This is a genomic window from Paenibacillus sp. GCM10027628 (assembly GCF_042676385.1).
Classification (GTDB): domain Bacteria; phylum Bacillota; class Bacilli; order Paenibacillales; family NBRC-103111; genus Paenibacillus_E.
In genome coordinates this window covers 171,499-225,249 of the sequence record NZ_JBHTHA010000011.1, presented here as the reverse complement: position 1 = coordinate 225,249, position 53,751 = coordinate 171,499, and the positions used below count along the sequence as shown (strand labels likewise).

Sequence of the window (53,751 nt, the reverse complement as noted above, 5' to 3'; positions counted from 1 at the left end):
GAAAAGGACGATGGGAGCAAATTAGTATCGATTTAAGTACATTTGATGATAATGAAGGGATAGAAATTCCTTGAATAAAAGAATAGTTCTATGTAAAGTGCAATCATATATCGAAAGGAGAATGTGATATTATGCATGCATTTTCACTAATAACTGCTTTAATGCAACTTATTTCCTTAATAACGGCAGTATTGTTGATTGCCACGCTGATCAGTGCTATTAGATATTTTAGCTGGAAGAAGAAACACGATGCTGAAATGGGTAAGAAGCTTGATAGGGTAATTGAGCTACTGGGTAAGGAAAGGTCATAATTATGCAATTAAAGTATGCAGCGCTGATAGAGCTATTGCTGGAAGTTCGCTCACTTGTAGATTCGCCTAATACAAACGTTACTTGGTCAAGATTTAAAGATGTTGATGAAGTGTTGGAGTACCTGGACTCATGTATCGAAAGTTTAAGACAGGGGAGTGAATCTGCCCTTGAAGATTTGAAGCTTCTCTTTGCTCCAACTGGTTCATTGCAGGAAATATCAATTGATAGTGGCTGGGGAAATAAGTTTATTGAGGATTAAAATAGGTTTGATGCTGCGATGGCAACTATGGGAGGAAATCAATTGAATGAGATTCAAATTGTAAACACGACAATAGAAAGACCAAGCGAAGTGAAATACTCAAATATTCAACCAATATGGCATTTGATTGTACTAACTGTAATCACGACAGGATTTTATCAAATGGTTTGGTTCTATAAAACATGGAAACAATTGCAGAAGCATAACAATTGGGAATTGAGTTACGTTTATAGGACTGTGTTTACGTTTATTCCTATCATTGGGTTTATTATTGTGGTTGATTTATTCAATCGAATCAAAAGACTATTGAAGCAAAATGATATAAGAGTGAAGATGTATCCAATTATTATGATGCTTTCATTCTATATTCTGAATGCACTTTTTAGATTACCGCATTTATTTTGGTTTTTAGGGTTTCTGTCAACGATTCCTCTTGCTTATGCTCAATATGCATTGAATTTATATTGGAAGAGAGAACAACCAGAGCATTTAGTAAGAGATAAGTTTACTAAAAGGCAATGGGTGTTGATTGTAATAGGTGCTTTATACTGGATACTAATAATTATTGGTTCATTTTAAGACTAAAGATACAGATTACAGCTAAAGAGTGTGATAAAAATGCCAACAATCAAAATAGAACTACACATAAATGCCCCTGTTGAAGTGTGCTTCGATTTAGCTAGGAGCATTGACATTCACGCTGAATCAACATCACAGACCAAGGAGAGGGCTATAGGTGGCGTTACAAGTGGTTTGATTGAACTTGGACAATCCGTAACTTGGGAAGCGGTGCATTTTGGAATCAAGCAATATCTTACAGCTAAGATAACGGAGTTTGACTATCCGTATTGTTTTGTAGATGAACAGATTAGCGGAGCTTTTAAACGTTTCAGACATACACATGAGTTTGTTGAGTTTGAGAATGGCACGCTGATGATTGATACGTTTGATTATCAAGCGCCATTGGGTTCTTTGGGGAAGTTGGCTGATAGGCTGTTTTTGGAGAGTTATATGCGGAGGTTTTTACTTAAGCGGAATGAGTATATTAAGAATGTTGCTGAGTACAAAGAAGAGGTGTAAATATGGAAGAATCCAGAAAAAGAGCATACACTTATCTTCTTTATTGGGCTGGTTGAAGTTAGACTCAACTCAACAACAGGATATATAAGATGGTGGCACCCGTTTACTTGGAAACAAGGTATTCAATATCTTAGGAAAATTAACTCTTTAGCAGACACGTTTCATAATCTGCCATTACGTATATCAACAAGTGCAGAAAGTTTTGATGAAGAAGATTTTTGGAAGTTTTTTACTAAGCGATTCCCTAAAATGGGCGAATCATATAGGAATGTATTTGAAAAGGAATTAATTAGATTCAAGCTATTTGATATTGTTCTTGAAGCCCCTTGGAGATTGGTTCATGAGGATGAAAAGGCAGGACTGGTTAAAGAACTTAGGAAAGAATTAAACGATGACCATGTTCTCAAAAATGTTTTTGTAAGAGCAATTGCACGTAGCGATGCAAGTGATGATGTGCTATTCGAATTAGAAGGAGACGAATATACTTTTGCTCAAGTACATCTTACATGGTCAGGGAAACAAGAGCAGTTAAAGTATCCGAAAACGAAAATTTACAACAATATTGATGAATGGCTAGCAGCTACAAAGCCCATTATTGACTAGAATAAAACTCCAATTTTATCTAAGGGGTCAAACTAATCCAACAAATACCTTGAATATATGGAAATCCCCAATTGCTAATAAACAATTGGGGATTTTCCTCTTAATGAACTACTTCAAATGAAGTTTCTGCGGTTGAATCTCCAGATGATACGGTAATTCTCCAACTTCCAAGAGTTGTATTGCCACCTACATGCCAAGACCAACTTACATTTCCGTTTGCATCAGCTTTCTTTGGTTCTAAGCCCGCGGCTTTGCTTGCTCCACTTTTATAATGGACTACGATTGATGCGGAAGCCCCTGGTTTTACTTTTGCCTTCAATGTTGCGGTTGAATTACGTTCAGCAGGAGAAGTAACACTTATGATTTTAACGGAATCTTCTTGTTTGGATTCCGTTTTAACTTCTTTGGTTTGTCCTGTCGTTTCCTTAGTAGTTGTGCTTGAAGCTGCTTGAACAGAAGATTGTTTGCTTGAACCATCGCTTTGAGATTCTTTATTTGTTGGAGCATCGTTTGTGCTTGGAGATGATGCTTGGACTTGCGATTGATCGTTTTTGGTTTGAGTTGATTGACTTTGCTGAGTGGAAGCTGCTGCTGGAGAAGAAGTGGCTTGCTGATTTGTTGATACGATCGCAGATGACTGCTGGGTAGATGACTTATCGTTTTGGATAGATGACGTAGGATTGGTTGCTGAACCACAAGCTGTAAGAGATAAAGAAAGTATGAGCGACAAAGCTGTAATACGTAATGATTTCATTATTGGCATAGTTCCTCTCTAGCTATTTATTCTATTTGCAACTATTCTACATGAACCAACATTTTCCTCCAAGTAATTCGAAAGTCGTGGTATAATTTTACTAATTAACCAGATCAGCAGAGATTACTTACTATATATTTACAATTGTGAATGTGATAATCATTCAGATTTGTAAAATGCCTTATCAGAAGGGATGAATAAATTTGAAATTTGGATACCGTAGACCATCTTTTAAGAAGCGTATAGCTGCTCGGACTTCTTGGAAACGGGCGGTACGTACAAAGTATCGTGCCCCTCGAGGTTATGGCTGGCTTACTAATCCCAAAAAAGCCACGTACAATAGAATGTATTACCGAACGACAAAGAAAGCGTGCTACGTAGCAACTGCGGTTTACGGTGATGTAGATGCTTGGCAAGTGGTAAAGTTGAGAGATTATCGTGATAATGTATTGCGAAAGAATAGGTTCGGACGAGCTTTCATTTACACTTATTATCTCGTATCGCCACATTTAATCAATGTATTTAAACGCTTTAAACCATTAAACATGATAACAAGAATAATTTTAGATAAATGGATTGAGCATTTGTAAAAGAATTTAGGGGCATACCCGTAGGTTTGGTTTTGTGTCAAGGTTAAGCGATTTTGAAGGAGAATGAGGATGCAGATTTACAACAAGCTTATACGCGATAAGATTCCTCAAATCATCGAAGCACAGGGCAAGAAAGCGGAAATTAGAGTGCTAAGTGATGTTGAATATAAAGCGATGCTTGATCAGAAGCTTCATGAGGAATTTATTGAGTACACCCATGCAAAAGAAGAAGATCAAGTTGAAGAATTGGCTGATCTTGTTGAGGTTGTGTATGGAATTTTGAAGACCAAGGGTGTTAGTATTGAGGATTTTGAAAAGGTGCGATTGGCAAAGAAGGATGAACGTGGAGGGTTTAGGGAACGTTTGTTTCTTGTAAGAGTTGAGGAATAATTAACGGAGGGAATTAACTATGGCGATTAAAGAAGCGATGTTTAAGAACGGTAACTATGAGATCATATATAATTTAGAACAGTTGAAGGCAACCAATCTAAAAACAGGAGAAGTATATGGAGAAGCATACTTCTTATCCATCACTTCGAATGAAGCACCTAAACATGATTTCAATTTATTGTTAAATACATGGAGTCTTCTAGAAGGAGTTACAAGAAAACACATGACGAATGAACAAAAGGAGAGATTGAAGAGATTAGAATCCCATTTAAGTCATTTAGTTGATGTGTGTATGGGAAGGGCTTAAAATCATTTTAGACAAAATTTAAAAAATGGAATGCTATGTCAAATTTATGTTTAAATTAATATCTTGAACATTGGTTTAAAGAAATGATAATTTTAAGGAGATTCAAAAATGGAACACATACCAATCGTAGTTTTGAAAAATGGTGGGCTACTGAAGGAGTATAATAATCTTCAGGAGTTACATAAGTATCTGAAATTTGAGTTTCCAACATATACTGATAAACTACTCTATGACATTATCAATCATGGTGTTGATGATTTTAAAAGAGTGAATCTAAGTGGGGACATTTACGAATTTAGAACACTCGAAGAGATTCGATTAAAACGAGCAGAGCGAAAAACAAGATCAGGATGGAAAGAAAATCAAACAAACGGTGAAACGTTATAATAGAACGTGTGTATTGTTGCAAGAGTTGGGTGAAGAGAACTGTAAAAGATTTATGTTAATTTGATGGTGAAGCATCCTTATGTAGGGTACTTTTTCTTTGTTCTATAAGGGGTATGGGGCGTACTAAAAATATAATGAAAACTTAGTATTTTCAACATAGGGGGTATATGCTCTACTTCCGTACGTCAAATAAACGAAATACACACTATACAATTCATTCAATGTAATATGCCAAATGGTTAAGTAAATTTTGACTACCTTTAAGAGGAGAATTTATGGAAATCAAATGTCTTGATTGCTTTGACTTAACGGAAAGTTTTATCAGTCTACGAATGAATCAACTTGAAAGTATACTGGATTACTTCGATGACTTAGCAAAATATGTTGGGAAATATGATGAGAGTATGTTCTTGGAACACAATGGTAAATTGAGATGTTCGAATTGTAATGAGAAGATTGAGTTAGATGACTTTTTCATACCTCGTAACACAGAAGCTGAATTTATCAAAAAAGTATGCCAATTGTTAGGTGAGCGTTTATCTGATTTTGTAGATTATTGTTCAAAGTGTGATGTGATAATGGAGCTAAACGAAGTAAATAACATAAGTTTCGAAGAAATAGGAGAAAAGCAATTTAGTGAAGGTATTTTAGTTGAGAAGTTCATAGTCCAACATGAAATTCCACAACAATATTCTAAGTACATATTACCATATCTTAGATGCAAATGCTGTGGATATGGTTATGATAGAGAAAATCAGGAATACGACATTGGTAGATTTGATAACAACATTAAGATATATAAATTCGAAGAGATAAATAACTTTTTTGATATTGATATGGAGGAATGGCATCAATTTGCAGAGGAATATAACATCCTCATAAGAAGCTTTGAGATTACTAATTTCTTATCATATCTAAAGAGAAACCCAATGTTAGGGTATAGGCATCCTGTTGGGAGAAAATTTTATGAATTGTTTAAGAAAATGTATGATAATCAGGATTATTTGTTATTAGAGAAAGGTAACTTTTATAGAGGAAGAACTAGAGCTATTGGAAGTAGTCAGTTTAAAGATGAAAACATGTGGAATCCCCCCTTCGGTGTTTCATCACATGGAAGATTTAATCTTATTGGCTCATCTGTATTGTATCTAACAAATAGCAAGAAGTTTGTTCCTTATGAGGTAAACTTCACTAACTCTGATGAATTAGACATTGCAACAATAATGATTTTAAAACCATTAAAGATACTTGACTTAAGTAAGCTGATTGGGGATTTTGGAAGATTTCTCTCCCAATCTCCGCACACAAATAATTTCTTGAAACTTGAGTATCTCTTAACAAATTACATTTCTGAATGTTGTAAAGAGATTGGGTTTAACGGTATTAAATATAAAGGTGTAAGAGAGGGCGACTATGATAACTATGCTCTTATTAATTTCGAAAGAGAAGTGATCTAGAAGTAACAAAAGTAGATACCGTAAATGTAAGGATATTATATAAAATACATTAATTAGTTGGAAAATTCACTCATGTCTATCATATAAAATTCTTCTTTCATGTAATGTGAGGGAAGATACATAGAACGAAATCAGACCCCTCCAGGATTGTTCCAGAGGGGTCTTTTGGCAATGACTAATGGGTTTGGTTGTCAAATTCAAGCTCTACAAGGCGTACTAAATCTGAAGGCTTCATTTTTAATGCCCTAGCAATATCGAAAAGGCTGGTTAGAGTTGGTTGATACTTTCCATTTTCAAGCTCAGAGATATAACTACGTCCAAGAGTGCTTTCAACTGCAAGTTGCTCTTGAGAAATATCCTTTTTAATCCGTAGACTTTTAACGACTTTTCCGAAAATGAGTTCAAGTTGCAAAGGATTGTTCTCCTTTTTGAATCAATTATTACGGAAAGTTCGCATATGGATTGTCTGGCTTACCAAACAAAATGGTTTATATTAACAATTATCTATGATAATATTATTCTGGTTAATTCGACATTGCTAGGACTATGAGGATACCAAATAAGGAGGTCAAGAAAATGGACGACTACTTCCAGTTCATTGTGAAAAGCTTGACTAGGCAAGAGGTAGATGTTTTGAACGTACTTCTGGAAAACAGTGCAACAATTAGGGTAAAAGCAATGAAAAATTCTATAGTCCATGGGAAAAGCAATTTGTCAGAAGCTATTTTTCGAAAGGTGATTGATAGATTAAGAGCCATGAGGTTTATAGAAGTTGATGAAAGTACGAAGGAGCATTCCTTCTTTATCAATGGCTTTGGTAAGGATGCTGTAAAAATGGCATTAGATAGTACGCCATTAAAAAAGGACGTAATTAACCATTCCAACCATTCAAAGGGAGTACAACAACATGAAAACAAAATTAAAGACCATTATTGGAACAACGCTGATCGCAGCAACTCTCATTCCTAGCGTTGTATTTGCTGATGACCAAAAGCCTATTACGGTATTCGTTGATGGGCAGCAACTTAATTTTGAGGTTTCGCCAGTTATTCAAGATGGAACAACACTTGTACCTATGAGAGCAGTTTTTGAAAAACTTGGATTAAAGGTTGAATGGAATGCAAGTGCGAAGACTATAACAGGAACCAAAGATGGTCTGAGTATTCAAATGCAGATTGGAAATAAAGAAGTTTCCGTTAATGGTAAGATAATATCCTTAGAAGTTGCTCCTAATATCATAGAAGGAAGTACTCTTGTTCCACTGCGTTTCGTAGGTGAAGCCAGCGGCAATGAAATCGCTTGGGATGGCACAAATCGAAGAATTGACGTTAAGAGTAAGGGGAACGTGAATGCAATTGTTACAACTTTAACAAGAAAGGATGGTGTAATTTATACAGGTGAAATTAAAGATGGCTTACCTAATGGTAAAGGTACGTTAGTATTTCCTGATGTAACCAAGTACGAAGGAACATTTCTAAATGGATTACAAGATGGTTATGGGACATTGACAGGAGTACAGGGATGGAAATACATAGGTGATTTCAAAAGTAATCAAAGTGATGGTAATGGGAAGTTCATCTTTGCAGATGGACAATACTATATTGGCAATTTTAAAAATAACAAAATGGATGGTCAAGGAACAGAATACGATGCAAATGGCAATGTGGTGAGAAGTGGTTTGTATTCAAGTGGACAGTATTTGGGGGTAACTTCATTACCAGCCGCTTCGCAGAACGGAAGCAATCTATCCACGTCATCATCCATAGTCCCAACATCGCCATCAACATCCAACAAGCTTGACCAAGTGAATCAAGAATACAATAGACATAACCAAGCTCTACAAACGTTGCAGAATAACTATGATAGGACAATTAACTTTATCGACGATAAAATCACATCTATTCAAAGAAGCTCGCCTGTTGGCTATTATAGTGATTCAGAATACAATCAAAAACTTACTTCGCTACAATCTCAACGACAGGCGAAGCAAAATAGTTTGGATGCCCTTTCGATGGACAACAGTCCAGAAGGCGCTACACAACGTAGGCAGCTCACCAAAGATGTTGCTGATTTTGACCAACAAATCAAAAATCTGCAAGATGGACGCTCTTCTCAGCTCCAAATTCAAGCCCTAGAAGATCAAAGGAAACAAGAAGATAGAGATTATCAATCAAGGGTTCAAGCGGAGAATACGTTGTATCAAAACAACTTAGGCAATATTCGATAGGGAGCGACAGAGGATGTTACTATGCACCAGTTGTAATAAGCAATATGATAATGAAGTAAAGTTTTGTAGTGAATGTGGTAACAAGGTTCAACAAGTTGAAATACAAGCTAATGCAGAATCTGCCGCTAAAATGGAAGAGCCAGTTGTTGTAAATAGTAACTCAAAGCAATCATCACTGAAGAAGATTATAATTGCTATTGTTTGCGTAATTTTGGTTGTTCTTTGCAGCTATTATGGGTACTCAAACTACATGACTAATGAAGGCAAGGCAAAGAATGTGGTTAATCATTACTTAAAGGCAATAAAGACTGGTGATTCAACGTATGACTACAAGAAAAGTGGCGTAAATGATTCCAATAATGTCCTGGATTACAAATTCTTGGGAGTTAAGGACGAAAGTAAAGAGGATAATCAACTTATAATAAATCAAGAAATGTACGATATGTTCTACAAAGATAAATTCAAGTCATTTGATGATTGGAAAGCAGATGTAAAGAAGGAGTTTACTCAAAATGGAGCAAGGGTTCTATCGGAAGATGTAAAGCAGATGACCCTGCTGACTGGTAGAAAACATGATAAATTGACATTGCTCTACGATGTTAATGTAACCAATGGATTTGGACAAGGTGTTTACAAAAAAGCGTACTTTGTCGTTGAGAATGATAATTCAAATGGGGAGTTTAAGGTAAGTAGTATTGAGTATTGATGTAATTTCAGGGAGTAGCTGTGGCTGCTCTCTTTTTGTTTGTTTTTGTAAGTAATACGAATCAAGGAGTTCTACGCTTTCATTAAATAGTTTTCTGCGGATTTTCGAAACGGAAGTAGGGAATGAATTATGATTGAGATTATTAAGAGCTTAAAATCGAAATGTGAGCGTTTGAATTGGCGAAACAGGAAAAAATAGGGTTGAAGGTAAGAATAGAGATAAGGTGACGAGATGTTTCTCTATATATAGAGAATGATCTAGTCGGTTTGATAGGGTGGACAATTTTTAGATTTGATTTGGTTTTAGGATTTGTCTCCAATGTTCTATATATACATTGTATTTAATAAAAAATGGGCGACAAATCAGGGTTGGGTGCAGTGGTAGGCAAGGTTGGATGTTTTTGGGCTCTGGTCTGGGATGGCAAAAAATTTTACAGCCCAGTTGATAGTTTCTTCCAATAGTTGTATATTAAAGCTAAGGCAAAGAAGCCGATAAAGATGTTGATTACAACCCAACGAATACATGAATTAGATCATAGAAGTTATTTTTTGGTAACCGTTAAAACCCTTACTCTTATTGAGTTCCCATTGTGTGAAAACTGTCTCTTCATGTGCTATAGCACGACCAATAGCGAATTTATCGCGATGGTAGCGGATAAGCTCAGAATTGAGCATAAGATGAGCTAAACCCTTACCACTCAAGGATTCTCGGAAATGGAGATCGCTATGTATCGATGAGTTCGAGGCCGTTTGGCTACTTGAATTTGTCCGATTTTTTCGAAATTGCAAAGACCATCTTACGATTATCCGTAGATGGTCTTTTTATTCGGATCTCTTGCAATCAAAAAACGCCACCTTGTTAAGGTGACGTTGATTTGTATTCCTTAAAGTACACGGCGGGCCGTAGCGTAGTGGTTGCTCCACCAACCGTGGCTAATATCCGAGATGGTAACGCCTGGACTACCGTAGGTGTGCAAAACTTTACCGTTACCGATATAGATACCTACGTGATGAATCGGCGAATAAAAGAATACTAAATCGCCTGGCTGCAGTTGATTTCTTGGTACGAATGTTCCTACTTGGGATTGGTCGCGTGAAGAACGAGGTAAATTGATCCCGTACTTTTTAAATACGGTTTGTGTGAACGATGAACAGTCAAAAGTACGAGTAGTCCCGGACGGTGAACCAAATTGATACGGGGTATGCATGTATTGTTCGCCGGTAGAAATGATTTTATCCGAAATTGAGGCGGCGTGAGTTGTGGATGGTGAGATCGCCATGGCGCCGCCCACGAAGATGGATAAACTCAGAGCAAAAGTCGCGATAGTTTTAATAGTTTTTTTCATGAATGTATCCTCCCTATGTTGGCTCAATGGCCTGTATTTTGTTGACCTGATACCACTATAACACACGATTTACATCCGAAAATTTACCGTTTTGTCTAATTAAGTACGAGCGGTAACGATTCAAAGGACTCTATGAGAATTTGCTGAGAAGTGTATGAGACGAATCTTATTGACAGTTGAGCGATGGTAAAAAGTATCATGAAAAAATTAATGTTATTTTCATGAAGCATTAACGTAGCAGGAGTACAATGAAGACAGTTCACAATTTAGACAAAAAAAGTTAGGAGTGATTATTGTGAAACTGTTCAAAAATTTTCTTCAAGGCTTTTTTTATGCTTTTATTTCCATTGGCGCACTTCCATTCTTGCTTGTAAAGAGCTTTCTTGAAACGTTTAACGGATAATTTCGCCGAAGTGTTTATTTCTTATCATCTGAACTGAAATTATTATTTTTAATTCATGCATAATAATCCAACAACTCCACAAACTAGGCTTACACCACGAAAAGGAGTGAATCAAATGAGTAGAAGAAGCAGCAACACCTTAGTTGTTCAACAAGCGAAATCGGCACTGGAGCAAATGAAATACGAGGTTGCTCAAGAATTAGGTATTCAGATTCCTCAAGATGGTTATTACGGCTATATGGCTACCCGCGATACGGGAGCAATCGGGGGCCATATTACACGAAAGCTAGTTCAAATCGCTGAACAACAACTACAAGGCTTCAGACGCTAATTTTGCAAAGCAAGTTAAAGCACAAAGACTGCAGCCACCATTTCTCCTCCAATGGTGATTGCAGTCTTTGATGAGTTTAAGGATTTTTTTAGATAACGAAATCCATAAAAATAGGGGCGCGCAGTTTGCCGCTTTTCGTCCAATTTCTCGTCTTTATTTTCGCCATCAGCAACGGCTCCATGTAAGCAAAGTGGGTATCTTCTTTATACACAAGGCGATTTTTTACAAGATGAATGGCATTTTTATGCTCTTGTGAAAGACCCAGTTCTATGACGCCAACGGGTATTTTAAGGCCATTTGTAGCATCTATAGAAGCTAACAAGCTAAGGTCTTTTTTTCGATATCCTGAAATATACACATCGGCGTAAACCCAATTGATGACTTTTTGCCATGATTTCAGCCTTTTACTAGCGGCATATTTAGAATCTGCCCGTTTGATTACGATTCCCTCAAGCGCTTGTTGTTGAATATGCTCAAAATAATCGCTTGCTTTTCCTTCAAAAACGCTGATTTTTTTATAATGTTCAGTATCCAAGAAAGCTTCCTCAAGCATTTCTTTTCGCCGCAGCAGCGGTAAACTTGTGACATCAATTCCCTTGTATCGCAAAATATCAAATGCATAAAATAATACAGGAGCCGACTTGTGATTCCTCGAGTAAAGCCGGGCTGACATCCCTTCAAAATCAGGGTTACCCCGATGATCAGGAACAATCAGCTCACCATCAAGTATAGTTCCATCTGGAAAAGGACAATTATGTAACTCAGGAAATTTGTGTGTGACGAGTTGATGGTGCTTCGTATAAATATAGAGTTGATCCATTTTGGAAATCAAACAACGGATGCCATCTAGTTTCTGTTCAACGATATGATTTTTTCTGTTGAATGGTTGATTATCTTTGGCGTACGGAACCAGCATCGGAGAAATGAACATAAATATCACCCAATATTCATGTTACATCGAACAATGCGTTATGCCTAATGGGAGTTGCAGGGAGGTATGGCGTATATGCAGACCAATAAATCATTCGGATTTATTGGTTTTTTGCTTTGCGGAATTGCATATTATAAAAAAATGGAACCGCATAAGGAGATATTACGTTGTTAACAAATAGTATTTCAAGAAAGTGAAAAAGGTTGGAGGACATAAAGTGCTGCTTATCATTACGAGTGTCGTTATTGGAATTATTATCGCTGGAATTCTCTTTATGAATCTCTATCCGGCTTTTGGACAGAGGCCCACGAAGGCGAGGGTACAAGCTTTTAAAAAATCCGGACATCTTGTCAACGGGAAATTTGTTAATTTGACGACAACCTTGATGGATAACAGTCCGAAAACAATGTTCAGTATGTTAAAAGATGTGATGAAAGGCAATCCCAACCGACGGCCGCAAGTTCTACTACCTATGGCAAAACCCAGCTTTCAGCAAGGTCATCGGGCTCAATTTACGTGGTTCGGCCATTCTGCTTCCATGCTGACAATTGAAGGTAAGACCTTGTTGTTAGACCCGATGTTTGGGGACGCCCCTTCGCCTTTTCCAAGTTTTGGAATAAAGCGCTATAGCGGCGGTTTGCCCTTTAAATTGGAAGAGCTTCCCCCGATAGATGCGGTTTTGCTCTCCCATGATCACTATGACCATTTGGATTACGGTACGATCAGGGAAATAAAACATAAGGTAAAACGATTTCTGGTTCCTCTCGGCGTCGGCGGGCATTTGGAAAAATGGGGCGTGGATCCAGAGAAGATTCAAGAGTACGATTGGTGGGATGAGCTTCATTTTGAAGGACTTTCTCTGGCATGTACACCTGCCAAGCATTTTTCCGGCCGCAGTTTGACTGACCGTAATACAACCCTATGGTGCTCCTGGGTCATTCTAGGCGAGCAGACCCGTGTTTTTTTCAGCGGAGATAGCGGATATGCGCCTCATTTTAAGGAAATTGGCGATAAATACGGGCCGTTTGATGCAGCCTTAATGGAATGCGGCCAATATGATGATCGGTGGGCAGATATTCATATGACGCCGGAGGAGAGCGTTCAAGCCTATCTGGATGTCAAAGCAAAGCTCATGATTCCCATTCATTGGGCGGGATTTACGTTAGCCTTTCATGACTGGTCGGATCCGGTCGAACGAGCGATTCAGGCTGCAGAAAGACATGGAGCAGCTATTTCTACACCCCAGATAGGGGAAGCTGTAAGTATTGGAGCTGACGAGTTCCCGCGGTCCGCTTGGTGGCGACACGTTTAATCGAAGGGATTGATCAGATGGCATTTCACGTTAGTTCGAGGGATCCACAAGGAAATAAGACTTCCAAACGATTTTTTGATCGTTATTCAGCGGAACAAGAAGCGAGAAGATTAAGAGAAGAAGGCCACGCTGATGTTCTTGTAGACCTAGGCGAAATTAAGAATTGGATAAGCATGTTTTTGATAGTTGTTGGCTGCGTCGTCATCCTTGTTGGACTGATTCTAAGTTTATCTTTAGATCATAGCAGTTTAGTGCTAGCAGGGTTTTACATTCTATCTTCAATCTTCGCTGGCGCTTTATTGATTGGTTTGTCGGAAGTCGTCTCTTTATTGGATCAAATCAACAAGAAGCAGAAAAAGTAAAGAACTGGATACTCAATCCAGTCCGTGGTATTATGGATAAGGTCGGTAATAGAAGCGATCAGGAGAGGTAAAGATAACAAAATGACAGAACAAAAGAGTGAACGCAGATTTCATTTCCTGGGTGTGCTGCTAGGCGTATCCATTGATAATTTGGGAACGTTCGTATCGACGGCATTAATCGGCAGCGCTTATTTTGCTGCTAATCCAGTGAATGAGAAGGATTTGAGCCAGATTTATTCGAACGTTGGTTTATTAATGGTGCTTCTGGTGGTCGGCTTATTTTGGACGTTCCTTGGTGGCTATGTGGCAGCTAAGGTAGCGAAGCGGGCAGAAGTTTTCAATGCTTCCATCATCGGGGTCATTGCGGCTGCGATTGGGTTTGATTCTATGCTGACCAGTCACGATATCCCGCTTTGGTATGAACTCATCGGTTTTATTGTGATCATACCTATTTCTTTGCTAGGCGGATATTTGGCCATGAAAAAGAAAGGTGCTTCAACCAAAAAATCATAAACAAAAAAGAGACTCGGATATTGCCCCGAGTCTCTTCCTATATGCAAAGAAAACTAACTTGTTGTGGTTGGAATGTGGGAAAGCATGGCGGTTTTGACCTTGTTGATCGTATCTTGGAGGTCCATATTTTCAAAAACATGTTCGCATTGTTTCCGGTAAGAAACTTCTTCGATGTAATGATTCATATAATGATCGATGACATCCATTGGTGTACTGCGCGCGAGAAGCCGCTCCATGATGGTCTGTTTGTTGGCGTAGATGAAGAGACGGATAGCGCGATCGCCAAATTCATACTTAAACTTGTTCGCGGCATACCGATTCACGATCACATAAATGAGACCTTTCTCCCGCAGTGCAGCTTCGATGTCCGCCTTTTTTGTCCCGTAAAAGTTGCCGTCAATTTCGGCCGTTTGGAAAAATTCCCCTGCGATATCCGCGTCAATAAATGCTTTACGAGAGATAAAGTTGTAATCTCTTCCTTCCATTTCTTTGGGTCGTGGAGTTCTGGTTGTATACGAAACAACAGATGAAAAACCAAGCTCGCCTGCTATTTGCCGTGCAATGGTTTTGCGCCCTGAACCGCTTGTGCCTGTAAACACGAAGATCAATCCATCAGCTGCCTGTCTGCTCATACGAAATCCTCCTCCATGATTAAATTGAAAGCGTTATCTCACTACTATTATAGTACGAATATTCAGGAAATTAAAGGATGGGTTTCTGCTTGTTCTGAGATTCGCATACAGGTGAATGAGCAGCCGCAAATACGTTATAATAGCGATAGGTCATGACTGGATAGAAAGGAAAAGACGATGCCCAAATATGCAAATTTAAGTACGGAAGCAACGGAATTACTGCGACAAAAGACTGGAAGCACGCAGGTTGAATGTTATACGTATATTGATCCTGAACGCACGGAAGACAGCTTTTTTGTTGTAAAGACGACAAACAAAGTCATCCATGTCAGTTTTGCCGAAATCACCTATGATCAAAGCAATTTCTCCAGCTTAATCGAAGGGCTCTACCGAGCTATCTACGAATAATAGCGTGGACAAGATTTTCGATAGATGATAGGATGAGGTTAATTGCATAAGTATGGAATTAGGTGCTCTATGTCAATGCTGCATAGAGTTAAAAGGGAAGACCGGTGAAAAACCGGCACGGACCCGCCACTGTAAAGATTGCCGTTATTACGGCATCTTCTTGCATGAAGCCACTGGGCTAAACCCGGGAAGGCGCGAGAAGAACATCCAAGTCAGGAGACCTGCCTAGTTCAACAACACATTTGCCCTACGAGGAATTAGGGAGTGTTAGAGAGCGGATACTCCAGTGTGCTTCGACATGATGTACCACCAAGCGTTTCTAACATGACCCATGTTAGGAACGCTTTTTTTGTTGCTCTGAAATGAAGTGGAAAGGGTGAGTGGTTTTTGTTGGGTAAATTGCTTATTATTGGCTTTGGTCCTGGGAGTTTTGAACATATCTCGAAGCGCGCTCGTGAGGCGATACAAGAAAGTGAAATTATCATCGGATACAACACGTATGTGGATCTTATAGCCGGATTGCTAAGCGATCAACAAATTGTGCGGACAGGTATGACAGAAGAAGTAAGCCGTGCCCAAGAAGCTGTGCGGCAAGCGAATCAAGGGAAGAAAGTCGCTGTAATCTCCAGTGGGGATGCAGGCGTGTACGGAATGGCCGGGCTGGTCTATGAGGTATTGATGGAACAAGGATGGACGCAAAAGGATGGCGTAGAAGTAGAAGTCATTCCGGGAATTTCAGCCGTGCATTCTGCCGGATCTCTTCTTGGTGCGCCCATTATGCATGATTCATGTACGATCAGCCTAAGCGATCATCTGACGCCATGGGAACTCATTGCAAAGCGGGTAGAGGCGGCGGCAATGGCGGATTTTGTGATTGCGCTGTATAATCCGCGAAGCGGAAGAAGGACGAGGCAAATTGTTGAGACACAGCGTATCCTGCTGCAGTATCGCTCGCCGCAAACGCCAGTCGGGATCGTAAAAAGCGCATATCGCGACCGACAGCATGTCGTTGTTACAACACTTGCGGACATGCTGAATCATGACATTGGTATGCTGACGACGATTATTATAGGAAATTCGGCCACTAAGCTTTATGACGGTTTAATGATTACACCTCGAGGGTATCAACGGAAATATACGCTTGCTGCAGATACTCAGCCGCTAAAACCACATCAGAGATTGCAAGCGGAAGCAGAGCCATGGGCTTTGGAGCAGATGGAGACTTTGCAAACGAGTGGAAATTCATTGGCTATTGATGAGGACTGGGAAGAGTGGGAAGAAGAGACGGGAATGAGTGATACCGAGTCGGTTTCGGCAGCCGGTCAACCATCTCCTGCTAATTCCTTGCAGTTGGCCATGGAAGCCTTGCAGTTGGTGAGCAAAGGGAGCCATCAAACAGCGCCTGTGTTCGGTCGTCCTTTTACGGCGACTGAATCTATTTTTGAGTTTGCGGTAAGCCCCGGAATCGCGAACAAAAAACTGACAGCTCTTCAATTAGTTGCCCTAGGTGAAATCATAGGAGATCGTGGGGACATTGAATATACGCCGCATCATCAGCTTATTGTTCGAGTGAAAACGGATCAACCTGAACGAATGACAGCTGAGTTAAAGAGGCAAGGTCTATTATTATCCCCAATCGGCGATGTGGCCCAGATTAAAGCTTGCGATTTTTGCAACCTGGAAAAGGGAGAGTCCATCCCTTATGCGGAAGCGATTCATCAAAGAATCGGCAATATGACAGTACCCAAAGAGCTGAAAATTGGCTTTAACGGCTGCGGTATGGCTTGTTATGGGGCAGTACAGCAGGATATCGGCATCGTTTATCGCAAAGAGAAATTCGATCTGTTCCTGGGAGGTAAGACGGTCGGACGGAGTGCGCATCCTGCTCAGCCTGTAGCAGAGGGCATTGAACCGGAGGAGCTCGTCGATATGGTTATCAGAATCGTGGAACGTTACAAAACGGAAGGACATCCGAACGAGCGGTTCCATAAGTTTTTTAAACGGGTGAAAGAAATCGAAGGGTTCAAGCATCAGGAAATGGTAGGATTCGTGATCGAAAACGCCGCTTGTGGCGATTAGGGGGATGCGTAAAGTGAATGCAGTTTTATTTGTGGGTCATGGGAGCAGAGAGCATGAAGGTAATGAAGAAGTACGGCAGTTTGTTAAAGAAATTGCGGATAAAATGCACGGACATATCGTGGAAACCTGCTTTTTGGAGTTTGTAGAGCCTACGATCATGCAAGGGATCGATCGCTGTGTAGAGCTTGGCGCTTCTCATGTTGTTGTAATTCCGATTATTTTATTTGCGGCCGGTCATGCCAAAATTCATATCCCGTCTGCGATTGACGATGCGAAAAAGAAATATCCATTTATTAAATTTACATACGGAAGGCCGATTGGCGTTCACGATCAAATTCTTGATATTTTGACCTCGAGATTAAAAGACACAGGAGTTCAACTGAACGGAGATCTTGGAGAGACGGCACTGCTTGTAGTCGGACGCGGAAGCAGCGATCCGGATGCTAATAGCGATTTGTTTAAAATCTCCCGCTTGCTTTGGGAACGGCTTCAAGTGGAATGGGTGGAAACGGCATTTATCGGTGTCACGGCACCACTTATGGATGCGGGAATTGAGAGATGTCTCAGACTTGGTGCCAAAAGGGTTATTATTTTACCTTATTTTCTGTTCACAGGCGTCTTAATTCAGAGAATGGAGCAAATGGTACAAGGTTATCGGGAGCAATATGGTGAACATGAGTTCCAAATGGCACCTTATTTCGGCTTCCATCCGTTGCTTCAAGAAATATTAATCGGTCGCGCTGAGGAGGCGCTTCAGGATGAAGTGAAGATGAATTGCGACATGTGCCAGTATCGCTTGGAAGCGATGAAGCATATTGATCATCATCATCATCATGATCATGAGGATCACCATCACGGGCATCATCATCACAATCACGACCATGACCATGACCATGACCATGACCATGACCATGACCATGACCACGACCATCATGATCACCATCATGATCATGCGGAAACCGGAGGAAGCAAACGATGATTCTCGTTCTTGCAGGGACCAGCGATGCCAGAGAGCTGGCACTACGCATACGGTCTGCAGGCTCTACCGTGCTTACAACCGTAGTTACGGAGAGTGCAGCCAAAAGCATGGAAGCCGAGAAGCTTCCTGTGTTGACCGGACGGCTTACGGCGACCGACATGCAGCAGCTAATCGCAGATAGAGGGGTTCGCATCGTCGTCGATGCAACGCATCCATTTGCCGAAGAAGCTTCGAAGAACGCGATGGAAGCTGCGCAGTTGGCTCAAGTTCCTTACGTCCGTTTCGAACGTAAAAGTTTATCAATTGAACAAAGCGCTTTGGTCACCACAGTGGATGACTACAAGCAGGCAGCTGAGCTGGCTGCCGAGAAGCGGGGCAGCATCATGCTGACGACTGGGAGCAAAACATTGAAGATTTTCGCTGATCGGCTTATTGGACTGCCTGATACGACACTCATCGCGAGGATGCTCCCTCGTAAGGACAACATGGAGAAATGCGAAGAACTGGGCATCGAGCAGAAGAACATCATCGCCATGCAGGGTCCCTTCTCCAAGGAATTGAATAAGGCGCTATACGACCACTACAAGGTTACATTAATGATCACCAAGGAAAGCGGTAAAGTCGGAGCGGTGGACGAGAAACTGGAAGCTGCTTTAGAAATGGGAATTCCGAGCATTGTAATCGGAAGGCCGGAGCTTGCGTACGGTAACCTTTACAACGATTTTGACGGTGTGATTAGACATATCGAAACGCATTTTCAGAAGGAGGCTTAATTCAAATGGAATTTCATACGGATTTCAAACCATTGACCGTGCAGCCGCAAGAAATTGAAGAAAAAAGCTTCGAAATGATTACGGAAGAGCTCGGCGAGCATTCGTTTACGGAAGAGCAGTATCCGGTTGTACAGCGTGTCATTCACGCTTCGGCGGATTTCGAGCTTGGACGCAGTCTTGTGTTTCATCCGCGTGCCATAGAAGCGGGCATTGCTGCGATTCGTGCCGGAAAAATATTGGTAGCCGATGTGCAAATGGTACAAGTCGGGATCAGCAAACCGCGAATCGAGCAATTTGGCGGCGATGTGAAAGTTTACATCTCAGATCCGGATGTGATCGAAGAGGCGAAACGTTTGAACACGACGCGGGCGATTATCTCGATCCGCAAAGCGATTCAAGAAGCCGAAGGCGGCATCTTTGCGATCGGCAACGCACCGACAGCGCTGCTGGAGCTGATTCGCCTCGTTAAAGAAGGCATCGCCAAGCCAGGACTCATCGTCGGCGTGCCGGTCGGTTTCGTTTCCGCAGCGGAATCGAAGGAAGAGTTGGCGAAGCTGGATGTTCCGTTCATCACGAACATCGGCCGCAAGGGCGGCAGTCCGGTTGCCGTCGCAGCGGTCAACGCGTTGTCCATCATGGCGGCGCGCAAGGAGTAACGCGCGCCATGGATGAACAACCGGGCAAGCCGCTGCGCCACGGCTATACGACCGGCTCCTGCGCGACCGCAGGAGCCAAAGCAGCGCTGCTGGCTCTGATCGAGCAGGAGCCGCAAGCGCTGGTAGCGATCCGTATCCCGATCGGGGATACGGTTGCTTTTGCCCTGCACAGCTGCACGTACACGCAGCTGTGGGGCGAAGCCGCCGTCATCAAGGACGGCGGCGACGATCCCGATGCGACGCACGGCGCGGAGATCGTCGTGCGCGTGAGCTGGCGCGACGAGCCCGGCGTCGGCATCGATGGCGGCATCGGCGTCGGGCGCGTGACGAAGCCCGGCCTGCCGGTCGAGATCGGTCAAGCGGCGATCAACCCGGTCCCGCGGAAAATGATCCGCGAGACCGTGCAGGAGGTGCTTGACCAGTACGAGATCGAGCACGGTGTAGATGTGCTCGTGTCGGTGCCCGCCGGCGAAGAGATCGCCAAGAAGACGCTGAATGGGCGTCTGGGCATCATCGGCGGCATCTCGATCCTCGGCACACGGGGCATCGTCGTGCCATTCTCAACGGCAGCTTACAAGGCCAGCGTGGCGCAGGCGATCCGCGTGGCCGTTAAATGCGGCTGCGACCATATCGTGTTATCGACCGGCGGCCGGACGGAGACATTCGGGATAAGCCTTTATCCCGAGCTCCCGGAGGAAGCTTTCGTCGAGATGGGCGATTTTGTAGGCTTCGCTTTAACGCAGTGCCAGAGACAAGGCATCCGCAAGGTGACTTTGGTAGGCATGATGGGCAAGTTCTCCAAGGTTGCGCAAGGTGTTATGATGGTGCACTCGAAGAGCGCACCGGTAGATTTCGGATTTCTTGCGCAGGTGGCGGTCGAAGCCGAAGCCTCTGAAACGTTAGCGGATGAAATAAGAGCAGCCAACACGGCTGCCCAGGTTGGGGATATGATGGCCGCAGCCGGATATATGCGTTATTTTGAACGATTATGTGAGCGCTGTTGTGAAGCCGGACTTCAAGAAGTTGGACGCGATGGATTCGATGTCATTGAAACGGTCATTATTTCGATGAAAGCAGAGCTTTTGGGGAAAGCGGCTCTGTATCATAAGGGCAAGATGGGGGAGAACGGGTAGCATGGGCAGAAATATGAAATTGATTGGCATCGGCGATAATGGCCGGGAGAGTCTGCTGCCGCAATATGTGAAGTGGATCGAAGAGAGCGAAGTGCTCGTCGGCGGTGAGCGAAATTTGGCTTTTTTCCCGAATTATCAGGGGCAAAAGATCGTCATTAAAGGCAGTTTGCCCGGACTGATCGCCGAGCTTCAAAACGAGAGTCGTTCCGTAGTGATTTTGGCATCGGGGGACCCGCTGTTTTACGGAATTGGCGGCTATGTATCGAAGAGGCTGGAGGGCGTGGAGATTTACCCGTATACGAGTTCGATCCAATTGGCGTTTGCCCGGATGGGTGAAAGCTGGCAAAACGCCTATGTGACCAGCGTGCACGGCCGAAGCATGAAAGGACTTGCACAGCGGATTGATGGGAAAGACCTGATCGCTCTTCTGACGGATGAGACGAACACACCGAGTGCAATTGCCGCCTATCTGCTGGCTTTTGGCATGACGGAATATCGTGGGTTTGTTGCTGAGAATCTCGGTGGCGCAGAAGAGCGCTGCGCTTGGTACGATTTGGAGCAGCTGCTGACTTGCACCTTCTCGCCTCTGAATGTTGTTATTTTAAAAAAGCAATCGCCGGGTCCTGTCTGGTCATTAGGGATTGAGGACGAACAATTCGCGCAGCGGAAGCCGGATAAAGGCCTCATCACGAAAAAAGAAGTGAGAGTGCTTAGCCTAAGCCAAATGGCTCTACAGCCGGATAGCATCGTTTGGGACATTGGAACCTGTACGGGTTCAGTAGCCATTGAGGCGGCGCGTATAGCCCGGGATGGTGCGGTTTACGCCATCGAAAAAAATGAAGACGATTTGAAAAACTGTCTGGAGAACAGCATTAAATTTCGAGTGGACATTACGGCTGTTCAGGGCAGAGCGCCTAAAGGTTTGGATGCTTTCCCGGATCCGGATGCGATCTTTATCGGGGGCAGCGGCGGAGAAATGCAGGAATTATTAGAGCTTTGCAGCACGAGGCTTAAACCGGAAGGAACGATCGTGCTGAATGCAGCTACGATTGAGACCTTATATGAGGCCGATCAGACGTTTACTCGTCTCGGCTTTGATGTCAGCATTACCCTTGTGCAGGTGTCCCGCAGCAAGCCGATCCTGCATATGAAGCGGTTTGATGCGCTCAATCCGATTTACATCATCACGGCAAAGCACAAGCAGACAGCCATAGAGGAGGCAACTGGGGATGAGTAAATTAGGAACCTTATACGGCTTGGGTGTTGGCCCTGGCGATCCGGAATTAATAACAGTCAAGGCGTTTCGATTGTTAAAAGAATGCCCTGTGATCGCTTATCCGCGGAAAAAGCGCGGAGCCAAGAGCTATGCGCTTGCCATAACCGAGTTATACGTGAATACGGAGCAAAAAGAGATGATCGGCCTAACGTTTCCGATGACAAAGGATCGTGAAGCGTTGGAATTGCAGTGGACGAAAACCGTGGAAACGGTATACGGCTATTTGGCTGAAGGTAAAGATGTCGCTTTCGTTACAGAGGGCGATCCGATGATCTACAGCACATATATTCATCTCATGCGTTTAATGAATGAAAGGCATCCGGAGGTACGGGCGGTTTCCATTCCGGGTATTTCCTCGGTGAACGCTTCGGCATCCCGCCTAGGTATTCCAATGGCCGACGGTGACGAACAGATCGCGATTGTGCCTGCAGTCGAGGACTATGGCCGGATGCGTAAAGCAATTGAAGAGCACGATTGCATTGTATTTATCAAAGTGGCCAAAGTCATTGATCTGATGCTTGAAGTGCTCCGCGATTTGGGACTCGTCCATAAAGCGTCCGTCCTCACCAAAGTGACCTCTGCCGAAGAAGAAATCTGGCGGAATATCGAAGAGCTTGAGGGACGGGAACTGGAATATTTAACCTTAATGGTGGTGAGAAAATAAATGAAGGTATATATCATTGGAGCAGGTCCCGGCGATCCTGATTTAATAACGGTAAAAGGCTTGAAACTGTTACAACAAGCAGATGTGGTCATGTATACCGACTCGCTCGTCAATGAAGAGTTGATCGCGAAAGCGAAGCCGGAAGCCGAAGTGCTCAAAAGTTCCGGCATGGAGCTTGGCGAGATGGTAGCCCTCATGGTCGATCGGCTCAAACAGGGTAAAATGGTCGTGCGCGTTCATACCGGCGATCCAGCCATGTTCGGTGCGACGATGGAGCAGATTGCACTTCTGCGTAAAGAAGGCATTGGCTACGAAATTGTGCCTGGCGTCAGCTCAGTCTTCGCATCGGCAGCGGCTGTCGGCGCTGAGCTTACGATTCCGGAGCTGACGCAGACGGTCATCCTGACCCGCGCTGAGGGTCGTACGCCCGTTCCGGAGCTGGAGAAGCTGCGAGATCTTGCTGCTCATCATTGCACGATCGCCCTCTTCTTGAGTGCGACGTTAATTAAAAAGGTTGTCAGCGAGCTTGTTGAAGCGGGCTGGAGCGAGGAGACGCCGGTCGCAGTCGTTCAGCGGGCAACATGGCCGGATCAGCTCATTGTAAGAACGACTGTAGGTCAGTTGGAAGCGGATATGCGGGCGAACGGCATTCGCTCCCACGCCATGATATTAGCAGGCTGGGCGCTGGATCCCGAGATTCATGGCAAAGAGGAATATCGCTCCAAGCTGTATGACAAATCATTTACCCATCGCTTCCGCAGAGGAGTAAAGCCATGACGATCACGCTAATGGAAGGAGTCGTTCCATCGGTTCGTCAGCAAGGTGAGTATGCTGTCGTAGCGATAACCAAGCATGGCGTGGACATTGCCCGTAAGTTGAGCGAACGAATGAGCGGTACCGACGTTTATTATATGAGCAAATTCGCTAAAGGCGATGAAGAACAGCGAAATATTCAACTTTTTGATGGAAGCGTACGCTTGTTGTTTCCGGCTTTATTTCCCGCTTATCAAGGTCTCATAATCATCATTTCCCTTGGCGCTGTTGTGCGCATGATCGCTCCATTGCTGCAGGACAAGAAGAAGGATCCCGGCGTTGTCGTCATTGATGATAAAGGGGAGCACGTCATCAGCGTGTTGTCCGGCCATCTGGGAGGCGCCAATGAGCTTACGCTGGAAGTAGCGGCTGCCATTGAAGCTCGGCCCGTTATAACGACAGCTTCCGATGTGCAGAAGACGATTCCTGTAGATCTGTTCGGACGGCGGTTCGGCTGGGTGTGGGAATCGGCCGAGAAACTTACGCCGGTAAGCGCGTCTGTAGTCAATGAAGAGCGGATCGCAGTCATTCAAGAATCCGGCGAACCGAATTGGTGGACGCACGATCGGCCGATGCCGCCGAATATCCAAAGATTTTCCCGGATCGATGAAGCTAGATCCTTTGACCCGCAAGCCGTGCTCTTCGTGACACATCGAAAACTGGCTGCAGACGAGCAATCGATTTTGCAGAATGGGGTGTTGTATCGCCCGAAGGTCATTGTACTAGGCATCGGTTGTAACCGCGGGACTTCGGCTGAGGAGATTGAAGCTGTAATTCGTGAAACGCTAGAGGAGCTTGCGTTCTCTATTAGCAGCGTGAAAGCAATCTGTACCATTGATTTGAAAAAAGACGAGGAAGGTCTGCTTGCCGTTACTCAAAAATACGGCTGGGCATTTATTCATTATCCGGCTGAACAGTTAAACACAGTTCCTATTGAAGCACCTTCAGAAACGGTGCATCGGTTTACAGGCGCTTTTGGCGTTAGCGAACCTGCGGTCAAGCTGTATACGGGCAGCGACCGGCTCGCATTGGTAAAGAAAAAATCAGGCAACGTCACCATATCCGTTGGATTGATGGATTTTGCGGACCTGGAACAACCCTCAGGAGGCCAGTGATGGAAAGGCGAATCGTAATTGCAGGGACGGGGAGCGGCGTTGGCAAGACAACCCTCTCGATTGGTCTGATGGCGGCTTTGCAGCAGAGGGGCAGCGTCGTTCAAGGGTTTAAATGCGGTCCAGATTACATTGATCCCACTTATCATACGGCAGTTACGGGCAGAGCCTCGCGTAATTTGGATGCTTGGATGGTCGGGCGTGATGCGGTGAAGGAAATCTACCGTCGGGGCAGACAAGGCGCGGATATTTCCATTATTGAGGGCGTCATGGGTATGTTCGATGGGAAAAATCCACTGTCCGACGAAGGCAGCACCGCCGATATTGGCCGTATTCTGAACGCTCCAGTGCTGCTTGTCGTAAACATTGCCAGTATGGCACGCAGTGCGGCAGCGATTGTAAAAGGCTTTCAGCAGTTTGGCGCGGGAGATCAAATCGTTGGTGTTATCGCCAATCGTGCAGGCAGCGAAGGTCATTACAAAATGGTCAAGCAAGCCATTGAACAAGAATGCGGCATACCTGTCATCGGTTATTTAACGCGGGACGCAGATATTGAGCTCCCGGAACGTCATTTAGGTCTGGTTCCATCGGTAGAAAGGGGGGAGATGAAACCTTTTTTCGATAAGCTTGCGGAGCGGGTGTCAGCACATATAGATTTGGAAAAGCTATTGGAACTGGCTGTATGCGACAAGTTGCCAAGCTTGCCAACGTTATTCCCTGATAGCGCCCCAGCAGTCTCTCAACGTGTCAAAATCGCGGTAGCGAAAGATGCGGCCTTTCATTTTTACTATCCTGAAAATCTGGAGCTGCTCGAAGCTGGAGGCGCGGAATTGGTCTACTTCTCTCCTTTGGCGGACGAAGAAGTCCCGACAGAGGCGGATGGCCTCTATATCGGCGGCGGCTTTCCCGAGGAATTCGCTGCACAGTTGGCCGTGCATGAAAAGGCTAAGTCGTCGATCCTTAAGCGGATTGCGGAAGGAATCCCAACGCTTGCGGAATGCGGCGGGTTTATGTATCTTACCGAATCTATAGCGGACACCTTAGGGAACGCATACCCTATGGTTGGCGTCATCCCCGGAAAGGTTACGATGCAGCCGAAGCTGGCTGCACTCGGTTACCGGGAAGTTGAAGGTATGGCAGGCAACTTCTTGCTTACGCCGGGCGTGTTGGCCCGGGGACACGAGTTTCATTACTCGACGTTCCAGGCGAATGAAGGCGCTCTTCTGAATCCTGCTTTTCAAACAAAAGGAAGACTGGGGACGAAAGCAGAAGGCTTCACAAATGCCAATGTGGCGGCAGGCTATACGCATCTTCATTTTGCTTCACAGCCCGGCATCGTACCTACATGGATTCATGCTTGCGAACGATACCGAAAGCAGCATTGTTAAACACAAACCCCCTAGCCATTACGCAATGGTTAGGGGGTTATTGTCGCAGCACGATTATTTAATATAGGACATCGCTTGGTCCGCAATCGTTTGTTTATAGCGATCCAGGCAATTGCAAAGATAATCTTTGCGGCAGATCGGGCAAGGCTCTTTCATTAATCTATTCAAATTCGTTACTTTACCGACTCCGGTTTCGGAATCTCTTTCGAAGAAAAGGCGGCATTGATTTCGGTCTTTCAACACGACGACAATTTCGAAGAGTCCGTTCTTTTTGTTATCACTGACGATTTTTGCATCCACAACCTGCGGATCGTAAGCCATATGTAATTCCTCCTAAGAGTTTTGCTCAGCAAAACTTTGTTCGTAAGCATAAGCAGAAAATAGTGCATGGTCCCATCTTTGTTAGCTTGGGTGCATTAGTATATTATATAAATAAAAGCAATTTTATTCAATAGGAGGCGATGCGAAGTGATTTTCGATTATTGTGAGAAGGAAAACACCGAGGGGCTGACGGTACTTCATATCGGCTTACAATTTGAAGATGAACCGGATGCCCTATATGTGGCCGTATTGGAACTGGCTGAAGATGACAGTGTGAATGATTGGAAGCTGTTTTATAACGGCTTTGATTGCGGGTATGCTTTTCGCCCGGAGGAAAAAGCGGCACTGATCCATTATGCGGCAGAGCAAGGAATATCGCTCCGTACAGAGACATGAAAAAAGGAATCATCACCCTGTAAGCGGCTGAGATTCCTCGTTTTGTGCTTTTTCGCTTGTCTCGTAACGGTTTCCTGCAAGCTGGGCGTCATTTTGGAAACGGGATTCGTTCCATTCCAGTGTAGTCGGTTGATGGCAGGGTCGAGCTTGCCTTCACGCAGTTGGCGTTTCCTTCTCTTTTGAGCGGCTGACTGAGACATTGACTTACCTCTTTTCATTATGAATTAAACTTGCAACTTAATTGTAGAATACAAACGGGATTGCTGCAAAGGCAAGTTTTATTTAAATAAAAAAGCAACTTAGGGACAGCTGCTTTTTGTACCTTTTATTTTTGGACTAAGGCATCCCGATCTGCGGCTTGCGGCGGTTGTTCCAGCCATCCATGATCGATTAATAGGTTTGCCCCATCTTCAGCATAATTCCCAACATCCAATAATAATCGTGCATATACGGCCGACAAATCATGCCTTGCTGTGACGGCTAAGGAATTTCCATAGGTTCTTATTCTCATTGAAAACATATCCAATTTATGGGCTAACATCAATTTATCTGAAAATGGAGCAAAAGTAGAATCTGTCACCAAATGATCCATGAGCGGCAGCGCGGGTAAATCCTCATTATGAAGGATCTTGCTGAAAATATCGATATGCTTGGAGGAAATTTCTTTTCCTTTCAAAAAAAATTGTTGAACCTGCTGTAATTTGGCTGTTTGGCTAAAGCCGATTAATATAGCTTTGCTCGTCGCATTATTTTGAATGTTATCGTAAAGATGGGTGATCTCCAAAGCCTGAAGGGGTCTGATATCCCCAAAGAAGCCGCTGAGATAATTTTGTTTTTTCACAAAATCTATTTTCTCCGGTATCGGGATATAAGGAGGCTTAATGATCATGCCCTTAGTAATTAATACATCGTTGTTCTCATTGATCAGTTGAATTGAGGAATTCAGGCAATTTGTGAAAAAGTTCCTAACATCCAATCGTGTCATTAAAGGAATGGCAATTCCATAAATACTAATCGCTACTTTTGCCACATATTTCAAATAATGAAGTTAAAACTCGTCGGCGAAAAGTCTGGGTGCTTCCAAATTGACATCTTCTTGGGTAAATCCTATTGGCACAGGATGATTCTCTTGGGAAATATGTCCTTAATACTTTGCACGAATTGTTCAGATAGTTGGAGTCCTTTTTCTACAACTTTTTTAATTTCTTGATCTTCTATATGTTGGAGAAAATATCTCAGTACGCATACAGCCATGCTATTTCCAGCATAAGTTACCCAAAGTTTCCCTATTTCTGATACGGTCAGTTTGTCTTTAGTTGCCGTCTGGCTGGTTGTCAAGGTATCCATACTTGATTATCATAGCTCCTTAATCATTTTATTTCTTTATTGTCTATATTTAGAAAATATTTATTCAATAACTCTATTGGAAAAGGTGAGAACATGCGAATTCAGATTCAATTATCCGTATCCGGAGACAAAGTCAGAGAGGAAGTCATAGAAATTGCCGAACACAAGCTTGGTGAACTAACGGACGATGAAATTGAGAACGCCATTGAGATCAAGATCCGTACTTGGGTGGATCAAATGGTGCAGGTTGAATGGGAAGTGCTGGAATAACTGAATTGCACAGTTGAAAAATGTAAAAAAACAGCTCCGATGTGGGAGGAATCCCCACGGAGCTGTTTGTATGCCGTCGTTTGTACGTTACTGGACGATGGTGTTTACGCCTGTCTTTTGCAAAGCATGTTCCCAGCTAGGGTAATAATACAAGGCGTTTTTCATTAAATCAGGATGCTGTTTCTTCACATTTTTTTTAGCCAGTGACTCTCCGTTGTTGTGAAGCTGCACAATATGGCCAAGCACTTCGTCTGCACTCATGTTTAGCTCCATGGGTTCGTCTCCTTTTCTAATAAAGTTAATAAAACATTACTTACCATAAGAAAGGTAAAATATACATAAATAAAATGGCAAGGGGCAAAATAAGGCTAACATGAGGCGAAAAGAAAGTCGGTGTCTATTCATGAATTGGCCGTCGTTGTCATTGTTTTCTTCGAAACCGCAACCTCTCTGCAAAGGAAAAGCGAGTATTGGAGCCGTTACGAAGGAATTGCTTCGCGATCTCCCTCCTGGGAGAATCGTTGTGCTGCAGCATCGTGATTTGGATGAGGTCGTTGCTCAGGAACTGATTGATCGTAAGGTGAGAGCGGTCATCAATTGCCAGATGACGATGAGCGGTACTTATCCGACTCAGGGGCCGCTTATGTTGCTTCAAGCGCATATCCCGATTTGGGAAGCGGAGATGGACGCTTTCGGCAGATTTACCCAGCATACGGAGCTTATTGTATACGAAGGTGTCATTCATTGCGACAAGTTTTCCATTCCCTGTAAATCCTTTACAAAAGAAGATTGGCTGAAGCTGCAGCAAATCGCAAATAACAACGTTACAATTCTGCTGGAGAATTTTATCCAAAACACGTTAACTTATGCCATGCAGGAAAGAAGCGCCGTGATGGAACCGCTGCCTCTACTCGCTCTGCGTACGGATCTGGAAGGCAAGCACATTATGATCGTTTCTAGAGGAAAAGGCTACAAGAAATCTTTGCAAGAAGCTAAGTCTTTCATTCGCAATGTTAGGCCCATTCTGATCGGGGTGGATGGGGGCGCCGATGCCTTACTGGAATGCGGATATCGGCCGCACATGATCGTAGGCGATATGGACAGTGTGACGGATGCGGCGTTGGCCTGCGGAGCCGAATTGGTCGTCCATGCTTATCAGGATGGGACTGCGCCGGGCCTGGCAAGGGTTGAAGCGTTAGGTCTGGATGCCCATGTGCTTCCATGCTTTGGGACGAGTGAAGATGCAGCGCTGCTGCTTGCCTACGAAAAACAGGGAGAATGGATTGTAACGGTTGGCGCACATACGCATATGATTGATTTTATGGAAAAAGGCCGTGAAGGAATGGGCAGTACGCTGCTTGTGCGGATGAAGTTAGGAGCGCGACTGGTTGATATCAAAAATTTGGAGATCCAAGGTAGGCAGACGAATTCGGTCACAAGAGAAGCGTGGGGAACGATGGTCATTTCTATTTGCTTCATTGCGCTCGGATTACTCCAAATGCATTGGATTACAAAGCGTATCTCCCACGTAGTATGGAACTGGGGGGGATTCGGTTGAAGCCGTACGTTTCCATCATCATTCCGGCCTGGAATGAAGAGCATACGATTTTTCGCACGCTTCGCTACCTGCAGGAAAGCGCAGAGCTGGCTTGGGAGGATGAGCTCCACTTTGAAATCATCGTCGTCGATGACGGCAGCCGCGATAGAACGTATGAGACCGCATGGCCGTGGGCTGACAAAATGGTGAGGCATCGCCGGCGGCGAGGCAAAGGCGCTGCCCTGCAGTCTGGCATCGAGCATGCCAGAGGCGAAGTGTTGTTGTTCATAGATGCTGACGTTCAAGCCTCGGTGCGGCATGCCTTGGTATTGACGGAGCCGCTGCTTCGCAAAGAAGCGGATATGGTTATTGCGAAGCTGCCGCCATCCGGCGCCAAATCGGGCTTCGGTCTGGTCAAGGGCTTGGCCCGCCGCGGTATTTACCGCCTCAGCGGCTATCGGACCGCAGCTCCCTTATCCGGACAGCGCGCGATGCGCGCTGATCGCCTGCGGGAGCTGGGTTGCTTGGCGCGCGGCTTCGGCGTGGAAGTCGCGCTAACGATCGATGCGGCGCGACGCGGCTTGCGCATCGTGGAGCTGGATGTGCCGATTTCGCACCGGGAAACGGGGCGAGACTGGCACGGTTTCGTCCACCGCGGGAAGCAATTCGTCGCGGTGGGGGCTGCACTGCTGACGCGCTGGAAGGAGAGGAAGCCGGTATGATGCTCATCGGATCGATCCTCGATCTGATCGTGCTTTGGGCATCGGGACGGTGGCTGCTGCCGCATGTCCAGCGGTTTTTGGAGGCGCACGGCCGCACGGAGCCCAACTATCTCGGCATCACGATACCTCGTGGGATGGGGATTCTGATTTGGCTGTTGATTGGTTTGCAGGAAATGCTTCTGCAGTCGTTATTGTTATTTGAGCCGATCTGGCACGACTTCATGCTTTGGAGCGGCTTATATGAGGATCAAATAAATAGGGGAATCGAGCTGCTCGAAATTATCGAAGCCGCGTTTCGCATGTATGCGTTTGCAGTGACGGTTATATTCCTGTTGGGTTGGACGGATGATTTGATCGGCAATAAGTCGGTCAAGGGCTTGCGCGGACATTGGCGATACTGCAGGGACTCGGGCGCGATTTCTATGGGGGCTGTCAAAGCTGTCGGAACATTCACCGTTTCAGTGTGGCTGATTATGACCCAGCAGCATGGCAAAATCCCCATCTGGGAGATGGGGATCGATTTATTGCTATTAACGCTATCGACGAATGCCCTGAATTTGCTGGATGTTCGCCCCGGACGTTCTTTGAAGGTTTTTTTGTTTGCGACCCTCGCGATTGGGCTGGGGTGCAGCGTCTGGGAAGTCACTCAGTTACTCTGTCCGATAGTCCCCGCCATCATAGGAGGGCTTCTCCTATATCGGAATGATGTGAAAGCGCGAGGAATGCTAGGTGATGCGGGCGCGAATTTGCTTGGTTTCACATTAGGTTACGGGATGACGATGGTACTTCCTTTAGAGGTCAAAATATGCTTGATTCTCGTACTAAGTTACTTGCATAAACAAGCAGAGACGAGTTCCCTTACGAAGATTATCGAGCAGAATCGTTTCTTGAATTGGTTGGATCGATTAGGCCGGACATAGTGTTCGGCTTATTTCACCACGTCAGGAAAGCGTAACTTCTTTACGCGCGCGCTGTAGCGCTGCCGATTGGCGGTAGTCAACTCCCAATGCGCTAAAGTGTTTAGCAAACTTTCCTGTTGACGATTAAACTTCCACTAAATGTGTTCGCTAATCTTCGAAAGATCTGTGTAGGCAAGATGCTGATTTGTGTGTGATGAGTTTCTATTTGGAACCTGAATTGGGTGTGTTGGCTGATCCTTGCCCTTGGTAGAACGTCCCCTAGGTCTGACTTTTTCCATCTAAGAACAATTGTTCGCTAATAGAGACCGTCTAGACGCTAAAAGGGGAGGAATCTCCATCTAGGAGTCGATTAAAGAACGTAAGACCATAATTAACGAAGATGGTTCTTTAATTATAGACTTTTGTTCGTTCGAGACCTTTTTGGAGCATGCATCCAAAGAAATTACGTCCAAAAGGTGCGCTAATAGCGACCCATATTCTCTGAATTGCTGAGCATGCATTCTTTCAATCTCCTCATGGTGATCAGCTGAGCATCACGAGCTTTTCTTCGGCCGCTTCGCCTTAAACCTGGGAGCTACATAATTTCTTTTGCGGTCGCGGAAAAATGTCCAGCCCCCGATAAATGCGACTCCAATCAAGAATAATAGGAGACCAAAGGAAAATTTCCCCCAAAGCACATGGCCGTCTTCCCCATTAAATTGAGCAAAAACCGCATCCTTCATCGCAAGAAATCCATAAGTCGCGGCTAGGCCGGGGATGACGAGGAGAAGAATGGCAATAAATCGAAAAAATGGCGCTTTCATAGTTGCTCCTTACTTATCAATCTGATGGTTTTCTATCATCATACTCTGAATCTGTTTTTGTGTCTAATTCACAAATAAGACTATGATTTGGGTGGCAAAAAAGGGTAATATAATAGAGACAAGCGTATACATATGAGGTAAGTCAACGTTGGATGGGCAGCATGATAAGTACATTTTGCCCGGATTAAGATGCTGGGTTTCCTACGGAATGCGCAGCAAATGCTTACGAAAAAAGTTTTGCTCAGCAAAACGCTAAGGAGGAGTCAGAATGAGTGAACATAGATATGACGTGGTGGTGCTTGGCGGAGGGATTGGCGGCTATACGGCTGCCATTAGGGCCGCGCAGTTAGGAAAAACCGTTGCGGTGGTGGAAAGGGACAAGCTGGGTGGCACTTGCCTGCATCAGGGCTGCATACCAAGCAAAGCTTTGCTCCGCAGCGCCGAAGTCTACGCGACGATGAAGAAAAGCGAAGAATACGGCATCTCGGCCGCTTCCGTAGAGTTGCATTTTGAAAACGTATTAGGCCGCAAACAAAGGATCGTTGATCAGCTTCATCAAGGTCTGCAATTTCTCATGAAAAAAAATAAAATTACGGTCCACTACGGCAACGGGCGTGTTATCGGTCCTTCGATTTTCTCTCCTCGAAGCGGAGCGGTTTCCGTAGAGAAGGAAGACGGCGATATCGAGACGCTTCTCAATTCCAATTTGATTATCGCGACCGGCTCGAGACCGCGCAGCCTGCCTGGGTTGGACGTGGACGGCCAGCACATCCTTTCCAGTGAAGATGCTTTGAGGATGGAGGAACTGCCGAAGTCGATTATCATTGTCGGGGGCGGTGTCATTGGCGTAGAGTGGGCTTCCATGCTGAACGATTTTGGCGTTGAGGTGACGATCGTTGAGCTGGACAAGCGTCTGGTCAGTCTTGAGGATGCGGACATCTCCAAAGAATTGGAGCGGTTGTTCAAAAAACGCGGCATTAACCTCGTGACTGGCGCCAAAGTATTGCCTGAATCGGTGAACGTTGCGAATGGAGGGGTAACGCTGAAAGCGGACAAGCAGGGGGAAATCGTTGAACTGGCTGCCGATAAGGTGCTGGTGTCCGTCGGACGCGTTGCGAATACGGAAGGAATCGGTCTGGAAAATACAGATATTAAAGTTGACAAAGGCTTTATTAGCGTAAACCGTTTCAATCAAACGACGGAGTCGCATATTTATGCGGTCGGCGATGTGATCGGCGGTCTCATGCTGGCGCATGTTGCCGGTCATGAAGGGATTTTGGCGGCAGAGCATCTGGCGGGTCAGACACCTCATGAATTGCAAGCCCACCTTGTACCGCGTTGCACGTATACAAGACCGGAGATCGCCAGCGTCGGCTGGACGGAACAGCAAGCTGTCGAGCGAGGTCACAAGGTAAAATCAGGAAAATTCAGCTTTAAAGGTATCGGTAAAGCGCTCGTATATGGCGAAGCGGATGGTTTCGTTAAGGTCATTGCAGATGCCGAAACTGACGATATTCTTGGCGTACATATGATTGGACCCCATGTGACGAACAGCATTACGGAAGCTGCCCTCGCGCAGGTACTAAATGCGACGCCTTGGGAGGTCGGGCAGACCATCCATCCCCATCCGACCTTATCGGAAGCGCTGGGCGAAGCGATGCTCGCAGTGGACGGGATTGCGATAAGCGGATAATTTGCGGATAAAAATTGTATTCGTAGCCGATTGCGTTTATAATAAGCTTATAGTGTCAAGTCTTAGGACCAGGTAATAAATTATTAGAATCTAAGGAGGCAAACTCCATGTCAATCGGCCAGCTTTATAAGCACAGAAGCTTAGGTCTTTCCGACGACGAAGCTATTCGCATGTACACAATCATGAGCCTTACTGCTAAATACGACGAGCGCGGTCTTATGCTGCAGCGCGCGGGCAAGGTGCCTTTTCATATTTCCGGCATGGGTCAATATGCGGGTCAAGTTGGAATGGCTTTTGCCATGCAGCCGCAAAAAGATTATTTCCTGCCTTATTATCGCGATTTTGCTTTCGTTCTTTCCATAGGCATGACGGCGAAGGACTTAATGCTTTCGCTCTTTTGCAAAGCGGAAGATGTAAGCAGCGGCGGCAGACAAATGCCGGGTCATTTCGGCGACAAGAAAAACAATGTGGTCACAGGCTCTTCCCCGGTTACGACACAAGTGCCGCACGCCGTGGGTATTGCGCTTGCCGCGAAAATGAAAAAACAAGATTTTGTTACATTCGTTTCCTTCGGAGAAGGCTCCAGTAACCAGGGGGATTTCCATGAGGGCTGCAACTTTGCGGGTGTTCACAAGCTTCCTGTCATTTTTGTGTGCGAAAACAATCAATATGCAATTTCGGTTCCGCTACATAAGCAAGTTTCTGGTAGAATCGCGGATCGTGCGCTTGGTTACGGATTCCCGGGAATTCAAGTGGACGGCAGCGACGCGCTGGAAATGTACCGTGTGATGAAAGAAGCGAGAGAAAGAGCGGTTCGCGGAGAAGGCCCGACTTTAATCGAGATGGTTTCTTACCGTCTGATGCCGCACTCGACTTCGGATGATGACATGCTTTATCGGACCAAAGAGGAAGTTGAACAAAACCGTCAGAAGGACGGCATTGTCAAGTTCAAAGAGTATTTGATGGAATGTGGGCTTTGGAGCGAAGAGCAAGATCGCGAACTTCAGGATCGGCAAAAGCAGGAAATCAATGAAGCGACGAAATACGCGGATCTTGCGCCTTATCCGAAACCGGAAGATACGCTCCTCCACGTTTATGCGGAAGGAGATGGCGTATAACAGATGGCGGTCATTACTTATTTGGAAGCAATTCGTTCTGCGATGCAGGAGGAAATGCATCAAGACGATAACGTCTTCGTACTTGGCGAAGACGTGGGCAAGGGTGGTGTCTTAAACACCACCAAAGGTTTGCGCGATCTGTTCGGCGAAGATCGCGTGCTCGACACCCCGCTGGCGGAGTCCGCCATCGTCGGTGTAGCGATCGGTGCGGCGATGTACGGCATGAAGCCGATCGCCGAGATCCAGTTTGCCGATTTCATCTTCCCGGCAACGAACCAAATCATCAGCGAAGCGGCGAAGATCCGCTATCGCTCCAACAACGACTGGACGTGCCCGGTCGTCATCCGGGCACCTTACGGAGCGACCGGCGCCAGCGCCCTGTACCATTCCCAGTGTCCGGAATCGGTGTTTTTCGGCACGCCGGGCATCAAGATCGTAGCGCCTTCTAATCCTTACGATGCTAAGGGGCTGCTGAAGGCGGCCATTCGCGACCCTGATCCTGTGCTGTACTTCGAGCACAAGAAATGCTATTTGGCGCTTTCCGCAGACGTGCCGGAGCACGATTACATCGTGCCGATCGGCAAGGCCGACGTCAAGCGCCAGGGCACGGACATTACGGTAATCGCCTACGGGATCGCCGTTCATTACGCCCTGCTCGCGGCAGAGGAGCTCGCCAAGGAAGGCATCTCCGCGCATGTTCTCGACCTGCGCTCCTTGCAGCCGCTCGATAAGGAAGCGATCTTGGAGGCCGCCTCCAAGACGGGCAAGGTGCTCATCGCGCATGAGGACAACAAAACCGGCGGCGTTGGCGCGGAAGTAGCCGCGATCATCGCCGAAGAGCTGCTCTTCGAGCTGGATGCTCCTATCGCGAGGCTCTGCGGTCCGGATGTACCGGCAGTCGGCAACAATCCGCCGATGGAGAAGTTCTTCCTGCTTAGCACGGATAAGCTGAAGGAAGCGATGCGCCAGCTTGCGATGTTCTAATCATTTTATATCGTGAAACCACAATAAGCCTCTAAACGCGATTCCTCCTTCGGGAGGGATCTCGGTAGAGGTTTAAGTTACGAAGAACTTCAGTTATCAATGGGGTTGGGCATACTACTGCCTTTTGGATATAACGAAGAAAGTTTTGCTGCCGCAAAACGCTTAGGAGGTACACATATGAACGAAAACAACAGCCGGATCACCGAGGTAACGGTTCCTCATCTGGCGGAAAGCCTTGTCTCGGCTACGATCGGCAAGTGGCTCAAGCAGCCCGGCGATTATATCGAGCAGTACGATGTGCTTTGTGAGCTGTTCACAGAAAAAGTAAATACGGAAATGCCTTCACCGATCGAAGGCAAACTCGTCAAAATTTTAGTAGGCGACGGAGAGACGGCTGCTGTCGGCGAAGCGATCTGCTTGATCGAAGTGCCTGGCGAATCATCGGAAGGTGTCGTAACTTCCGGCCTTTCCGCTCAAGGCGTTGGCACACACCAAGGAGCGGCTCTTGCAGAAGACGCCGACCAAACGATGAGAGGCCGTTATTCACCTGCGGTTCATCGTTTAGCTATGGATCATCAAGTTGATTTATCAAGGGTTGCAGGAACAGGTCTGGGAGGACGCATCACACGTAAAGATGTCGAGCAGTTTATCGCATCCGGCGGTGCTAACGCCGTGAAAGCTGCTGCGCCTACGCAATCGCAACAGCCGGCCGCAGCTCAACCGGCGCCACGTGCAGCTGTTCAACCTGAAGCGGAAGATACCGTTCAACCGTCGAAGCTGCCGGTACGAAGCTCAGGCATTCACTTGTCGGCCAACCCGCCGACCCCGCTCATTGAAGCAGAGGGGCATTCCTTGGATACCCGCAATGAGCACTTCATTGACGTGACGCCGATCCGTAACGCCATCGCGACCCGTATGCGCCAAAGTGTGACGGAAATCCCGCACGCATGGACGATGATTGAAGTGGATGTAACGAACCTCGTGGTGCTTCGAAACAAGGTGAAAGACGAATTTATGCGCCGTGAGGGCATCAATTTAACGTACTTGGCTTTCATGCTGAAAGCTGTCGTCAATGCGATTAAAGATTATCCGATCATTAACTCCGTGTGGGCTGTAGATAAAATTATCGTGAAACGCGATATTAATATCTCCTTGTCGGTGGGAACGGAAGATTCGGTAATGACACCGGTTATCAAAAAAGCGGATCAAAAAAATATCGCCGGTCTCGCAAGAGAAATCGATGAACTAACGAAGAAAACGCGGGCGGGGAAACTATCGTTGAATGACATGGTTGGAGGCACTTTTACGGTTAATAATACAGGCTCCTTCGGTTCGATTCTTTCGTACCCGATCATTAACTACCCGCAAGCAGCTATTGTGACCTTCGAATCGATTGTGAAGAAGCCTGTCGTTATTCAAGATATGATCGCGGTGCGTTCCATGGTTAACCTGTGTTTGTCGCTGGATCACCGGATTTTGGACGGTGTCATTTGCGGAAGGTTCCTCCAACGGGTCAAAGAGAACCTGGAAAGCTATAACTCGGATACGAAAATATACTAACCTTATGAATTGAAAAATAAGCCTGCTGTAAACAATAGGCTAGACAGTACCATAGTAATGAGCATGATGTATATGACGACTTTAAACCAGCGCTTATTTTGTAACACGGGGATTCACTCCTTTTTAAGATGATACGGGGGCACCCTCCAAGATTCGATGGATTTCATCGCATTTGGGGGATAAGCAGCTTGTCTCATCTATATTGTAACTCATTGTGTGTATCGGAGGAAAGTAAATGATCCAGCAAAACCGTTTGGTCCAAGAATTTATCTCCCTCGTTCAAGTGGATAGCGAGACGAAATTCGAACAACAAATTAGCATTGTATTAAAAGAAAAATTCAGTAAACTCGGTTTGCACGTTGTTGAGGATGATTCTATGGCGAAAAGCGGGCACGGAGCAGGTAACCTGATCTGTACGCTTGAAGCAACGGATACGAATCCGGCGATTCCGACGATTTTCTTCACTTCCCACATGGACACGGTTGCGCCCGGGAAAGGCATCAAGCCGCAAATCGGCGAAGACGGCTACATCCGCAGTGACGGAACAACAATTCTGGGAAGCGATGACAAAGCCGGTATTGCGGCCATGATCGAAGGGATCCAGGTGTTAAAAGAGCAAAACATCCCGCACGGACGCATTCAATTCGTCATCACGGCCGGCGAAGAAAGCGGTCTGAAAGGCGCTCGCGCTATGGATCGCAAATGGATGGAAGCCAGTTATGGCTTCGCGCTCGATTCCAACGGCCCTATCGGTGATATCGCGACAGCAGCGCCCGGCCGTGCGGAAATCGAAATCATTTTCCATGGCAAATCCGCGCATGCGGGTGTTAACCCGGAAGACGGTATCAGCGCCATCCAAGTGGCTAGCAAAGCCGTAGCCCGTATGTCGCTTGGCCGTATTGATAGCGAAACAACGGCAAATATCGGCAGTTTTTCCGGCGTAGGTCCGCTGAACGTTGTCTGTGATAAAGTGAAGATGGAAGCGGAAGCTCGCAGTATTGTGCAGCACAAGCTGGAAGCGCAGATTGCTTCAATGAAAGAAGCGTGTGAATCAGCAGCAGCTGATGCTGGGACGACATGCGAATTTAATGCGGATATCGTCTACCAATCATTTATGCACGATGACTCTGCACCGGTTGTGCAGCTTGCTTCCCGAGCTCTCGCGACGCTTGGCTTGAATGCCCGTACGTTCCATTCCGGCGGCGGCAGCGATGCGAACATCTTTAACGGCATGGGGATTCCTACTATAAATATGGCTGTTGGTTACCATGAAATTCACACAACGAACGAGCATATTGCAATCAGTGATTTGGTCAAAACCGCTGAAGTGCTCGTAGCCATTATCAAAGAAACCGCAAAAGGCTAATTCTCACGCATTAGCGAATATAAACCGATCAGAGCCGCTTTTTAAGGTGGCATCTGATCGGTTTTCTCATTTGTTTGCATGAAAACGGCCAGCCCTTCATAGAATTCCATTAATTTCTGAAGGCGGGAGTCGTGCACATGATCAGTTGGGATCGTGGAACGGTAAACGAAAGTATTTCAATTCGAGATGGGATTCAGATCGTAAGCGTTAAGGTACGTACGGGTGATATGCATCAAGCGGTTCATTATACGGATACGATGCGGGTGTTAGTGCCCGGCGACGAGGTGCTCTTGAACGTTACGGCCATCCAACTGGAATTGGGCTCGGGAGGCTACCATTTCATTGCTGCACTAATTGACCCAAAAGAACCGTACTATGCAAGGCCTCAGCCACATGCATCAGGGCATATCATGAAACTAAAATATACGCCTTTTCAACAGAGAGTGCTTGCTGTTGAAGAGCCGGATAGTCCGTTTCATGCTATTTTTCGAGGGGATCATCAACTAGAAGAAATGCCGGTTTTGCTTGGGGAATTGCATAGTATGCTGCCAATTGTTATGTGCTGGCTGCATGAAAAAAGCAGGTTCTTGGAAAGGACTCCGCGTGTAGCTTACATTATGACCGACGGAGGCGCGCTACCCATGGCGTGGAGTGAGCATGTAGCTATATTGAAGCAGCTTGGGTGGCTCCAAACAACGATTACCTATGGGCAAGCATTCGGAGGTGAACTTGAGGCGGTAAACAAGTTTAGCGCGCTGCTGGCGGCTAAACATGCGGCTAAAGCGGATGTTGTCATCGTCACGATGGGACCAGGTATAGTGGGTACTGGGACCCAATACGGCCATTCCGGACTTGAGATTGGGGAACTTGTAAATGCAGTTCATGCTCTTGGCGGCAAACCGATTGTCATTCCGCGCATGAGCTTCAAGGATCCGCGCGAACGTCATCGGGGCATAAGTCATCATACGTGGACGGCTCTGCAGCTCGCATCAAGGGTTCCAGCGTCCATACCGATTCCCATTCTGGAAGATTCGGAATATACTTTCATTCAGAAGCAGTGGGACACAGTTTCACTAAGTCCGTTACACCAATTCATTCCCATTGCAGGGATTACGATGCTAGAAGTAGAATCAGCGCTGCGGTCCTATCCGAGACCGATTACCTCGATGGGAAGGGGATTATTTGAGGACCCAGCTTTTTTTCAAGCGGTTTGTGCAGCAGCGGAGTGGGCATGGCGCGAACATAATCGATGAGTCTAACATCTTTACCCGCTTGCTGTAATAAAACCTGCAAATGACGCTTGATTTCCCACGCTTTTCCTACCAGTCTGAATTGATGATCGGTTACATAGCTTTTCATATCGAACACCTCATTATTATTAAATTTTTGATATAATGATCGATATGCAACGGTTGGACAAGTTATGCCAAATCCAACCCAACATCATATTCCTGTTACTTTGCGGGACCCCACATGAATTTGAGGAGGATGACGAATTATCATGACGACACATAAAAAATTTGAGGAAATTACGCTGCGTACAGAACCTATTTTCAAAGGAAAAATCATATCCCTGCAGGTGGATCATGTGCAGCTTCCTAATGGGGAGACCGCGACGCGAGAAATCGTAAAGCATCCCGGAGCCGTGGCCGTGATTCCGCTTCTGGGTGATAAATTAATCGTCGTAGAACAGTATCGGAAACCACTTGAGAAAAGTCAGGTGGAAATTCCTGCGGGTAAGCTGGATGCCGGCGAGGATCCGCTTCATGCGGCGTTGCGCGAATTGGAAGAAGAAACGGGTTATCGTTCCGAACATGTAAAGCATGTGAGTTCTTTCTATACTTCACCTGGATTTGCAGATGAAATCATTCATTTATATATGGCTGAGCAGTTGATTAAGGGGGAAGCACGTCCTGACGAGGATGAGTTTCTGGAATGCGAAGCGATCACGCTGGAGGAAGCGCAGCAGTATATCCGTGATGGTCGAATCAGCGACGCCAAGACGATCATGGCTGTCTATGCTTGGCAGTTGTACCGATTAACCGGACAAATTTAAGATGGATGCATATTACGTAGACCTGCATATCCATATTGGTCGAACGGAAAAAGGCAATGCGGTCAAGATCAGCGCGGCGAATGACCTCACCTTTTATAACATTGCGCGCGAAGCATCGGAACGAAAGGGCATGGAGGTTATTGGGATTATTGATTGCCATTCGCCGACCGTTCAGGAAGAGATCATGATGTATCTGGATCAAGGCGAAATGGTGGAGCAAGAAGGCGGGGGGATCCGTTACCGGGAGACCACGATCATGCTGGGCAGCGAAATTGAGGTGCGGGACCCGGGTATGGGAGCCGCTCATTTGCTGGCTTATATGCCTGATCTCCCGACGATGCAAGACTTCACGCGCTGGATGAAGCATCACATGAAAAATGTAGAGCTTAGTTCGCAGCGCATCTATGTGCCGGCTCGTGTGCTTCAAGAAGAAGTGATCGGCAGGGGCGGCATTCTCCTCCCTGCGCATATTTTCACTCCTCACAAAAGCGTGTATGGCAGCTCGTCTACGAGGATGGAGCACTTGCTTGATCTGGATGGGATAGCAGCGGTTGAATTAGGGTTGAGTGCCGATTCCGACATGGCCGGCTTAATTTCGGAACTTGACCGATATACGTTTGTGACGAACTCTGACGCGCATTCGCTTGGCAAGATCGGACGGGAATACAATCTGATGCAGCTAGCTGCTCCTACTTTTGAGGAGCTTGTGAAAGCTCTTCGCCGTCAAGATGACCGGGCTGTCCTGGCCAACTATGGGCTGAATCCGCGGCTTGGCAAATATCACCGGACTTACTGCGGCGACTGCGAATCTATATTGGATGAAAGCGCCACGACGGTGGAGCGCTGTTTGTATTGCGGCAGCAAGAAAATTGTTCGCGGTGTCATGGATCGAATTTTGGTTTTAGCGGATCGGGATGAACCATTATTGCCGTCTTATCGACCACCCTATCACTTTCAAGTGCCTCTGGAATTCATTCCCGGCTTGGGGCCGAAGAAGCTCGATCAACTTTTGCTTCGGTTTGGGACGGAGATGAATGTGCTTCACCGTGCATCGCGAGAAGAACTTAGGGCTGAAATTGGCGAAGAAATTGCAGCTTATATCGTACAAGCCCGTGAAGGGCGGTTAGAGCTGGAGGTTGGAGGAGGCGGAAAGTACGGCAAAGTGAAAAATCATTCATAGTTTCCGGGTGCTGCTCATAAGCTTGTCTTTGTAAGAGTTGTACAAAGGGAAGGAGCAGCGGGATGAACAGAAACTTATCGATGAAGCAATATATGAAGGATAATTTGCCGCTCTTTATATTCGTCTCTGTGCTTTTTGTCATTGGCGTCGTATTTGGCGCCGTGATGGTCAATGCACTCTCACTGGAGCAGAAACAGGAGATGTCCCGCCATCTGGGCAGTTTTTTTCATGAGCTTAACGATGGGGCGGAGTTCGATAGCCAGCAATCCTTCGTACAATCTTTTGGCATGCATATGAAGTGGATTTTGCTCATTTGGTTGTTCGGGCTTTCGATTATCGGTTTGCCGCTCATTCTTGTATTGGATTTCCTGAAGGGTGTGCTGATCGGTTTTACGGTAGGTTACCTGGTTGGACAAATGTCATGGAAAGGCATGCTGTTTGCCCTTGTTTCCGTCGCTCCGCAGAACCTGATTGTCATTCCCGCCATCCTTTTTTGCAGTGTGGCAGCCATGGCTTTCTCCATATATATGATCAAAAATCGATTCATCAGCCGCAAGGGGACGATCTACCAACCATTTATGCGATATACTTCGATCACGCTGCTGATGGGCGTCTTTTTATTAGGAGCTGCCTTGTGGGAGGGCTACATTTCGCAGTTGATGATGAAGTGGGTCACGCCTATGCTAGCAGGACTTTACAGTTGATCCGTCACGCAGGTTATGTTTGACTTTGTCAGCATCCTCCCCCTATAATGAAGAAAGTGGCTACATTTGGGCTTTGCTGCCCGCCGGTTTGAGGGGGAGGAGTATGGAAGCAAGGATCGAGAAGATTAAGCAGCAGCTGCAATCCCAAGGGTACAAGCTAACCCCTCAACGGGAAGCGACGGTACGAGTATTGCTGGAGAATGAAGAAGATCATTTAAGCGCCGAAGATGTGTTTATGCTCGTGAAAGATAAGGCTCCTGAGATCGGACTGGCAACGGTATACCGAACTTTAGAGCTGCTTAGCGAACTGCATGTTTTGGAGAAAATGAATTTTGGAGACGGTGTGGCCCGTTATGATCTGCGTGACGATAGCACGCGCCATCACCACCATCACTTAATCTGCGTGCAATGCGGTGCCGTAGATGAAATTATGGAAGATTGGCTAGGACCGCTCGAAGAACGGTTAGATCAAGATTTTCATTTTCAAGTGCTGGATCATCGGCTTGATTTTCAAGGCATTTGCCATCGCTGTAACGATCGAGGGAAGCCGGACTCATTGGACAAATCAAAAACAACAGCTTCTCAGTAGAAGCTGTTTTTATTATTATGAAGATGCCTGTATTCGCGGACTGCGAGTATAGGCATTTTTGTTTGACATCTCTATGATGTAACCACGAACGCTCCTTGCCGAACACATAATCTGATTTGAAGCATGGAATATTAGGCTTATAAAGGAAAGCAGGAGGTTGTGATAATGCCCCTTAACCCATATGTAGTTGGCGTACCGAAAGAAATCAAAAACAACGAGAACCGCGTAGCTCTCACGCCCGGCGGTGCAGGAATGCTGCGGATGGCAGGGCATCAAGTGCTTGTAGAAGCCGGAGCGGGTGTCGGCAGCGGCTTCGCGGATGATGATTATGCCAAAGAAGGGGCCACTTTGATTGCAAATGCCGCAGAGGTATGGGCAAGCAGCGAAATGATCATGAAAGTCAAGGAACCGTTGCCCTCCGAATATGGCTACTTCCGCGAAGGGTTAATGCTGTTTACTTATTTGCACTTGGCAGCGGCCAAAGATTTAGCCGAACATTTGGTAAATAAAGGTGTAACCGGCATCGCCTATGAAACCATTCAACTGGCAAATGGCAGTCTGCCTCTCTTAACCCCCATGAGTGAAGTAGCGGGGCGGATGTCCGTTCAAATCGGCGCTCACTTTTTGGAAAAGTTCTACGGGGGGCGGGGGATTCTACTTGGTGGCGTGCCAGGGGTACCGCCGGCCGATGTTATCATTCTTGGGGGCGGCATCGTGGGTACGAACGCAGCCAAAATGGCGTTGGGTCTTGGCGCTAACGTCGTTATCATCGAGCGCAGCGCGGATAGGATGAGAGCGCTGGACGATATTTTCGGCGGTCGGCTGCGGACGTTAATGTCCAATCCTCATAATATCGCCAATGCCGTACAGAAGGCGGATTTACTGATAGGAGCCGTGCTCATACCGGGTGCGAGAGCCCCACGGTTAGTCACGGAGACGATGGTACAGGGCATGAAGCCGGGTGCAGTCATTGTTGATGTGGCAGTCGATCAGGGAGGATCAATCGAAACGATAGATCGTGTGACGACGCACAGCGATCCAACCTATGAGAAGTATGGCGTTCTCCACTATGCGGTCGCTAATATGCCAGGAGCGGTGCCTCGGACATCTACGTTAGCACTTACCAATGTAACAATGCCGTATGCTCTTGAGCTGGCAGGTAAAGGGTTTGCGCGAGCGATTGCAGAGAACATACCTCTTCAGCTTGGCGTCAATACATATAAAGGACAGATCACACACCCTGCAGTTGCTGAGGCTCTTAGCCTGCCGTATGTGGCGTTGTCTTCACTGACATAAATGCTTGTAACCAATCATATCCTGTCCGTAATGATACCTTGAAAAGGGGACTGGCTATGATTATTTCTTATCGAAAATGGTTGACACGGTTGCGTTTTATCATGCTCTTTATGGCGCTTACGGTCATTCTGTATCAAGTTATGGTTGTGCTTACAGGTTGGATCCAGCCAATGAATAAATATAAAACACCTTCAGGCAAGTCAGTTAAAGTGTTTCAGCAGCATCAGCATACACCGTTCAAGGAATCGGGTTCTTCGATGAGCGATCGCTTGCGCTTATTTTATTGGTACGGCGAATAACCGAAAAAAGAGGAGTTCTCTACGGAATCGTTGAATGCTTAGTTATGAATACAAGGCATTTAGTGAAGGAGCATATCGGCATGATGAAAAAGGACCTGCAATCCTTCATCCGATTTTTGTCCGTGGAACGTGGACTTTCGAAAAATACGCTTGAGTCCTACGAGAGGGACTTACAGCAATTTGTCACATATTTGGAAGGACAAGGTGTAGCCGCCTGGAGAGATTCCGGAAGAACGCATATCGCCGGCTATTTGTCCAGGTTGAAACAGCTCGGACGAGCCACCGCTACATTATCCCGCACGATGGTATCCATCCGTACACTCTATCAATATTTGATTCGTGAACGTATGCTTGAATCGGATCCTTCGGTTATGGTAGAGACGCCTAAACTGGAGAAAAAGCCTCCCACGGTGCTGTCAATCTCAGAAGTGGGAACTCTGCTGGAAGCACCTAAGCTGGAATCGGCAGGCGGTGCAAGAGATAAAGCAATGCTGGAGCTGCTATACGCTACAGGAATTCGAGTATCGGAACTGACTTCATTAAATATTACAGATGTCAATCTGGATATGGGCTTCATTCGTTGTATTGGCAAAGCGGATAAAGAGCGTATCATTCCGATAGGCTCCATATCGGTCCGCTGTCTGGAGTCTTATTTATCTAAGCACCGACCTAAATTGCTGAAAAAGGTTGCTGACGAAGAGGCACTATTCATAGGCCATCTAGGCACACGCATGACAAGGCAGGGGTTTTGGAAAATTTTGAAACGTTATGCGCTGGATGTGAACATCCAAAAAGATATTACTCCGCACACGCTTCGACATTCTTTTGCCGCACATTTGATTGAAAATGGGGCTGACCTCAGATCGGTTCAAGAGATGCTTGGACATGCTGACATTTCCACCACGCAAATGTATGTGCAGGTGACAAAGCTCAAAATGAAGGAAGTATACAATAGAGCGCATCCTCGCGCCAATATGTAACATATTACAGCGGCATTCTCCGTGAGAGGATGTCGCTGTTTTGCATTCTTTTAATGGAAATGAGATAATACAAGGTGGTTAAAACTAGCTATCGATTTGGAGGGAAGCAGGTGCGCTTCGAACGGATTTGTTTAATCGTACTTGATAGTGTAGGCATTGGCGAGTTGCCTGATGCCGAGCGGTTTGGTGACAATGGCTCACATACACTGGGACACATTGCTGAGAAGGTCAAAGATTTCTCGCTGCCGAATATGCAGCAGTTAGGTTTAGGTAATATTGCCGAATTAAAAGGTATTCCAGCCGTTAATAACCCTGAAGGCTATTTTGGTAAAATGGCGGAGGTTTCCGTTGGTAAAGATACGATGACGGGCCATTGGGAATTAATGGGGCTCCGCGTATCCATTCCTTTCAACGTCTATCCGGATGGTTTTCCTGAGAAACTGATCCGTCAATTCGAAGAAGAAACCGGGCGCAAGGTCATCGGCAACAAGCCGGCTTCGGGAACTGAAATTTTGGATGAGCTGGGCGAGGAACAAATGAAGACGGGCGCTTGGATCGTCTATACGTCGGCTGACAGCGTATTTCAGTTAGCCGCCCATGAGGAAATAATTCCGCTCGACGAATTATACCGCGCTTGTGAAATAGCCAGAAAGCTAACGCTGTCCGAAGAATTTGCAGTTGGGCGTGTCATCGCCAGACCTTACCTGGGCAAGCCGGGCGACTTCAAACGTACGCCGAATCGTCACGACTATGCCGTGAAACCTCCTGAACCTACAGTGATGAACCATCTTAAGGATGCAGGTCTTGACGTCATTGCGATCGGCAAAATTAATGATATTTTCGATGGTGAAGGGGTCACGAAAGCAACTTCGACCAAAAGCAATCTGGATGGCATTCAGAAAACAATCGAGACACTTGGGACTTCGTTTAAGGGCTTAGCCTTTACGAACCTCGTGGATTTTGATTCTTTGTACGGCCATCGCCGCGATCCTGAGGGATACGGCAGAGCGCTGGAGGAATTCGACTTGTATGTACCACAGCTCAAGGCAGGTCTTGGCCCGAAAGATTTGCTTATTCTCACAGCGGATCATGGGAATGACCCGATCCACGCCGGCACCGATCATACCCGTGAATATGTGCCTGTACTGCTGTACAGCCCAAGCTTGCAGTCCCCAGCTTCGATTGGCATTCGAGCGACATTCGCCGATCTGGGAGCTACGATTGCCGAGAACTTTGGGGTAACCGCGACAGGGAACGGCGAGAGTTTCTTGAACCTTTTAAAATAAATGTAAGAAAAAGTTAAGGAGGACCCCCTATGTCCGAAACGACCCTCATTCAAAAGATTCAAGAAGCAGCAGCTTATATACGAAAAGAAACCGGCATCCAGCCGCAAATCGGGCTTATTCTTGGCTCGGGACTTGGCGTGCTTGCCGATTTAATTGAGCAGCCTATTGTCGTGGATTATGCCCGGATTCCACATTTCCCGGTATCCACCGTTGAAGGTCATGCTGGGGAATTGGTTGTAGGAACCATTCAAGGTAAGCAAGTGCTGGTGATGAAAGGCCGTTTCCATGCCTATGAAGGCTATGGCGCGGAAACCGTCTCGTTCCCTGTCCGCGTGATGAAAGAGCTAGGAGTTAAGACACTGATCGTGACGAACGCAGCCGGCGGCATTAACACGTCCTATCAAGTAGGCGATTTGATGGTGATCAGCGACCATCTCAACCTCACTTTTCGCAATCCGCTGATCGGACCTAATGATAACGCGCTGGGCGCGCGCTTCCCGGATATGTCGGAAGCTTACAGCAAACGTCTGCGCAAGCTGGCGCATGATGTGGCCGCATCCCAAAGCTTTATGCTGCAAGAAGGCGTTTATGTCGGTCTGCTGGGTCCAAACTATGAGACACCGGCAGAAATTCGCATGTTCCGTACGCTTGGCGGAGACGCTGTTGGGATGTCCACCGTGCCGGAAGTGATCGTGGCTCGTCATGCGGGTATCGAGGTGCTCGGTTTTTCCTGCATTTCGAATATGGCCTCCGGTATTCTGGATCAGCCGCTTTCCCATGACGAAGTGATGGAGACGACGGAAAAAGTGAAACCGAAATTCCTCAAGTTGGTTCTAGGCATCATCGAAGCATTGTAATAAAGACGCGGCAAGCTATATCCAAGGCCGTTCAGAATTTAGATTTTCTTTATGAAAATTTAAGCATCTTTAGACCTATGATTTAGGGCGTGGTCATGCTACAATATAGTCAATTAGAACTATATCTCCAAAACAAGGATGTGATGGAGCATGACCATTCCCCAATTATTAGTAGCCAACTGCCCGCGCTGCGGGAAAGTTTTTCAAAAAAATTTAAGAAATCTATGTTTGGATTGCAGTAGCGGCATAGATGTCTTGCTTAATAGCAGTCTGGATTTTTTGCGTAAACACCATCGTTCTACCTGTGAACAAGTCTCTGCCGCAACCGGTGCGACGCAGGAGCAGTTGACCGCGTGGATGAAGGAAGGCAAATTGCTGCTTTCGGATTATCCGAATTTGCATTATGCCTGCGCCAGTTGCTCGCGTCCGATTCGCAAGCATAAGCTGTGCACGGATTGCACATCTCGCTTAAATAGAGACATTCGAGAGCTCCGTGACAAAGAACAACCGGCTCAAGTCCGAAGAGAAAGAGCGGCGAGTTCGATTGGCAGCTTCCAAATACGCGAGAGACTGAGCAGTGTGTAAATTGTTACGAAATAGGTAATAGTAAAAGTAATGTCCTCCGAAAGGAGGATGTTTTCATGAATCGACCGTTCACAATTTTGTCACACAATTTTCAATGTTTTGCCATCAATCACGTATGGGATTGTCTGGACTTGTTAGGTAAAATAGATGAAGTGAACACAATATGAGGGGGATATGCATGCAAAAGTGGATTTTCTTTGTGTTATTTATACTTGCGGGCGCACTGGGGCTGGGAGTCCTCTTTCAAGATATTTCCGCACGCCAAGATGCTAAGGCTGCAGAAGCTGCTGCAAACAAAGGTCAACAATTGAAAATTGTAGCTTCAAACTGGCAATTTGACCAACCTGATTATAAGATCAAGAGCGGTGAACCTACCAAAGTATCTTTATCCTTAAAAGAGGGCGTTCACGCTATCGATATTACGGGTCAAGGTGTAGATATTAAATTATCTAAAGATAATCCTTCCCAGCAGTTTACATTCGATAAACCAGGGACATATGAAATTCAATGCGTTCTTCCTTGCGGAGAAGGACACGCGAAAATGAAAACGAAATTGGTTGTAGAATAATAGAATATCCATCAGAAGGGGGCTCATGCAGCTCCCTTTTTTAATTTCATTTATACGATGAGGTATTTGCTATGAGGAACACTTTCCAATCAGGAGAGTGCTTTTTTAATTTTCCCAGTGTTGGAATATTTTATAGGGAAATCGTCAACACTGATTAGCAGTAATTCACGCTGCAAAGGCAATGCTTTGCTTTATACGTCAGTCTAAGCTTACGAAGCCAGTTTTGCTGGCGCAAAACTCTTAGGAGGGGTAGAATCGCTATGCTAAAAAAAGGGATTATAAGTCTCATTTGTTTTCAGTTATGCATGCTGCTTCTGATGCCTGCTGTTTTTGCTGAAGAGAAGAAAGCCCAATCGGTAGATCTGACGCCTAATGCGCAGTCGGCCGTACTGATGGATGCGGATACCGGTACTGTAATTGTAGACAAAAATAAAGATACCAAACTTCCGCCAGCCAGTATTACGAAAATCATGACGATGCTGCTCATTATGGAGGCCATCGATCAAGGTAAAATCAAGATGGATGAGAAAGTGCGGGCGAGTGAATATGCGGCTTCGATGGGCGGATCGCAAATTTTCCTTGAACCAGGCGAAGAGATGACGGTACAAGAGATGCTCAAGGGAATCGCAATGGCTTCAGGCAACGACGCTTCGGTCGCAATGGCCGAGAAAATCGCGGGCTCCGAAGAAAACTTCGTGCAAATGATGAATGAACGCGCCCGGCAGCTGGGGATGAAAAATACCCACTTTTCTAATTGTAACGGCTTGCCTGTAGAAAATCACTATACAACGGCGAATGATATCGCCATCATGTCCCGTGAACTGCTTAAGCATGATGAGATTACGAAATTCACAGGCGTCTATCAAGATTACCTGCGTAAAGAGACAGCAAACCCTTTCTGGCTAGTAAATACAAATAAGCTGGTACGCTTCTACAGCGGCGCGGACGGGCTCAAAACCGGTTATACGAGCGAGGCTAAGTTTTGCTTAGCAGCTACTGCGAAACGGGACAATTTGCGCGTAATCGCTGTCGTGCTGGGCGAGCCAAATACGAAAACTCGCAATGCGGAAGTGACGAAGCTGTTCGATTTCGCATTTGCCCAATTCTCGAATTACCCATTGTTTAAATCGGGCGATAGTCTCGGTCATTTTACGGTCAATAAGGGCGAAGTTTCGACAGTACCGCTTGTAGCTAAGCAAAACTACAGCATTCTGATGAAAAAAGGCGAAGGCACTGAGCACATTCGACATGAACTGCAAGTGGATCCGAACCTCAAGGCGCCAATTGCTTTAGGGCAGCCGATCGGTAAAATTGTCGTGTACAATGGCGACACTGTGCTCGCTGAATATGCCTTGGAATCCCCGGTTGCTGTGAATAAGGCATCTTGGTGGAAGCTGTTCAAACGGACAACCTCGAATTTGTTCCATACGGATGGATAGGGAGAATCATCGAATGAACTCGTTTTTCTTCTAGTTTTAGCGCTTTTCTTCTAGTTTTGTCGGGTGGCAGGAAATCCCATCTTCCCTGTAGAAATCTAGTTTTCATGACTGGGAAGGAGTGAACATGTTGAGCCTGCAAATTGAATTTGAGCAAGGACGAAGAGCGCTGATTGTCAGATTGAAAGGCGAGTTGGATCATCATACGGCAGATAGCGTGAAAGCGAGGATGGAGGAAGCGATCGCTAAAGAGGATACGCGGCACCTCATTCTCAGCCTGAGGGATTTATCCTTCATGGACAGCTCAGGTCTTGGCGTCATTCTTGGTCGTTATAAACAAATTACGGGCAAGGGCGGCAAGATGGTCGTTTGCGACGTAACGCCTGCGGTGTACCGCCTGTTCGAACTGTCCGGGTTATTCAAAATCGTGTCGATTCAAGATAATGAAAGATCCGCGATCTCCAGTCTGGAGGTTGCGCTATGAGTGATAAAAACTTTATGACGCTGCAGTTCGCCAGCCGTTCGGAGAATGAAGCGTTCGCGCGTGTTGCCGTCGCTGCTTTTGTCTCACAGCTGGACCCGACGTTAAATGAATTGACCGATATAAAAACCGTTGTCTCAGAGGCTGTGACCAACTCGATTATTCATGGCTACAATAACCGAACCGATGGCGTGATCACGATTTCCACGCAAATCGATGAGGATATCGTCCACATCACCGTGGAAGACAACGGCGCAGGAATTGAAGATTTGGAGCAAGCGAAGCAGCCTCTTTATACGTCTAAACCTGAGCTTGAACGTTCAGGCATGGGCTTTACGATTATGGAAAACTTCATGGATGAAGTGGAAGTTGTGACGGCCGTCGGAATCGGAACCAAAATAAAAATGATGAAGCGAATTGAATCTAAAAAAGCTTTATACAATTAGGGGTTTGATCTTATGGATGTCGATTTGAAACACGCCTCTCACAGTTATTTGGACGACACGGAAGTCAAACGGTTAATCGCCCTTAGCCAATCCGGAGACGGTCTGGCTAGAGAAACGCTTGTCAGCTGTAATATACGGCTGGTTTGGTCTGTTGTTCAACGTTTCTTGAACAGGGGATACGAGGCCGATGATTTATTCCAGATCGGTTGTATCGGGCTGCTCAAGTCCGTAGACAAATTCGATCTATCTTATGATGTCAAATTTTCCACATATGCGGTGCCGATGATTATCGGTGAAATTCAGCGTTTTCTGCGCGATGACGGGACGCTTAAAGTGAGCCGCTCGCTGAAGGAAATGGCTAACAAAATCCGCAAGACGAAAGATGAGTTGTCCAAAAGACTCGGTCGCCTCCCCACGATCAAAGAGGTCGCGGAAGAGTTGATGATCACGGCGGAGGAAGTTGTGTTCGCGCAAGAAGCGAATAAGCCGCTGTCATCGATCCATGAGACCGTATTCGAAAACGACGGCGACCCCATCACTTTGATGGACCAAATCTCGGACGAATCCGGGGAAAAGTGGTTTGAAAAGCTGGCGCTGAACGAAGCTATAGGTACGCTCTCGGAGCGGGAACGACTGATCGTGTATTTGCGCTATTTCCGCGATCAGACGCAGTCCGAGGTGGCTAGTCGCTTAGGGATATCCCAAGTACAGGTTTCCCGTCTGGAAAAAAAGATCCTCCAGTCCATCAAAGATCAGATTGCACAATAGCTGTTCCACAAAAACAAACGCCCTTCTATGCGAAGAGGCGTTTGTTTATTTTGGGTTAATACGAGACCTCCGTTTAGTCTCCCACTCCTTCAGCGCAGATAAACATCTTTCAATCTGAGTTTAAAAGGTGTATATTAGGTAATACCTAAATAATTTAGCTAATACCTAATATCGAGGTGATCGGATTGATCGTTTGGATGTTAAGAACTATCATGGCTCAAAGGGGCATATGGACAGGAGCAGCTTTAGCGCGACTTCTGCGGGAAAATGCGAATTATCAATTATCCGCCCCGTCTATCAGCGCGTTAATGAACGAACAGCCGAAGCAAGTAAAAGCAGAGACTTTAGATGCTCTATGTACCGTACTCGCTTGTACGCCGGGCGATTTGTGGGTTTTCACACCTGATCCTGATCGAACTGCGCTCAGTCGAAACGAGGTGAAGGTTCGATGACACAAAGGGAGATCCTTCCTTTCGGGGATCCGGCTTTAAGGAAAAAAGCGAAACCGGTAACTGAGCTCAATGAAAAATTATTCAAGCTGCTTGATGATATGGCCGAGACTTTGTACGCAAAAGAGGGTAGAGCTGGTCTGGCAGCACCGCAAGTAGGCATTTTACGAAGGGTAATCGTCATGGATTGCGGCAGTGGGCTAATAGAATTGATAAACCCCGAAATGTTGAAAATGAGCGGCGAGCAATACGGACCGGAGGCTTGCTTGTCCTTCCCCGACTATACAGGCAACGTCAAACGGGCCCAAAAAGTGAAAATTGGCACCCTAAACCGGAGCGGTGAATGGGTTGAAATGGAAGGCGAAGGCTTCTTAGCCCGCTGTATGCAGCATGAGATGGATCATTTGGATGGCAAGTTGTTCATCGATCATGTGAATGAGCCATTCCTATATCACGAGCATACGAATCATAAAATAAGCCTTATGGAAGTTATTCGTTTATCTAATTCATGAAAAAAGCCGCAAACTCTCCATTTTTTTGGGGGAGCAGCGG

The 53,751-nt window shown here is 45.8% G+C and carries 69 protein-coding genes and 1 riboswitch (1 of these 70 only partly in view); of the genes, 57 read left to right on the top strand and 12 right to left on the bottom strand.

The features are described from left to right. The 6 genes from ACFQZT_RS12750 to ACFQZT_RS12725 all read left to right on the top strand — a co-directional run. Positions 1–74: the final stretch of a hypothetical protein gene (locus tag ACFQZT_RS12750; protein WP_379300265.1), read on the top strand. It extends 322 nt beyond the left edge of the window; the window shows 74 of its 396 coding nt (coding positions 323–396); its start codon lies off the left edge, out of view; the stop codon is at positions 72–74. 57 nt (positions 75–131) lie between these two features. Next, on the top strand, positions 132–311 hold the full coding sequence (locus ACFQZT_RS12745) for a DUF4083 family protein (protein WP_379300263.1): 180 nt from the start codon (positions 132–134) through the stop codon (positions 309–311). A 2-nt stretch (positions 312–313) separates the two neighbouring features. After that, the gene (locus ACFQZT_RS12740) at positions 314–571 is read left to right on the top strand and encodes a hypothetical protein (RefSeq protein ID WP_379300261.1); all 258 of its coding nucleotides are present in this window, start codon (positions 314–316) and stop codon (positions 569–571) included. A 42-nt stretch (positions 572–613) separates the two neighbouring features. Then, on the top strand, positions 614–1,150 hold the full coding sequence (locus ACFQZT_RS12735) for a hypothetical protein (protein ID WP_379300259.1): 537 nt from the start codon (positions 614–616) through the stop codon (positions 1,148–1,150). Positions 1,151–1,189: 39 nt separating this feature from the next. Next, entirely contained in the window at positions 1,190–1,651 is a 462-nt protein-coding gene (locus ACFQZT_RS12730) for an SRPBCC family protein (RefSeq protein WP_379300257.1), read from the top strand. A gap of 249 nt (positions 1,652–1,900) precedes the next feature. Next, positions 1,901–2,254, top strand: a complete 354-nt coding sequence (locus ACFQZT_RS12725; RefSeq protein WP_379300255.1) for a hypothetical protein — start codon at positions 1,901–1,903, stop codon at positions 2,252–2,254. A 100-nt stretch (positions 2,255–2,354) separates the two neighbouring features. Here the strand turns inward: ACFQZT_RS12725 and ACFQZT_RS12720 are convergent, their stop codons facing one another. Further along, positions 2,355–3,008 (bottom strand): hypothetical protein, encoded by a 654-nt coding sequence (locus ACFQZT_RS12720; protein ID WP_379300253.1) that lies wholly within the window; start codon positions 3,006–3,008, stop codon positions 2,355–2,357. A 344-nt stretch (positions 3,009–3,352) separates the two neighbouring features. On the opposite strand from ACFQZT_RS12720, the gene ACFQZT_RS12715 reads away from it, so the two are divergent. The 5 genes from ACFQZT_RS12715 to ACFQZT_RS12695 all read left to right on the top strand — a co-directional run bounded on the left by ACFQZT_RS12715 (position 3,353) and on the right by ACFQZT_RS12695 (position 6,139). Beyond that, entirely contained in the window at positions 3,353–3,598 is a 246-nt protein-coding gene (locus ACFQZT_RS12715; RefSeq protein WP_379300465.1) for a CFI-box-CTERM domain-containing protein, read from the top strand. 69 nt (positions 3,599–3,667) lie between these two features. Beyond that, positions 3,668–3,988, top strand: coding sequence for a pyrophosphohydrolase domain-containing protein (locus ACFQZT_RS12710; RefSeq protein WP_379300251.1), 321 nt, complete (start codon positions 3,668–3,670; stop codon positions 3,986–3,988). Positions 3,989–4,007: 19 nt separating this feature from the next. Further along, positions 4,008–4,295 carry a hypothetical protein gene (locus ACFQZT_RS12705; protein ID WP_379300249.1) on the top strand — a complete coding sequence of 96 codons (288 nt, stop codon included), beginning with the start codon at positions 4,008–4,010 and terminating at the stop codon, positions 4,293–4,295. Between the two features lie 108 nt (positions 4,296–4,403). Further along, positions 4,404–4,682 (top strand): hypothetical protein, encoded by a 279-nt coding sequence (locus tag ACFQZT_RS12700; RefSeq protein WP_379300247.1) that lies wholly within the window; start codon positions 4,404–4,406, stop codon positions 4,680–4,682. A gap of 275 nt (positions 4,683–4,957) precedes the next feature. Beyond that, the gene (locus ACFQZT_RS12695; RefSeq protein ID WP_379300245.1) at positions 4,958–6,139 is read left to right on the top strand and encodes a hypothetical protein; all 1,182 of its coding nucleotides are present in this window, start codon (positions 4,958–4,960) and stop codon (positions 6,137–6,139) included. Positions 6,140–6,314: 175 nt separating this feature from the next. Here the strand turns inward: ACFQZT_RS12695 and ACFQZT_RS12690 are convergent, their stop codons facing one another. After that, the gene (locus ACFQZT_RS12690; protein WP_379300243.1) at positions 6,315–6,551 is read right to left on the bottom strand and encodes a helix-turn-helix domain-containing protein; all 237 of its coding nucleotides are present in this window, start codon (positions 6,549–6,551) and stop codon (positions 6,315–6,317) included. 164 nt (positions 6,552–6,715) lie between these two features. On the opposite strand from ACFQZT_RS12690, the gene ACFQZT_RS12685 reads away from it, so the two are divergent. Genes ACFQZT_RS12685 through ACFQZT_RS12675 form a run of 3 tightly spaced genes read left to right on the top strand, consistent with a single transcriptional unit; the run spans position 6,716 to position 9,072 of the window. Then, on the top strand, positions 6,716–7,108 hold the full coding sequence (locus tag ACFQZT_RS12685; protein WP_379300240.1) for a hypothetical protein: 393 nt from the start codon (positions 6,716–6,718) through the stop codon (positions 7,106–7,108). After that, on the top strand, positions 7,047–8,366 hold the full coding sequence (locus ACFQZT_RS12680; RefSeq protein ID WP_379300238.1) for a stalk domain-containing protein: 1,320 nt from the start codon (positions 7,047–7,049) through the stop codon (positions 8,364–8,366). The genes ACFQZT_RS12685 and ACFQZT_RS12680 overlap by 62 nt, the downstream gene beginning before the upstream one ends. A gap of 13 nt (positions 8,367–8,379) precedes the next feature. Beyond that, positions 8,380–9,072: a zinc ribbon domain-containing protein gene (locus ACFQZT_RS12675; RefSeq protein ID WP_379300236.1), complete on the top strand. Its 693-nt coding sequence runs from the start codon at positions 8,380–8,382 to the stop codon at positions 9,070–9,072. 883 nt (positions 9,073–9,955) lie between these two features. Here ACFQZT_RS12675 and ACFQZT_RS12670 read toward each other — a convergent pair. Continuing rightward, entirely contained in the window at positions 9,956–10,417 is a 462-nt protein-coding gene (locus tag ACFQZT_RS12670; RefSeq protein WP_379300234.1) for a C40 family peptidase, read from the bottom strand. A 518-nt stretch (positions 10,418–10,935) separates the two neighbouring features. Between ACFQZT_RS12670 and ACFQZT_RS12665 the strand changes: the two genes are divergently transcribed. Then, a complete protein-coding gene (locus ACFQZT_RS12665; protein ID WP_379300232.1) occupies positions 10,936–11,151 on the top strand; it encodes an alpha/beta-type small acid-soluble spore protein in 216 nt (71 codons plus the stop codon). Positions 11,152–11,239: 88 nt separating this feature from the next. Here the strand turns inward: ACFQZT_RS12665 and ACFQZT_RS12660 are convergent, their stop codons facing one another. Continuing rightward, entirely contained in the window at positions 11,240–12,082 is an 843-nt protein-coding gene (locus ACFQZT_RS12660) for an ATP-dependent DNA ligase (RefSeq protein ID WP_379300230.1), read from the bottom strand. 385 nt (positions 12,083–12,467) lie between these two features. Between ACFQZT_RS12660 and ACFQZT_RS12655 the strand changes: the two genes are divergently transcribed. The 3 genes from ACFQZT_RS12655 (at position 12,468) to ACFQZT_RS12645 (ending at position 14,269) form a co-directional block, all read left to right on the top strand. After that, positions 12,468–13,394: an MBL fold metallo-hydrolase gene (locus ACFQZT_RS12655; RefSeq protein ID WP_379300463.1), complete on the top strand. Its 927-nt coding sequence runs from the start codon at positions 12,468–12,470 to the stop codon at positions 13,392–13,394. A 17-nt stretch (positions 13,395–13,411) separates the two neighbouring features. Further along, positions 13,412–13,756: a hypothetical protein gene (locus ACFQZT_RS12650; RefSeq protein WP_379300228.1), complete on the top strand. Its 345-nt coding sequence runs from the start codon at positions 13,412–13,414 to the stop codon at positions 13,754–13,756. An 81-nt stretch (positions 13,757–13,837) separates the two neighbouring features. After that, a complete protein-coding gene (locus ACFQZT_RS12645) occupies positions 13,838–14,269 on the top strand; it encodes a hypothetical protein (RefSeq protein WP_379300226.1) in 432 nt (143 codons plus the stop codon). 53 nt (positions 14,270–14,322) lie between these two features. Here ACFQZT_RS12645 and ACFQZT_RS12640 read toward each other — a convergent pair whose 3' ends face one another. Next, positions 14,323–14,901 carry a guanylate kinase gene (locus ACFQZT_RS12640; protein ID WP_379300224.1) on the bottom strand — a complete coding sequence of 193 codons (579 nt, stop codon included), beginning with the start codon at positions 14,899–14,901 and terminating at the stop codon, positions 14,323–14,325. Between the two features lie 177 nt (positions 14,902–15,078). Here ACFQZT_RS12640 and ACFQZT_RS12635 point away from each other — a divergent pair, with 177 nt between their 5' ends. From ACFQZT_RS12635 to ACFQZT_RS12585, 11 genes are all read left to right on the top strand, one after another. Continuing rightward, positions 15,079–15,309: a hypothetical protein gene (locus tag ACFQZT_RS12635; protein ID WP_379300222.1), complete on the top strand. Its 231-nt coding sequence runs from the start codon at positions 15,079–15,081 to the stop codon at positions 15,307–15,309. Positions 15,310–15,352: 43 nt separating this feature from the next. Continuing rightward, a riboswitch (cobalamin riboswitch) is annotated at positions 15,353–15,552 on the top strand. A gap of 144 nt (positions 15,553–15,696) precedes the next feature. Further along, a complete protein-coding gene (gene cobJ / locus ACFQZT_RS12630) occupies positions 15,697–17,388 on the top strand; it encodes a precorrin-3B C(17)-methyltransferase (RefSeq protein ID WP_379300220.1) in 1,692 nt (563 codons plus the stop codon). Between the two features lie 13 nt (positions 17,389–17,401). Further along, a complete protein-coding gene (locus ACFQZT_RS12625; protein WP_379300217.1) occupies positions 17,402–18,367 on the top strand; it encodes a sirohydrochlorin chelatase in 966 nt (321 codons plus the stop codon). After that, entirely contained in the window at positions 18,364–19,140 is a 777-nt protein-coding gene (gene cobK, locus ACFQZT_RS12620) for a precorrin-6A reductase (RefSeq protein ID WP_379300215.1), read from the top strand. The genes ACFQZT_RS12625 and cobK overlap by 4 nt, the downstream gene beginning before the upstream one ends. A gap of 5 nt (positions 19,141–19,145) precedes the next feature. Further along, complete coding sequence (locus ACFQZT_RS12615) at positions 19,146–19,796, top strand: precorrin-8X methylmutase (RefSeq protein ID WP_379300213.1); 651 nt, start codon at positions 19,146–19,148, stop codon at positions 19,794–19,796. 8 nt (positions 19,797–19,804) lie between these two features. Further along, complete coding sequence (locus ACFQZT_RS12610; RefSeq protein WP_379300211.1) at positions 19,805–20,929, top strand: cobalt-precorrin-5B (C(1))-methyltransferase; 1,125 nt, start codon at positions 19,805–19,807, stop codon at positions 20,927–20,929. Between the two features lies 1 nt (position 20,930). Beyond that, positions 20,931–22,166 carry a precorrin-6y C5,15-methyltransferase (decarboxylating) subunit CbiE gene (cbiE, locus tag ACFQZT_RS12605; RefSeq protein WP_379300209.1) on the top strand — a complete coding sequence of 412 codons (1,236 nt, stop codon included), beginning with the start codon at positions 20,931–20,933 and terminating at the stop codon, positions 22,164–22,166. Next, positions 22,159–22,869, top strand: coding sequence for a precorrin-2 C(20)-methyltransferase (gene cobI / locus ACFQZT_RS12600; protein ID WP_379300207.1), 711 nt, complete (start codon positions 22,159–22,161; stop codon positions 22,867–22,869). The genes cbiE and cobI overlap by 8 nt, the downstream gene beginning before the upstream one ends. Then, entirely contained in the window at positions 22,870–23,646 is a 777-nt protein-coding gene (gene cobM, locus ACFQZT_RS12595; RefSeq protein ID WP_379300205.1) for a precorrin-4 C(11)-methyltransferase, read from the top strand. It begins immediately after the preceding gene. Next, positions 23,643–24,797 carry a cobalt-precorrin 5A hydrolase gene (locus ACFQZT_RS12590; protein ID WP_379300203.1) on the top strand — a complete coding sequence of 385 codons (1,155 nt, stop codon included), beginning with the start codon at positions 23,643–23,645 and terminating at the stop codon, positions 24,795–24,797. The genes cobM and ACFQZT_RS12590 overlap by 4 nt, the downstream gene beginning before the upstream one ends. After that, on the top strand, positions 24,797–26,182 hold the full coding sequence (locus tag ACFQZT_RS12585; protein ID WP_379300201.1) for a cobyrinic acid a,c-diamide synthase CobB: 1,386 nt from the start codon (positions 24,797–24,799) through the stop codon (positions 26,180–26,182). The genes ACFQZT_RS12590 and ACFQZT_RS12585 overlap by 1 nt, the downstream gene beginning before the upstream one ends. A gap of 54 nt (positions 26,183–26,236) precedes the next feature. Here ACFQZT_RS12585 and ACFQZT_RS12580 read toward each other — a convergent pair whose 3' ends face one another. Beyond that, the gene (locus ACFQZT_RS12580; protein WP_379300199.1) at positions 26,237–26,503 is read right to left on the bottom strand and encodes a hypothetical protein; all 267 of its coding nucleotides are present in this window, start codon (positions 26,501–26,503) and stop codon (positions 26,237–26,239) included. A gap of 147 nt (positions 26,504–26,650) precedes the next feature. On the opposite strand from ACFQZT_RS12580, the gene ACFQZT_RS12575 reads away from it, so the two are divergent. Then, a complete protein-coding gene (locus ACFQZT_RS12575) occupies positions 26,651–26,899 on the top strand; it encodes a hypothetical protein (RefSeq protein ID WP_379300197.1) in 249 nt (82 codons plus the stop codon). Positions 26,900–27,224: 325 nt separating this feature from the next. Here the strand turns inward: ACFQZT_RS12575 and ACFQZT_RS12570 are convergent, their stop codons facing one another. Together ACFQZT_RS12570 and ACFQZT_RS12565 are read right to left on the bottom strand one after the other, a co-directional pair. Continuing rightward, positions 27,225–27,929 (bottom strand): DUF3231 family protein, encoded by a 705-nt coding sequence (locus tag ACFQZT_RS12570; RefSeq protein ID WP_379300461.1) that lies wholly within the window; start codon positions 27,927–27,929, stop codon positions 27,225–27,227. Between the two features lie 77 nt (positions 27,930–28,006). Next, a complete protein-coding gene (locus ACFQZT_RS12565) occupies positions 28,007–28,246 on the bottom strand; it encodes a DUF3231 family protein (protein ID WP_379300195.1) in 240 nt (79 codons plus the stop codon). Positions 28,247–28,339: 93 nt separating this feature from the next. Here ACFQZT_RS12565 and ACFQZT_RS12560 point away from each other — a divergent pair, with 93 nt between their 5' ends. Next, positions 28,340–28,516: a hypothetical protein gene (locus tag ACFQZT_RS12560; RefSeq protein WP_379300193.1), complete on the top strand. Its 177-nt coding sequence runs from the start codon at positions 28,340–28,342 to the stop codon at positions 28,514–28,516. Between the two features lie 87 nt (positions 28,517–28,603). On the opposite strand, the gene ACFQZT_RS12555 is transcribed toward ACFQZT_RS12560, so the two are convergent. Then, positions 28,604–28,789 (bottom strand): hypothetical protein, encoded by a 186-nt coding sequence (locus ACFQZT_RS12555; protein ID WP_379300191.1) that lies wholly within the window; start codon positions 28,787–28,789, stop codon positions 28,604–28,606. Between the two features lie 130 nt (positions 28,790–28,919). Between ACFQZT_RS12555 and steA the strand changes: the two genes are divergently transcribed. The 3 genes from steA to ACFQZT_RS12540 are packed head-to-tail and all read left to right on the top strand — an operon-like array spanning position 28,920 to position 31,695. Continuing rightward, positions 28,920–30,074 (top strand): putative cytokinetic ring protein SteA, encoded by a 1,155-nt coding sequence (gene steA / locus ACFQZT_RS12550; RefSeq protein WP_379300189.1) that lies wholly within the window; start codon positions 28,920–28,922, stop codon positions 30,072–30,074. After that, positions 30,071–30,775, top strand: coding sequence for a glycosyltransferase family 2 protein (locus ACFQZT_RS12545; RefSeq protein ID WP_379300187.1), 705 nt, complete (start codon positions 30,071–30,073; stop codon positions 30,773–30,775). Before steA ends, ACFQZT_RS12545 begins: the two co-directional genes overlap by 4 nt. Continuing rightward, positions 30,772–31,695 (top strand): MraY family glycosyltransferase, encoded by a 924-nt coding sequence (locus ACFQZT_RS12540; RefSeq protein ID WP_379300185.1) that lies wholly within the window; start codon positions 30,772–30,774, stop codon positions 31,693–31,695. Before ACFQZT_RS12545 ends, ACFQZT_RS12540 begins: the two co-directional genes overlap by 4 nt. A 533-nt stretch (positions 31,696–32,228) precedes the next feature. Here the strand turns inward: ACFQZT_RS12540 and ACFQZT_RS12535 are convergent. Further along, positions 32,229–32,498: a DUF2627 domain-containing protein gene (locus ACFQZT_RS12535; RefSeq protein ID WP_379300183.1), complete on the bottom strand. Its 270-nt coding sequence runs from the start codon at positions 32,496–32,498 to the stop codon at positions 32,229–32,231. A 268-nt stretch (positions 32,499–32,766) separates the two neighbouring features. Between ACFQZT_RS12535 and lpdA the strand changes: the two genes are divergently transcribed. The 4 genes from lpdA (at position 32,767) to ACFQZT_RS12515 (ending at position 37,853) form a co-directional block, all read left to right on the top strand. Further along, entirely contained in the window at positions 32,767–34,191 is a 1,425-nt protein-coding gene (gene lpdA / locus ACFQZT_RS12530) for a dihydrolipoyl dehydrogenase (protein WP_379300181.1), read from the top strand. Positions 34,192–34,298: 107 nt separating this feature from the next. Next, a complete protein-coding gene (locus ACFQZT_RS12525; RefSeq protein WP_379300179.1) occupies positions 34,299–35,309 on the top strand; it encodes a thiamine pyrophosphate-dependent dehydrogenase E1 component subunit alpha in 1,011 nt (336 codons plus the stop codon). A 3-nt stretch (positions 35,310–35,312) separates the two neighbouring features. After that, positions 35,313–36,293, top strand: a complete 981-nt coding sequence (locus ACFQZT_RS12520) for an alpha-ketoacid dehydrogenase subunit beta (RefSeq protein ID WP_379300177.1) — start codon at positions 35,313–35,315, stop codon at positions 36,291–36,293. 177 nt (positions 36,294–36,470) lie between these two features. Next, the gene (locus tag ACFQZT_RS12515) at positions 36,471–37,853 is read left to right on the top strand and encodes a dihydrolipoamide acetyltransferase family protein (protein WP_379300175.1); all 1,383 of its coding nucleotides are present in this window, start codon (positions 36,471–36,473) and stop codon (positions 37,851–37,853) included. A gap of 2 nt (positions 37,854–37,855) precedes the next feature. Here ACFQZT_RS12515 and prli42 read toward each other — a convergent pair whose 3' ends face one another. Next, positions 37,856–37,960, bottom strand: a complete 105-nt coding sequence (gene prli42, locus ACFQZT_RS12510; protein ID WP_379300173.1) for a stressosome-associated protein Prli42 — start codon at positions 37,958–37,960, stop codon at positions 37,856–37,858. 128 nt (positions 37,961–38,088) lie between these two features. Between prli42 and ACFQZT_RS12505 the strand changes: the two genes are divergently transcribed. Together ACFQZT_RS12505 and ACFQZT_RS12500 are read left to right on the top strand one after the other, a co-directional pair. Continuing rightward, positions 38,089–39,219 (top strand): M20/M25/M40 family metallo-hydrolase, encoded by a 1,131-nt coding sequence (locus ACFQZT_RS12505; protein WP_379300171.1) that lies wholly within the window; start codon positions 38,089–38,091, stop codon positions 39,217–39,219. 137 nt (positions 39,220–39,356) lie between these two features. Then, a complete protein-coding gene (locus ACFQZT_RS12500; RefSeq protein ID WP_379300169.1) occupies positions 39,357–40,472 on the top strand; it encodes a DUF3866 family protein in 1,116 nt (371 codons plus the stop codon). On the opposite strand, the gene mciZ is transcribed toward ACFQZT_RS12500, so the two are convergent. Continuing rightward, on the bottom strand, positions 40,378–40,578 hold the full coding sequence (gene mciZ / locus ACFQZT_RS12495) for a Z-ring formation inhibitor MciZ (RefSeq protein ID WP_379300167.1): 201 nt from the start codon (positions 40,576–40,578) through the stop codon (positions 40,378–40,380). The genes ACFQZT_RS12500 and mciZ overlap by 95 nt on opposite strands. Before the next feature lie 142 nt (positions 40,579–40,720). Between mciZ and ACFQZT_RS12490 the strand changes: the two genes are divergently transcribed. From ACFQZT_RS12490 to def, 17 genes are all read left to right on the top strand, one after another. Further along, complete coding sequence (locus ACFQZT_RS12490) at positions 40,721–41,275, top strand: NUDIX domain-containing protein (protein WP_379300163.1); 555 nt, start codon at positions 40,721–40,723, stop codon at positions 41,273–41,275. Position 41,276: 1 nt separating this feature from the next. Then, the gene (locus ACFQZT_RS12485; RefSeq protein WP_379300161.1) at positions 41,277–42,455 is read left to right on the top strand and encodes an endonuclease Q family protein; all 1,179 of its coding nucleotides are present in this window, start codon (positions 41,277–41,279) and stop codon (positions 42,453–42,455) included. Positions 42,456–42,517: 62 nt separating this feature from the next. Next, positions 42,518–43,159, top strand: a complete 642-nt coding sequence (gene spoIIM / locus ACFQZT_RS12480) for a stage II sporulation protein M (protein WP_379300159.1) — start codon at positions 42,518–42,520, stop codon at positions 43,157–43,159. Between the two features lie 103 nt (positions 43,160–43,262). Continuing rightward, positions 43,263–43,748 carry a ferric iron uptake transcriptional regulator gene (gene fur, locus ACFQZT_RS12475; RefSeq protein ID WP_379300157.1) on the top strand — a complete coding sequence of 162 codons (486 nt, stop codon included), beginning with the start codon at positions 43,263–43,265 and terminating at the stop codon, positions 43,746–43,748. Between the two features lie 165 nt (positions 43,749–43,913). Next, complete coding sequence (ald, locus tag ACFQZT_RS12470; RefSeq protein WP_379300155.1) at positions 43,914–45,044, top strand: alanine dehydrogenase; 1,131 nt, start codon at positions 43,914–43,916, stop codon at positions 45,042–45,044. 56 nt (positions 45,045–45,100) lie between these two features. Next, the gene (locus tag ACFQZT_RS12465) at positions 45,101–45,343 is read left to right on the top strand and encodes a DUF4227 family protein (RefSeq protein ID WP_379300153.1); all 243 of its coding nucleotides are present in this window, start codon (positions 45,101–45,103) and stop codon (positions 45,341–45,343) included. Between the two features lie 83 nt (positions 45,344–45,426). Next, entirely contained in the window at positions 45,427–46,323 is an 897-nt protein-coding gene (xerD, locus tag ACFQZT_RS12460) for a site-specific tyrosine recombinase XerD (RefSeq protein WP_379300459.1), read from the top strand. A 110-nt stretch (positions 46,324–46,433) separates the two neighbouring features. Then, positions 46,434–47,609: a phosphopentomutase gene (gene deoB / locus ACFQZT_RS12455; protein ID WP_379300151.1), complete on the top strand. Its 1,176-nt coding sequence runs from the start codon at positions 46,434–46,436 to the stop codon at positions 47,607–47,609. Positions 47,610–47,638: 29 nt separating this feature from the next. Further along, a complete protein-coding gene (locus tag ACFQZT_RS12450; RefSeq protein ID WP_379300149.1) occupies positions 47,639–48,466 on the top strand; it encodes a purine-nucleoside phosphorylase in 828 nt (275 codons plus the stop codon). Positions 48,467–48,616: 150 nt separating this feature from the next. Continuing rightward, positions 48,617–49,051 carry a flagellar protein gene (locus ACFQZT_RS12445; protein WP_379300147.1) on the top strand — a complete coding sequence of 145 codons (435 nt, stop codon included), beginning with the start codon at positions 48,617–48,619 and terminating at the stop codon, positions 49,049–49,051. 178 nt (positions 49,052–49,229) lie between these two features. Then, positions 49,230–49,619 carry a hypothetical protein gene (locus ACFQZT_RS12440; protein WP_379300145.1) on the top strand — a complete coding sequence of 130 codons (390 nt, stop codon included), beginning with the start codon at positions 49,230–49,232 and terminating at the stop codon, positions 49,617–49,619. Positions 49,620–49,879: 260 nt separating this feature from the next. Next, entirely contained in the window at positions 49,880–51,058 is a 1,179-nt protein-coding gene (locus ACFQZT_RS12435; protein ID WP_379300143.1) for a D-alanyl-D-alanine carboxypeptidase family protein, read from the top strand. 127 nt (positions 51,059–51,185) lie between these two features. Next, the gene (gene spoIIAA, locus ACFQZT_RS12430; protein WP_379300457.1) at positions 51,186–51,539 is read left to right on the top strand and encodes an anti-sigma F factor antagonist; all 354 of its coding nucleotides are present in this window, start codon (positions 51,186–51,188) and stop codon (positions 51,537–51,539) included. After that, a complete protein-coding gene (gene spoIIAB / locus ACFQZT_RS12425; protein ID WP_379300141.1) occupies positions 51,536–51,982 on the top strand; it encodes an anti-sigma F factor in 447 nt (148 codons plus the stop codon). Before spoIIAA ends, spoIIAB begins: the two co-directional genes overlap by 4 nt. Positions 51,983–51,994: 12 nt before the next feature. Continuing rightward, entirely contained in the window at positions 51,995–52,750 is a 756-nt protein-coding gene (gene sigF, locus ACFQZT_RS12420) for an RNA polymerase sporulation sigma factor SigF (protein ID WP_379300139.1), read from the top strand. Between the two features lie 185 nt (positions 52,751–52,935). Continuing rightward, a complete protein-coding gene (locus ACFQZT_RS12415) occupies positions 52,936–53,202 on the top strand; it encodes a helix-turn-helix domain-containing protein (RefSeq protein WP_379300137.1) in 267 nt (88 codons plus the stop codon). After that, positions 53,199–53,711, top strand: a complete 513-nt coding sequence (def, locus tag ACFQZT_RS12410; RefSeq protein WP_379300135.1) for a peptide deformylase — start codon at positions 53,199–53,201, stop codon at positions 53,709–53,711. Before ACFQZT_RS12415 ends, def begins: the two co-directional genes overlap by 4 nt. The last annotated feature ends 40 nt before the right edge of the window (positions 53,712–53,751 follow it).

Bases quoted from the DNA above. Each gene is read 5' to 3' on its own strand.
- ACFQZT_RS12745 (WP_379300263.1), top strand. From the start codon at position 132: ATGCATGCATTTTCACTAATAACTGCTTTAATGCAACTTATTTCCTTA.
- ACFQZT_RS12740 (WP_379300261.1), top strand. From the start codon at position 314: ATGCAATTAAAGTATGCAGCGCTGATAGAGCTATTGCTGGAAGTTCGC.
- ACFQZT_RS12730 (WP_379300257.1), top strand. From the start codon at position 1,190: ATGCCAACAATCAAAATAGAACTACACATAAATGCCCCTGTTGAAGTG.
- ACFQZT_RS12725 (WP_379300255.1), top strand. From the start codon at position 1,901: ATGGGCGAATCATATAGGAATGTATTTGAAAAGGAATTAATTAGATTC.
- ACFQZT_RS12720 (WP_379300253.1), bottom strand. From the start codon at position 3,008: ATGAAATCATTACGTATTACAGCTTTGTCGCTCATACTTTCTTTATCT.
- ACFQZT_RS12715 (WP_379300465.1), top strand. From the start codon at position 3,353: ATGTATTACCGAACGACAAAGAAAGCGTGCTACGTAGCAACTGCGGTT.
- ACFQZT_RS12710 (WP_379300251.1), top strand. From the start codon at position 3,668: ATGCAGATTTACAACAAGCTTATACGCGATAAGATTCCTCAAATCATC.
- ACFQZT_RS12705 (WP_379300249.1), top strand. From the start codon at position 4,008: ATGGCGATTAAAGAAGCGATGTTTAAGAACGGTAACTATGAGATCATA.
- ACFQZT_RS12700 (WP_379300247.1), top strand. From the start codon at position 4,404: ATGGAACACATACCAATCGTAGTTTTGAAAAATGGTGGGCTACTGAAG.
- ACFQZT_RS12695 (WP_379300245.1), top strand. From the start codon at position 4,958: ATGGAAATCAAATGTCTTGATTGCTTTGACTTAACGGAAAGTTTTATC.
- ACFQZT_RS12685 (WP_379300240.1), top strand. From the start codon at position 6,716: ATGGACGACTACTTCCAGTTCATTGTGAAAAGCTTGACTAGGCAAGAG.
- ACFQZT_RS12680 (WP_379300238.1), top strand. From the start codon at position 7,047: ATGAAAACAAAATTAAAGACCATTATTGGAACAACGCTGATCGCAGCA.
- ACFQZT_RS12675 (WP_379300236.1), top strand. From the start codon at position 8,380: ATGTTACTATGCACCAGTTGTAATAAGCAATATGATAATGAAGTAAAG.
- ACFQZT_RS12670 (WP_379300234.1), bottom strand. From the start codon at position 10,417: ATGAAAAAAACTATTAAAACTATCGCGACTTTTGCTCTGAGTTTATCC.
- ACFQZT_RS12665 (WP_379300232.1), top strand. From the start codon at position 10,936: ATGAGTAGAAGAAGCAGCAACACCTTAGTTGTTCAACAAGCGAAATCG.
- ACFQZT_RS12660 (WP_379300230.1), bottom strand. From the start codon at position 12,082: ATGTTCATTTCTCCGATGCTGGTTCCGTACGCCAAAGATAATCAACCA.
- ACFQZT_RS12655 (WP_379300463.1), top strand. From the start codon at position 12,468: ATGGATAACAGTCCGAAAACAATGTTCAGTATGTTAAAAGATGTGATG.
- ACFQZT_RS12650 (WP_379300228.1), top strand. From the start codon at position 13,412: ATGGCATTTCACGTTAGTTCGAGGGATCCACAAGGAAATAAGACTTCC.
- ACFQZT_RS12645 (WP_379300226.1), top strand. From the start codon at position 13,838: ATGACAGAACAAAAGAGTGAACGCAGATTTCATTTCCTGGGTGTGCTG.
- ACFQZT_RS12640 (WP_379300224.1), bottom strand. From the start codon at position 14,901: ATGAGCAGACAGGCAGCTGATGGATTGATCTTCGTGTTTACAGGCACA.
- ACFQZT_RS12635 (WP_379300222.1), top strand. From the start codon at position 15,079: ATGCCCAAATATGCAAATTTAAGTACGGAAGCAACGGAATTACTGCGA.
- cobK (WP_379300215.1), top strand. From the start codon at position 18,364: ATGATTCTCGTTCTTGCAGGGACCAGCGATGCCAGAGAGCTGGCACTA.
- ACFQZT_RS12615 (WP_379300213.1), top strand. From the start codon at position 19,146: ATGGAATTTCATACGGATTTCAAACCATTGACCGTGCAGCCGCAAGAA.
- ACFQZT_RS12610 (WP_379300211.1), top strand. From the start codon at position 19,805: ATGGATGAACAACCGGGCAAGCCGCTGCGCCACGGCTATACGACCGGC.
- cbiE (WP_379300209.1), top strand. From the start codon at position 20,931: ATGGGCAGAAATATGAAATTGATTGGCATCGGCGATAATGGCCGGGAG.
- cobI (WP_379300207.1), top strand. From the start codon at position 22,159: ATGAGTAAATTAGGAACCTTATACGGCTTGGGTGTTGGCCCTGGCGAT.
- cobM (WP_379300205.1), top strand. From the start codon at position 22,870: ATGAAGGTATATATCATTGGAGCAGGTCCCGGCGATCCTGATTTAATA.
- ACFQZT_RS12590 (WP_379300203.1), top strand. From the start codon at position 23,643: ATGACGATCACGCTAATGGAAGGAGTCGTTCCATCGGTTCGTCAGCAA.
- ACFQZT_RS12585 (WP_379300201.1), top strand. From the start codon at position 24,797: ATGGAAAGGCGAATCGTAATTGCAGGGACGGGGAGCGGCGTTGGCAAG.
- ACFQZT_RS12580 (WP_379300199.1), bottom strand. From the start codon at position 26,503: ATGGCTTACGATCCGCAGGTTGTGGATGCAAAAATCGTCAGTGATAAC.
- ACFQZT_RS12565 (WP_379300195.1), bottom strand. From the start codon at position 28,246: ATGGATACCTTGACAACCAGCCAGACGGCAACTAAAGACAAACTGACC.
- ACFQZT_RS12560 (WP_379300193.1), top strand. From the start codon at position 28,340: ATGCGAATTCAGATTCAATTATCCGTATCCGGAGACAAAGTCAGAGAG.
- ACFQZT_RS12555 (WP_379300191.1), bottom strand. From the start codon at position 28,789: ATGGAGCTAAACATGAGTGCAGACGAAGTGCTTGGCCATATTGTGCAG.
- steA (WP_379300189.1), top strand. From the start codon at position 28,920: ATGAATTGGCCGTCGTTGTCATTGTTTTCTTCGAAACCGCAACCTCTC.
- ACFQZT_RS12540 (WP_379300185.1), top strand. From the start codon at position 30,772: ATGATGCTCATCGGATCGATCCTCGATCTGATCGTGCTTTGGGCATCG.
- ACFQZT_RS12535 (WP_379300183.1), bottom strand. From the start codon at position 32,498: ATGAAAGCGCCATTTTTTCGATTTATTGCCATTCTTCTCCTCGTCATC.
- lpdA (WP_379300181.1), top strand. From the start codon at position 32,767: ATGAGTGAACATAGATATGACGTGGTGGTGCTTGGCGGAGGGATTGGC.
- ACFQZT_RS12525 (WP_379300179.1), top strand. From the start codon at position 34,299: ATGTCAATCGGCCAGCTTTATAAGCACAGAAGCTTAGGTCTTTCCGAC.
- ACFQZT_RS12520 (WP_379300177.1), top strand. From the start codon at position 35,313: ATGGCGGTCATTACTTATTTGGAAGCAATTCGTTCTGCGATGCAGGAG.
- ACFQZT_RS12515 (WP_379300175.1), top strand. From the start codon at position 36,471: ATGAACGAAAACAACAGCCGGATCACCGAGGTAACGGTTCCTCATCTG.
- ACFQZT_RS12505 (WP_379300171.1), top strand. From the start codon at position 38,089: ATGATCCAGCAAAACCGTTTGGTCCAAGAATTTATCTCCCTCGTTCAA.
- ACFQZT_RS12500 (WP_379300169.1), top strand. From the start codon at position 39,357: ATGATCAGTTGGGATCGTGGAACGGTAAACGAAAGTATTTCAATTCGA.
- mciZ (WP_379300167.1), bottom strand. From the start codon at position 40,578: ATGAAAAGCTATGTAACCGATCATCAATTCAGACTGGTAGGAAAAGCG.
- ACFQZT_RS12490 (WP_379300163.1), top strand. From the start codon at position 40,721: ATGACGACACATAAAAAATTTGAGGAAATTACGCTGCGTACAGAACCT.
- ACFQZT_RS12485 (WP_379300161.1), top strand. From the start codon at position 41,277: ATGGATGCATATTACGTAGACCTGCATATCCATATTGGTCGAACGGAA.
- spoIIM (WP_379300159.1), top strand. From the start codon at position 42,518: ATGAACAGAAACTTATCGATGAAGCAATATATGAAGGATAATTTGCCG.
- fur (WP_379300157.1), top strand. From the start codon at position 43,263: ATGGAAGCAAGGATCGAGAAGATTAAGCAGCAGCTGCAATCCCAAGGG.
- ald (WP_379300155.1), top strand. From the start codon at position 43,914: ATGCCCCTTAACCCATATGTAGTTGGCGTACCGAAAGAAATCAAAAAC.
- ACFQZT_RS12465 (WP_379300153.1), top strand. From the start codon at position 45,101: ATGATTATTTCTTATCGAAAATGGTTGACACGGTTGCGTTTTATCATG.
- xerD (WP_379300459.1), top strand. From the start codon at position 45,427: ATGAAAAAGGACCTGCAATCCTTCATCCGATTTTTGTCCGTGGAACGT.
- ACFQZT_RS12450 (WP_379300149.1), top strand. From the start codon at position 47,639: ATGTCCGAAACGACCCTCATTCAAAAGATTCAAGAAGCAGCAGCTTAT.
- ACFQZT_RS12445 (WP_379300147.1), top strand. From the start codon at position 48,617: ATGACCATTCCCCAATTATTAGTAGCCAACTGCCCGCGCTGCGGGAAA.
- ACFQZT_RS12440 (WP_379300145.1), top strand. From the start codon at position 49,230: ATGCAAAAGTGGATTTTCTTTGTGTTATTTATACTTGCGGGCGCACTG.
- ACFQZT_RS12435 (WP_379300143.1), top strand. From the start codon at position 49,880: ATGCTAAAAAAAGGGATTATAAGTCTCATTTGTTTTCAGTTATGCATG.
- spoIIAB (WP_379300141.1), top strand. From the start codon at position 51,536: ATGAGTGATAAAAACTTTATGACGCTGCAGTTCGCCAGCCGTTCGGAG.
- sigF (WP_379300139.1), top strand. From the start codon at position 51,995: ATGGATGTCGATTTGAAACACGCCTCTCACAGTTATTTGGACGACACG.
- def (WP_379300135.1), top strand. From the start codon at position 53,199: ATGACACAAAGGGAGATCCTTCCTTTCGGGGATCCGGCTTTAAGGAAA.